The following is a 57,356-nucleotide window of genomic DNA, read 5'->3' as shown; positions in this document are numbered from 1 at the left end:
CCAGGCGCAGGGCGCCATCGCCGGCCGGCTCGACGGTGTCGAGGATCAACTGGTAGTCACCACGGCCCTCGAACAGCGAGACCTTGCCACGTACCCGCACTGCCAGGCCATCACGCAGAGCCTGGCGCACGCGGGTGGCATTCTGCCGGAACAGCGCGCAGCGCACCTGGGCGCCGCTGTCCTTGAGGGTGAAGTACATGTGGCCGGAAGCCGGGCGGGCGAGGTTGGAAATCTCGCCTTCCACCCAGACGCTGCGGAACACGTCTTCCAGCAGCACACGGGCGCGGCCGTTGAGTTGGCTGACGGTGAGGACCTCGCGGTCCAGGCCGAGTCGTTCGAAAGGGTCTCTGATCATGCCCGGCATCATAAAGGACAAGACCGATCGATGCACCGGGGGCGGTGCCTACAGGATGTGTCCTACCTTGCCTGGCGAATTCGAAGGCTTACTGCCCCCTTGCAGAGAAGCCTAGCCTGATCGCTTCACTCGCACGGAGGTGTTCATGTACGACGTTGACTCCACTACCTACCGCTCGAAGGCATTCAACCGTCGAGTACGCTTTCTGGTTTTCCACTACACCGCAATCAACTTCGAAGGTTCGGTCAACGCCCTGGCAAAAGGGGGGCAGGTCAGTGCGCACTATCTGCTGCCCACGCCCGCCGATCCGAGCTATCGACGTGCAGGCTTCGACCGGGTACGTATCTTCAACCTCGTCGATGAAAGCGAGCGGGCATGGCACTCAGGCGTCAGCGCCTGGGGAGGGCGGAGCAACCTGAACGATACGGCGATCGGCATCGAACTGGTCAATGAGGCTACGGTGAGCAATGGCCAGTTCAGCTTTCCGGAATACCACCCCGAGCAGATTGCTGCGCTGGTGCAACTGAGCCGGGACATTCTCCAGCGTTATCCGGATATCAAACCCACACAGGTGCTCGGGCACAGTGACATCGCCATCGGGCGCAAGAGCGACCCAGGTGCCGCCTTTCCTTGGCGCAGTCTGCATGAGGCGGGTATCGGCGCCTGGTATGACGAGGAGGTGAAGACGCGGTTTCAAGCGCAGTTCGCAAGCGACAGGCCTGCATCCGAGGATATCCAGGGCAAGCTGCGCGCCTACGGCTACAGCGTTCCGCCTCGACCCAGCGATGGTTACATGCGTTCACTGCTCAGAGCTTTCCAACTGCATTTTCGTCCCAGCGATCACCGTGGCTTCGCCGACGCCGAAACCCTCGCCATTCTCTATGCGTTGGCGCAGCGCTATCAGGCATGATGGGCGCCCATCGCCCTGGCGAACGCTTGTACCAGTTTCTCTGCACCCTGGCGACAGGCCAACGCCACACTGCTGCGACACATTGGCTGCAGCGGGATGAAGCGAACCGAAGCGGGGGCGATGTCACGCATGCAGGCCGGCAGCAGTGCCACGCCAAAGCCGGCTTGAATCAGCTGCAACTGGGTGGTCTTGCGTGAAGTGACCTGTGCTGCGCGAGGAAAGAATCCGGCTTCCATGCACAGCGAAGCGGACAGGTAGCTCAACCCGCCCCGGTCGCGGTGAGGAATCGACACGAAGGGCTCTGCGCATAGTCGCTCCAGCGGTAGGGCTTGCGCGGTTGCCAGTGGATGCTCGGCGGCAACTGCCAGAAGCAAGGGTTCGCTGTACAGTTCGTGCAGCGTCACCCCCGCATGCTGGCGCAATACCGGAAGTCTCAACAGGCCGATGTCCAGGCGTCCGGCGGCAATGTCCTCGAGTTGCGCCTCGGACGATTGCTGGGCGATGTCCACCGAAACGTCCGGATTGGCGTGCACATAGCGATTCAAGCGGGCCAGTAATTCGCCTGTGAGCGGCACCGTGCTGGAGTGGTTCAGGCGCAGGGTGCCTCTTAGTCCGTGGCCGATGTCGCGGGTTTCGCGCTCGGCCTGCGCCAGGTCGGCGAGCAGTCGGCGGGTGCGGTGGAGCAAGGCCTGGCCGGCGGGGGTCAGTTGCGGTCGCCGGGCCGTGCGTTCGAACAAGGGTGTGCCGAGGTGCTGTTCCAGCTCCTTGATCTGTCGGCTCAGCGCCGACTGCGCAACATACAGTCGCTCGGCGGCGGCGCTGAAACTGCCGCACTCGGCGATTTCCTGGAAATACCGCAATTGGCGGATCGACGTCATGTCATGCCTTTTCGAGATGGCTGGTGGGCAAAAGGCATATTAGTCGGCATGGCTGCGGGCTGGCTAACCTTTGCGGGTCCTCCCTGGAGTTCGCTTCATGCTCGCTCAGCTGTCGTTTACCAGTCTTGACTGGCTGATCATCGCGCTGGCCATCGGCGCAGCGTACATCGTCTTCGGAATCGCCGGGTTCGGCACCGCCTTGGTCGCCGGCCCGGTGCTGATCCATTTCATGCCGTTGTCACGCGTCATTCCATTGTTGGTGCTCCTGGACTTCGTCGCCGCCTTCGGCAATCTGCTGCCCTCGCGGCGCGATGTGGTCCGTGACGAATTGCTGCGCCTGTTGCCCTGCATGGCCGTGGGCTGCGCCGTTGGCGTGATGTTCTTGTTGCGGCTGAAAACGGACGTGTTGCTGTTGTCGCTGGGGCTGTTCGTCACGGCCTATGCGGTCTATGCCTTGGCTGTGACGGTCCGGCCTGCGAGGTTGGCTGGTTACTGGGCCGTGCCGATAGGTGTGGTCGGTGGGCTGTTCGGCGCCATGTTCGGCAGCGGCGGCTTTCTATATGCGATTTACCTGAGCGCTCGTCTGCAGGTGAAGGAGCAGGTGCGCGCCACCCAGAGTGCGCTGATCAGCAGCAGCACCCTGGTGCGTCTGTCGTTGTTCCTGTTTGCCGGGGTCTATGCCGACAGCGACCTGCTGTTGCTCGCAGCCTGGCTGTTACCGGTGATGTTCGCTGGACTCTGGATCGGGCGTCGCGTGGCCTCGAAGCTCTCCCGTGAAGCCTTCGTGCGCCTGGTGACCTGGCTGGTGCTGGCCAGTGGCCTTGCGTTGCTGGGCCGCTACCTGAGCGGCTGAGCAAACGGTAGAATTGCGCCACTACCGCAGTTTCCAGGCTTGTCTTGCCCATGAACACCCAGAGCATCATCGTTCCCAAACTCTCCACCGTGCCGGTTCACGAGGCCCGTGCCCGGGCCATCCTGCGCTGGCTGGTACGGGAAAAAGTGGTGGAGGAGCAATTGACGACCTGTGGTCGCACCGGCAACCGCATGGGCCATGCCCTGGCCGAGGGGGCCCGCAAATTCGCCCTGCATCCCGAGAAGCTGCCATTCGGGGACCCGGTCAATGGCCTGGAAGTCGTTCTCAAGCGCTGCATCTATACCCCCAGCGATGGCTTTCTCGAAGAAGCCGGGTGCCCGGAGTGTCGGCGCGAGGTCGGCGAGCCGCTGTTCGAAAGCCTGGAAGAATGGATGCCGGGGGTAAGCGACAACTTTACCTGCCCGCTGTGTGGCTTCGAGGACGACATCAATGGCTTTCTTTTCCTGCAGCCATGTGCCTTTTCCAACCTCGGGTTCATCTTCAACAACTGGGGCGAGGCCGGCTTCACCCAGGCCTTTGTCGACAGCTTCGCCGACTGGCTCGATCAGCCGGTGGCGGTGGTGCAGGTAAAACTGCCACAAGGCTGACCGAAGGCCCTTATTTTGCATTGAGCGGCGCGCCGTGGATGAGTATAATGGCGCGCTTCCATTTTTCCCGCCCGGGAGCCCCCGCGATGCTGCGTATCAGCCAAGAAGCCCTGACCTTCGACGATATCCTCCTTGTACCTGGCTATTCCGAGGTACTGCCCAATGAAGTCAGTCTCAAGACCCGTTTGACCCGCGGCATCGAGCTGAACATTCCGCTGGTTTCCGCTGCCATGGATACCGTGACCGAAGCGCGCCTGGCCATCGCCATGGCCCAGGAAGGCGGCATCGGCATCATCCACAAGAACATGACCATCGAACAGCAGGCCGGCGAAGTGCGCAAGGTCAAGAAGTTCGAGGCTGGCGTGGTCAAGGACCCGATCACCATCGACGCCGACGCCACCGTGCGCGACCTGTTCGACCTGACCCGCCTGAACAACATCTCCGGCGTCCCGGTACTGGCCAATGGCGACCTGGTCGGCATCGTCACCTCCCGTGACGTACGCTTCGAGAGCCGTCTGGAAGCCAAGGTCCGCGACGTGATGACGCCCAAAGAGCGTCTGGTCACCGTACGCGAAGGCGCCGACAAGAACGAAGTCCGCGAGCTGCTGCACAAGCACCGCCTGGAAAAAGTCCTGATCGTTGACGACAAGTTCAACCTCAAGGGCATGATGACCGTCAAGGACATCGAAAAAGCCAAGGCCTACCCGTTGGCCAGCAAGGACGACCAAGGTCGCCTGCGCGTCGGCGCTGCGGTCGGTACCGGCAAGGACACCGGCGAGCGTGTTGCCGCCCTGGTTGCCGCCGGCGTCGACGTGGTGGTGGTCGACACCGCCCACGGTCACTCGAAAGGTGTGATCGACCGCGTTCGCTGGGTCAAGGAAACCTACCCGCAGGTGCAGGTGATCGGCGGTAACATCGCCACCGGCGCAGCCGCCAAGGCCTTGGCCGAAGCCGGCGCCGATGCGGTCAAGGTCGGTATCGGCCCTGGCTCGATCTGCACCACCCGTATCGTCGCCGGTGTCGGCGTGCCGCAGATCAGCGCCATCGCCAACGTCGCCGCCGCCCTGGAAGGCACTGGCGTGCCGCTGATCGCCGACGGCGGCATCCGCTTCTCCGGTGACCTGTCCAAGGCCATCGTGGCGGGTGCCTCGTGCGTGATGATGGGTTCGATGTTCGCCGGCACCGAAGAGGCGCCGGGTGAGGTCGAACTGTTCCAGGGCCGTTCCTACAAGGCCTACCGTGGCATGGGCTCGCTGGGTGCCATGGCACAGGCGCAAGGTTCTTCCGACCGTTACTTCCAGGACTCCTCGGCCGGTGCCGAGAAGCTGGTTCCGGAAGGGATCGAGGGTCGTGTGCCTTACAAAGGCGCCCTGGCCGCGATCATCCACCAGCTGATGGGCGGCCTGCGTTCGTCCATGGGCTACACCGGCAGTGCCACCATCGAAGAGATGCGCACCAAGCCTGAGTTCGTGCGCATCACCGGTGCCGGCATGGCCGAGTCCCACGTGCACGACGTGCAGATCACCAAAGAAGCCCCGAACTACCGGGTCGGCTGACGCCTCCAGCGGTACGCGACAAGCTTCAAGCTACAAGCGGTAGTTGCGCTGCAGCAATTACCGCGTTCTCCCGATCAACTTGCAGCTTGCAACTTGAAGCTTGCAGCTGCACCAGAGATTGAGTCATGGCCCTCGACATTCACGCTCACCGCATCCTGATCCTCGATTTCGGTTCCCAGTACACCCAACTGATCGCGCGCCGTGTGCGCGAGATCGGTGTGTATTGCGAACTGCATCCGTTCGACATGGACGATGAAGCGATCCGCGAATTCAACCCGCGCGGCATCATCCTCGCCGGCGGCCCCGAGTCGGTCCACGAAGCCAATAGCCCGCGTGCTCCGCAGGCGGTGTTCGACCTGAAAGTGCCGGTGCTGGGTATCTGCTACGGCATGCAGACCATGGCCGAGCAGATGGGCGGCAAGGTCGAAGGTTCCAACCTGCGTGAATTCGGCTACGCCCGTGTCGACGTGGTCGGCAAGAGCCGCTTGCTCGAAGGCATCGAAGACCACGTCGACGACGACGGCGTGCTGGGCCTGGACGTATGGATGAGCCACGGTGACAAGGTCACCCAGATGCCGGGCGACTTCCATGTGCTGGCCAGCACCCCAAGCTGCCCGATCGCCGGCATGTTCGATGATTCGCGTGGCTACTACGGCGTGCAGTTCCACCCGGAAGTGACCCACACCAAACAGGGCGGTCGCATCCTCTCCCGCTTCGTCCAGGACATCTGTGGCTGCGAAGCCCTGTGGACCCCGTCCAACATCGTCGAAGACGCCATCGCCCAGGTCCGCGAACAGGTGGGTTCGGCCAACGTTCTGCTGGGTCTGTCCGGCGGTGTGGACTCCTCGGTGGTTGCCGCGCTGCTGCACCGTGCCATCGGTGATCAACTGACCTGCGTATTCGTCGACAACGGCCTGCTGCGCCTGCACGAAGGCGACCAGGTGATGGCCATGTTCAAGGAGAACATGGGCGTCAAGGTGATCCGTGCCGATGCCGAGCAGCAGTTCCTCGACAATCTGGCCGGCGAAGCGGACCCGGAGAAGAAGCGCAAGATCATCGGTCGCACCTTCATCGACGTGTTCGATGCCGAGGCCAGCAAGCTGGAGAACATCCAGTTCCTCGCCCAGGGCACCATCTACCCGGACGTGATCGAATCGGCTGGCGCCAAGAGCGGCAAGGCCCACGTGATCAAGTCGCACCACAACGTCGGTGGCTTGCCGGAGGAAATGAACCTCAAACTGGTCGAGCCGCTGCGTGAGCTGTTCAAGGACGAAGTGCGCAAGATCGGCCTGGAACTGGGCCTGCCGTACGACATGGTCTACCGCCACCCGTTCCCGGGCCCAGGCCTGGGCGTGCGTATCCTCGGTGAAGTGAAGAAGGAATACGCCGACATCCTGCGTCGCGCTGACCATATCTTCATCGAAGAACTGCGCAAGGCCGACTGGTACCACAAGACCAGCCAAGCCTTCGTGGTGTTCCAGCCGGTCAAGTCGGTCGGTGTGGTCGGCGATGGCCGCCGCTACGCCTGGGTCGTCGCCCTGCGCGCCGTCGAGACCGTGGACTTCATGACCGCACGTTGGGCGCATCTGCCGTACGAACTGCTGGAAACCGTCAGTGGCCGTATCATCAACGAAATCGACGGTATTTCGCGCGTTACCTATGACGTGTCGAGCAAGCCGCCTGCCACCATCGAGTGGGAATGAGTTGAACGAAGAGGGCGCCGCGAGGCGCCTTTTTTGCATCGATGAGTCACACCTCGACGTACGTTAAGCCGCGACGGGAAAGCAGGCCCTTCATCTGCCCCAGGCTTTCCAGTCGCCGGCCGCTGATCCATGGCCATTCAGGCCTGTCGATATAGAAATACCTGGCGTCCCGTCGAAGGGGCGTGTACTTCAGTTGCCCGTCTTTGCTTCGGTGTATCAGGTTCATTTCCCCGTCGATCTCCTTGAACGTGAAGTTGCCCGGGGGTGTCAATGCGCGTTCCAGGTCGCTTCCAGACAGCGGTCGACCGCCCACGGCAGCCTGTGCGCGCAGGTCGCCTCCAAGGCGTGGGCGAGGTCTCACCGCCGCTTGCACGCGCAGGTCGCCCTTCACGCGTTGTGCCGTGGCGTTGCCCTGGGTGATCGAAAGCCCGGGATCTTCACCTATTCGATAGGGCTGGCCAGCGGGAACGTCCTCGAAACGCAGCCCGATTGCCCCTTCGATCTCGCTCAGGCCCGGAACGCCTTCGAAGGTATTGGAGTGCGAGTTGCCGACCAGCGCCACCCACCTGCTGGCACCCCGCGTTGCCTGGTCGGCCTCGATGATGCGGTGGGCGTAGAAATTCATCATTCGTTGGCGTGTCAGCGGTCCCGGCGAACGCATCCAGGCCTGGCGGTAGCTGGCCAGGCAGTCGATAGCCTGGATGCGGATGCCGTTCTTCTGGGCGGTGGTCAGCACCTGCATGAAGGTGTAGCCGTTGGCGCGGTCGGTAGCGTGCCCGATGTCCTGGGCGCTGACGTAGGTCTTCAGGTTTTCCGGCATTTCTCCTGTCTTGTGGAACAGGTCCAGGTCCGCCTGATGGAAGTCGGTCATGACGTGCTCCATGTACAGCACCGTGACTTTCTGCTTCTTCAATAACGCCATGTTGTCGATCAGGAAGCGTTTACTGCCCGTTTGAGAGTGCGACTCGCCAATGACCAGGCCGTTGCTGCGTTCGTAGACACTGGCGATCAGCTGTTTCGGGCTGGCCTCGGCGGGCAGGGTGGGGATCTCTGGACGGGCAGGTAATTGGGGGTCGATGAAGTACTCGTTGGTATCGGCCAGCAACTGATCGCGAAGCCTTCTGAACTCGACGAACGCTTCCTCTTTGCTTGGGTTCATGCTACCGAAGACACCGCTGAATGCCCGGTCGTCGCTCGAAAGGATTGCCGGTGCCAGCGTCGAGCGCATACCGGACGGTATCTCGTAGGGCGTCGCGGGCAGGGCCGGCAGCTCGGCCGCCGTCGTGCGCCCCCATAGGCTGAGCAGCTTGCGCGGCATCCCTTCGCCGATCAGATCGGGGCGGGCCAGCGGCTGCCAGGAGCCTTCGGCGCTTTGCTCGATCGGCACGTTGCGGTAGAACGAGTAAGGGTTCTCCGGGTCGATCACCACCCAACTGCGCGTTTCCCCGATGTAGCGAACCTGATAGGGGATACCGTCGATCTCTGCATAGAATTTGCCCTCCTGCAGGAAGATGCCCGCCATCTCACCAGTGCCTGGCTCGCCATACAAGATCACGTTGGCCTCGAACGCGTTCAGTAGCTCTGGCTGCGCGATGGGCTTGAAGGGTTCCGGAACCCAGGTCCGCAGTTCTGCAGGGGTGGCGGGGGCATCTTCCGCCGATGGCAGTGGCTTCTCCGCGGGGATGCCCTGCGTGGTTTCTCCCAGCTCCGCCAGGGTACTGGGGGACTCACCCAGCAGGAAGGTTGCGTTGAACAGGGTGTCGATGGCGGCGAATACCGCTCCGAGCACGCCGGCCTGGCGCTCGGCCGTGGTGTGGCCGGTGATGGCCTGGTCGATGTTCAGGCCGGTTTCGGCGAGCCCAGCCCCGACGACAGCCAGGGTCACGGGCCAGTCCACGCCGGCCATTGGGCCGAAGGTTTGACCGAACGCCTTGAGGTAGCCGATCCACAACTGCTTTCTCAGGTCGGCATTGGAGCGCAATGCGAAGTCGGCGTCATCGTGCATGCGTTGGCGCGCGCTGTCGCGCAGATGATCGAAGGCGTCGCCCGGGAGCGTCGTATCGCGCTGGTCAAGGATTCTCGGGTATTGCCCGCCCCAATGGAAGAACAGCAAATCGAGCAGGTGGTTCAGCCCGACATCGCTGCCCTTTTCGGCGTGGCTGGCCATTGGGAAGTGGGTCATGAACCTGGCGCGATTATCGGCCTGGTTGGTGTTCATCAACACCCACCAGTAGAGCGCCTGGCGGTCTGGGAACAGGTGCAGCGGGTGATCCTCGCCAGGGATGTACAGCAGTTGTGCGCCATCGGCCATTTCCACGCGCAGGATATCACTGGCGACATGGCCACCGATGTCGAAGGTGCAAAGGCGGTAGCCGGAGGCGGGTGTCACGCGGCGGTTCAGTTGTTCGAGTGTCGGTGGCCAGGTCTCGATGCCCGTTAGTGCCTGGGCGACTTCGAGGGCCCGCTTGGCCAAGGCGGGGTCGTCGCCGTCGAGGGTTTCGAAGACTTTCCCCAGGAAGTTGACTTTGGCCAGCAGGCGAAAGCTGTCGGCATGGGCCTGCCAGAACGCATCGCACTTGTGCTTGAATGCTTGGCTGAAATCCAGCGCCCAGAAGGCTTCGAGTATGTCGCCGGGGGCGATAGGGACTTCATTGTGTTCATCGAAGACGTCCTTTTCCACGCCGTCCTTGTAGAAACCCGTCAGGTAGCTGAGCAGGTCGGCGTTGTCTTGGTCGTGTACGTCGAAGCGCTGCATCACCAGTTGCGGGAGGGTCAGCGATTGGTAGGGTGTTTCGTAGTGCTGCCAGCCGCTGAAGGTGCGTGGGCTGCTCTGCGCGGTATGGAAGCGATTGAGAAAGACATGATCGGGGTCCAGCGTACCCTGGTGGTGCTGCGCCAGGAGCGACTGCGCGACATCGCGGGCCATCTGGCGCATGTCCGGGCAGTCAGGAACCAGGAGGTTGGCCTGCTGCTTCAGGTGCTGGCGAGCGGTTTGTTGGGCTTGGGGGAGGGGCATGGGGTTTCCTCGGACAGGTGGAAACCTCAGGTTCCTCCGCAGTCAGGCGGGTAAGGCAGTAGATAGCTAGTGCCTGTCGTGAGCCTTTTGAGAACAAGTGGTGATGCATTGAGCGAAGGCGCGGCCCCGGTCGAGGAGTACGGGCTCTTCGTTGTTTGGCACCAGCACCTGCCGGCAAGGTCTCAGGGATTGGCCGCCATATCGATCGCCCGGCGCAGGCGTTGTTTTTCCGCCTCCAGTGGCAGCGCCCCATTGGCCCGCTCCAGGGCCAGCGCCGCCTGTTGCAGTGCCGCACTGCGAAATGCCGCATCACCTTGCAGGGCCAACGCCTGCAGGCACTTCTGCAAGCGCAGCTGGATCTCGACCTGGCCGGCGCCATCCCGTGCTATCAGCATGAACGCATCTTCGAACAGGTCATCGATGGCCAGCGCGGCGACCTGGACCTTGGGAAAGGCGATCGGCTCTGCATCCGCTTCCGGGGCGGTGGCAAGCAGGCTCAGCAGGCGTGCCAGGCGACCGATCACATCGATGGCGGTGCCGTGATCATTCACAGCAGGGGAGAGCGCCCGGCAAGCGATTTCGCTCATCACCATCAGGCCGAAGCGGGGGTCTTGATCGTAGCTGCGTTCATCGCCGATCGAGAAGGCGCTGCGCACTGCATCGGTCACGGTTTCGAGGTCTGCATTGCCCGGCGTCGCGCTGAACCAGGCCAGTGGCGAGCCGTCGTGCACGAACGTACCGGGGATTGCCACGACCTGAACGAAGCCCTGGTGACGTTCGGCACAAAGCGACAACGCCTCCATATCGATGAACTGCACGTAGCCTATAGTGCTGGCACGGACGGCCAGCGCATCGGCGGGCAGCGCATCGCGAAGCAGCGGTAGTCCTCCCAGGCAAGGTGCATCGCGGCGCCTGGCGATCGCCTCGCGGGTCGCCTGCTCGACCCTGCGCGTGGTTTCGCCCACCTGACCCAGCCGTGTCAGGTGGTCGATCCAGCGCAGCAGGGATACCACGATCAGCACGATGACCGCGACCGTCACCAGGAACAGCACGAACCGACCCCGGTCGCCGTAGGCGCCGGTCTTCAGCACCACGATCCCCACCATGCTGAACAAGAACGATCCGATGAAGGTCGACAGCACGTTCTGGGTCAGGCTGTCTTCCATCAGCAGGCGAGTGGCGCGAGGTGTGACGTTGCTGGCAGCCGATCCATAGGCCGAGGTCATGACGCTGAGTGAGAAGGTGGTCACCGCCAGCATGCTCGAGGCGATGATGGTGAGGATGTCATAGACCGCATCGGCGCCGATCTGGCTGGCTGGAAGCCAGGGTATGAAGCGTTCGACGAGGGCCGCCAGCAGGGCGGCGGCGACGCCCAACATGCCGATGAGCGTTGCGCGAACCCAGAGACGGCGGGTGAACTGAGCGAGTATCCATTGCCAGCGCGGCATTCAAGCCTCCTTGTCGGGCTGCGGGCTCACGCAGAGGGTGCGCCCTGAGTGTGGACCCTTTGCGAGGGCTTGGCGAGCCTGCCGGCTTGTGCAGGCGAGTCCTGTTGTGACAATCCTTCACTTAATATTTCTCAATTGCAGGTGTATCGTGTTCGCCCTTCATCGCCAGCGCTGCTGGCAGGTTGACCGTACAAACGAGGTACCCGCACCGATGTCCTTCTCCCGACGACAAATCCTCAAGGGCCTCAGTGGCCTGGCTGTGGTAGGCCTGGGCGCCGGCGGCGCGGCGCGCTACTGGCTGGGCAAGGTCGAGGATGAGAATGCCGGGCATGACTACCAGTTGATCGCTGCGCCCCTCGAGGTGGAACTGGTGCCGGGCTTCAAAACCGAGGCCTGGGCCTTCGGTCCATCGGCACCGGGCACCGAACTGCGCGTGCGCCAGGGTACCTGGCTGCGGGTGCGCTTCATCAACCAGCTGCCGGTGGAAACCACCATCCACTGGCACGGCATTCGCCTGCCGCTGGAGATGGACGGGGTGCCCTATGTCTCGCAGTTGCCGGTCAAGCCTGGCGAGTATTTCGACTACAAGTTCAGGGTGCCGGATGCTGGCAGCTATTGGTATCACCCCCACGTCAGCAGTTCCGAGGAGCTTGGCCGTGGCCTGGTCGGCCCGCTGATCGTCGAGGAGCGTGAGCCAACCGGGTTCAGGCACGAACGCACGCTCAGCCTGAAGAACTGGCACGTCGACGAGCAGGGTGCGTGGCTGCCGTTCAGCATTCCCCGTGAAGCCGCCCGCAACGGCACCGCTGGCCGCCTGATCACCATCAACGGCCAGGCCGATTCGGTCACCGAATTACCGGCCGGTCAGGTCGTGCGGGTGCGCCTGCTCAACTTGGACAACACCTGGACTTACCGCATCAATCTCAAGGGCAACTGCGAGGCGATGATCTATGCCCTGGACGGCAACCCGGTGACGCCGCGCAAGCTCGACGACGAGTACTGGCTTGGCCCGGGCATGCGCATCTGCCTGGCGATCCGCATTCCCCAGGCCGGTGAGGAGGTTTCCTTGCGCGACGGTTTCGTACGCCTGGGCACCCTGCGTTCGGTGGCCAGCAGCCAGGCCCCGGGTGATTGGCCAAAAGCCCTGCCAGCCAACCCCATCGCCGAGCCCGACCTGGCCAACGCCGAGAAGCTCAACTTCAATTTCGAATGGGTCGGCAAGGTCTCGGTCAATACCGACAACGGCAAACCGCCGAGCCTGTGGCAGATCAACGGGCAGGCTTGGGACATCACCGACAAGACCTGCGCCGATCGCCCCATCGCCACGTTGCAGAAGGGCAAGAGCTACATCTTCGAGCTGAAGAACATGACCCAGTACCAGCATCCGATCCACCTGCATGGCATGAGCTTCAAGGTGATCGCCTCCAACCGCCACGACATCAAGGAGCCGTGGTTCACCGACACTTACCTGCTGGGCAAGAACGAGCGGGCTCAGGTGGCGTTGGTGGCGGATAACCCCGGCACCTGGATGTTCCACTGCCACGTCATCGACCATATGGAAACCGGCCTGATGGCCGCGATCGCGGTGGTCTGATGCGTCCGCAGATCATCGATCGCAGCCGCGATCAGGAATTCATGCGCTTGGCCCTGGCACTGGCCGCCGAGGGCGCGGCCATGGGCGAGGTGCCGGTGGGCGCGGTACTGGTGCAGCATGGTCAGGTGATCGGTCAGGGCTTCAACCGGCCGATCGTCGACAGCGACCCCAGCGCCCACGCCGAGATGGTGGCCATTCGCGCCGCAGCCAAGGCTGCCAGCAACTATCGGCTGCCGGGCAGCACCCTGTACGTGACCTTGGAACCCTGCAGCATGTGCGCAGGACTCATTGTGCACGCGCGGGTGGCGCGGGTGGTGTACGGAGCCCTGGAGCCCAAGGCGGGCATCGTGCAGAGTCAGGGGCAGTTCTTCGGGCAAAGCTTCCTCAACCATCGGGTGATGGTGGAAGGTGGGGTGCTGGCGCAGGAGTGCGGTCAGATCCTGAGCGAGTTCTTCAAGGCCCGGCGGGCGAAGGACTGAATCACATCGGCGGGGACGGCTCTGCCGGCTTGTCCTTGTTCACGCCAGGCACGTGCAGGTTGCCTTCGGCGACCTGGCCCTCGAGCTGCGGCTGGGTCACCCAGGTGAGGATGTCGTAGTAGCGGCGGATGTTGGCCACGAAGTGCACCGGCTCGCCGCCCCGGGCATAGCCGTAGCGGGTCTGTCGATACCACTGTTTCTGCGCCAGGCGCGGCAGCATCTTCTTCACGTCCAGCCACTTGTTCGGATCGAGCTTTTCCCGCTTGGCCAGGGTTCGGGCATCCTCCAGGTGACCACCGCCGACATTGTAGGCGGCCAGGGCGAACCAGGTGCGGTCCGGCTCCTTGATGCTGTCGTCGAGCTCGGCCTTGACCTTCATGAAGTACTTGGCCCCGCCCTGGATGCTCTGCCTGGGGTCCAGGCGGTTGGACACGCCCATGGCCTGCGCGGTGCGCTGGGTCAGCATCATCAGGCCGCGCACGCCGGTCTTGGAGGTGACCTCCGGCTGCCACATCGATTCCTGGTAGCCGATGGCCGCCAGCAGTCGCCAGTCGACCTGCTCGACCTTGGCGTAGTTCTTGAAGTGCTTTTCGTATTTGGGCAAGCGTTGCTGCAGGTGTTGGGCGAAGGTGTAGGCGCCAACATAGCCGAGCACGTCGACATGGCCGTAATACCGCTCTTTGAGGCGCTGCAAGGTGCCGTTCTTCTGCGCCTTGTCGAGGAACTCGTTGACCTCGTTGAGCAGGCTGTTGTCCTCGCCTGCGGCCAGGGCCCAGCGCTGCTGGCGGCTGTCGCCAAGGTCGAAGGCCACGCGCACGTTGGGGAAGTACACCTGGTTCATCGCCAGTTCGTTGGAGTCGACCAAGGTCAGGTCGATCTGGCCCTCGTCGACCATGCGCAGCAGATCGACCACTTCGACGGCGTCGGATTCTTCGTATTGCAGGCTCGGATACTGCTTTTTCAGCTCGGCCAGTTGGTCGGCGTGGCTGCTGCCTTTGAGGACCATGATCTTCTTGCCGATCAGGTCCTTGGGCTCGGTGGGGCGGGAGCGGCCATTGCGGTAGATGACCTGTGGCGTCACTTCCAGGTACGGATGGGAGAACTTGGCCTGGGCCTGACGCCGCTCGTTGCTGACCAGGCCGGCTGCCGCCAGCACCGGACCGGACGGTTTGCCCAGTTGGTCGAACAGGTCGTCGAGGTTGTCAGCGGTTTCGATCTCCAGCTTGACGCCGAGATCGTCGGCGAAACGCTTGACCAGTTCGTACTCGAAGCCGGTTTCGCCGTTACGGTCCTGGAAATAGGTGGCCGGGCTGTTGCGGGTGATCACGCGCAGCACGCCGTCCTCCTTCACGCGCTCAAGGGTGCTGGGTTTTTCAACACAGGCACCGAGCATCAGAAAGAGACCGGTTGCGAGGAGCCATCTGGCGCAACGCTGGCGCAAAGCAGTACGGGCGAACATAGCTTGCAGTATACGCAAAGGACCGGCGGCGCCATATCTCGACAATGGGCGGGTTGTCTGGTATCGGCCCGGCAACCGTTGCATCTATAGGCAGCGCGTGAAGACCGGAATTTTCTGACCCTGAAGTCCGGTTCCGCCGCCCGGCAGGCTTGGCTTAGAGCGGGTGCCGAAAGCCATCGATTTAGGCTAGAATGCACGGCCTCTAAGCACACCCCTTCCTGAGGCTGTCCCGACGATGTTGATCCTGCGCGGCGCTCCTGCCCTTTCTGCCTTTCGCCACGGTAAATTACTCGAGCAACTGAGCCAGAAAGTCCCCGCTGTTACTGGTTTGTATGCCGAATTTGCCCACTTCGCCGACGTTGACGGCGAGCTGACCGCCGACCAGCAGCAGGTGCTGGGGCGTCTGCTCAAATACGGCCCGAGCGTGCCGGTGCAGGAGCCGAGCGGCCGCCTGTTCCTGGTCGTGCCGCGCCTGGGCACCATCTCGCCCTGGGCCAGCAAGGCCAGCGACATCGCCCACAACTGCGGCCTGCAGTCGATCCAGCGCCTGGAGCGTGGTATCGCCTACTACGTCGCCGGTTCGTTGAGCGACGCCGACGCCGAGGTCATCGCTGCCGAGCTGCACGATCGCATGACCCAGCGCGTGCTGGCCAAGCTGGAGCAGGCCGCCGATCTGTTCAGCCATGCCCAGCCCAAGCCGATGACCTCGGTCGATATCCTCGGTGGTGGCCGTGCCGCCCTGGCCCAGGCCAACATCGACCTGGGCCTGGCCTTGGCCGAAGACGAGATCGACTATCTGGTCAACGCCTTCCAGAACCTGGCACGCAACCCGAACGACATCGAACTGATGATGTTCGCCCAGGCCAACTCCGAGCACTGCCGTCACAAGATCTTCAACGCCAGTTGGGACATCGACGGCCAGGCTCAGGAGAAGAGCCTGTTCGGCATGATCAAGAACACCTACCAGATGCACAACGAAGGCGTGCTGTCGGCCTACAAGGACAACGCCTCGGTGATCGTCGGCAGCGTCGCCGGCCGCTTCTTCCCGAACCCTGAGACCCGCCAGTACGGCGCGGTGCAGGAGCCGGTGCATATTCTGATGAAGGTCGAGACGCACAACCACCCGACCGCCATCGCTCCGTTCTCCGGTGCTTCCACCGGTTCCGGCGGCGAGATCCGCGACGAAGGCGCCACCGGTCGTGGCGCCAAGCCCAAGGCCGGCCTGACCGGTTTCACCGTCTCCAACCTGCGTATCCCGGGCTTCGAACAGCCGTGGGAACAGGCCTACGGCAAGCCGGAACGTATCGTCGACGCCCTCGACATCATGATCGAAGGCCCGCTGGGTGGCGCCGCCTTCAACAACGAATTCGGCCGTCCGGCGCTGACCGGTTACTTCCGTACCTTCGAGCAGGCCATCAATACCCCGCATGGCGAAGAAGTCCGTGGTTACCACAAGCCGATCATGCTTGCCGGCGGTATGGGCAACATCCGCGAAGACCACGTGCAGAAGGGTGAGATCACCGTCGGCGCCAAGCTGATCGTGCTCGGAGGCCCGGCCATGCTGATCGGTCTGGGCGGCGGCGCGGCTTCGTCGGTCGCCACCGGTGCCAGCTCGGCTGATCTGGACTTCGCCTCGGTGCAGCGCGAGAACCCGGAAATGGAACGCCGCTGCCAGGAGGTCATCGACCGCTGCTGGCAACTGGGTGACGCCAACCCGATCGCCTTCATCCACGACGTCGGCGCCGGTGGCATTTCCAACGCCTTCCCCGAGCTGGTCAACGACGGTGGTCGCGGTGGGCGCTTCGAACTGCGTAACGTGCCCAACGACGAGCCGGGCATGGCCCCGCACGAAATCTGGAGCAACGAATCGCAGGAGCGTTACGTGCTGGCGGTCAGCGCCAAGGATTTCGAGCGCTTCCAGGCCATCTGCGAACGCGAGCGTTGCCCGTTTGCCGTGGTGGGTGAAGCGACCGAAGAGCAGCACCTGACCGTGACCGACAGCCACTTCAACAACACGCCGGTGGACATGCCGCTCGACGTGCTGCTGGGCAAGCCGCCGCGCATGCACCGTTCGGTGACCCGCGAAACGGAACTGGGCGATGACTTCGACCCGAGCGAGCTGGACCTGGACAGCGCCGTACAGCGCGTCCTCAACCACCCGGCCGTGGCCAGCAAGAGCTTCCTGATCACCATCGGCGACCGGACCATCACCGGCCTGGTGTCCCGTGACCAGATGGTCGGCCCTTGGCAGGTGCCGGTTGCCGACTGTGCCGTCACCGCCACCAGCTTCGACGTCTACACCGGTGAAGCCATGGCCATGGGCGAGCGCACTCCGCTGGCTCTGCTCGATGCCCCGGCCTCCGGCCGCATGGCGATCGGCGAGACCCTGACCAACCTGGCTGCTGCGCAAATCGAGAAGCTGTCCGACATCAAGCTGTCGGCCAACTGGATGTCCGCCGCCGGCCACCCTGGTGAAGACGCCCGTCTGTACGACACCGTCAAGGCAGTCGGCATGGAGCTGTGCCCGGAGCTGGGTATCACCATCCCTGTCGGCAAAGACTCGATGTCGATGAAGACCAAGTGGAGCGAAGGCGGCGAGGAGAAGAGCGTGACCTCGCCGATGTCGCTGATCATCACCGGCTTCGCCCCGGTCACCGACATTCGCAAGACCCTGACGCCGCAACTGCGCATGGACAAGGGCGAGACCGATCTGATCCTGATCGACCTGGGCCGTGGCAAGAACCGCATGGGTGCTTCGATCCTCGCGCAGACCTACGGCAAGATCGCGGCCCAGGCACCTGACGTCGACGATGCCGAAGACCTCAAGGCGTTCTTCGCCGTGATCCAGGGCCTGAACGCCGACGGCCACCTGCTGGCCTACCATGACCGTTCCGACGGCGGTTTGCTGACCACGGTGCTGGAAATGGCCTTCGCCGGTCACTGCGGCCTGGACCTGCAACTCGACCCGCTGACCGATAACAGCAAGGACGTGCCGGCCATCCTCTTCAACGAAGAGCTCGGTGCGGTGATCCAGGTCCGCCAGGACGCCACCCCGGACGTGCTGGCGCAGTTCAGCGCCGCAGGCCTGGGCGAGCAATGCGTGGCGGTGATCGGTAAGCCGGTCAACAACGGTGAAGTGTCCATCAGCCTCAATGGCGAAGTGCTGTTCGATGACGACCGTCGCATGCTGCAGCGCCAGTGGGCCGAGACCAGCTATCAGGTCCAGCGCCTGCGCGACAACGCCGACTGCGCCGACCAGGAATTCGACGCGCTGCTCGAAGAAGACAACCCAGGTCTGTCGGTGAAGCTGGGCTATGACGTCAACGACGACATCGCCGCGCCGTACATCAAGAAGGGCGTGCGTCCGCAAGTGGCGATCCTGCGTGAGCAGGGCGTCAACGGCCAGGTCGAGATGGCAGCCGCCTTCGACCGTGCCGGCTTCGCCGCCATCGACGTGCACATGAGCGATATCCTCGCTGGCCGCGTCGACTTCGCCGACTTCAAGGGCTTGGTCGCCTGCGGCGGCTTCTCCTACGGTGACGTGCTGGGCGCCGGTGAAGGCTGGGCCAAGTCGGCGCTGTTCAACAGCCGTGCCCGCGATGCCTTCCAAGGTTTCTTCGAGCGCAGCGACAGCTTCGCCCTGGGCGTGTGCAACGGTTGCCAGATGATGTCCAACCTGCACGAGCTGATCCCGGGCACCGAGCACTGGCCGCACTTCGTGCGCAACCGTTCGGAGCAGTTCGAAGCGCGTGTGGCCATGGTCGAGGTGCAGAAGTCGAACTCGATCTTCCTGCAGGGCATGGCCGGTTCGCGTATGCCGATCGCCATTGCCCACGGCGAAGGCCATGCCGAGTTCGCCAGCGAGGAAGCGCTGCTGGCGGCCGATGTCTCCGGTTGCGTGGCCCTGCGCTACGTCGACAACCACGGCAAGGTCACCGAAGCCTACCCGGCCAACCCGAACGGTTCGCCGCGCGGTATCACCGGCCTGACCAACCGCGACGGCCGCGTCACCATCATGATGCCGCACCCCGAGCGTATGTTCCGCGCTGTGCAGAACTCCTGGCGCCCGGACGAGTGGCAGGAAGACGCCGCGCTGATGCGCATGTTCCGCAATGCGCGGGTGTGGGTGAACTAAGGCGTGTACAAGCTCGCCTTCTTCGTCCCGGCCAGCCATGTCGAGGTGGTCAAGGACGCCGTGTTCGCCGCAGGTGGTGGACGCATTGGCGACTACGACCGCTGCGCCTGGCAGACTTTGGGCCAAGGCCAGTTTCGCCCGTTGGACGGCAGTCAGCCGTTCATAGGGCAGGCTGGCCAGGTCGAGGTGGTCGAGGAGTGGAAGGTGGAGCTGGTGGTGGCTGACGACCTGATTGCCCAGGTCGTCGCTGCGCTCAAGCGCAGCCACCCGTACGAGACGCCAGCTTATGAGGTCTGGCGGCTCGAAGCGCTTTAGCATTCAGCCAAAATGGAATCCTTTGGCGAGCATGTCCGAAAGCGTATTTGGAGCGTTTCGGAAGCTTTCTCCCAACACCTCGACCCTTTCCTGCTCTTCTTTCTTGAGTTGTGCCTGAAGTTCGATCAAGTCTGCAAATTGGCTGCCGACTTGAATTCTGCTGCGTGAACCCTTGGGGTCTTTGGCCTCCCATGCCGCGACGATGTCTTCGTGCCAATCATGGGCTTCGGGGTGCAGGATAAAACTCAAGGCCACACTGGCAGGATCTCGCTCGGTTTCACCCTGCCAGTATCGATACATCGAACGGCCCACTTGTTCTACTGCGTAGATGGCAAGATACGCGGCTAGTTCATGGAACGGGTGGTTGGTGTGATCCTTGGCCAACTGGGAGTGAGTCGGATGCAGGCCTGGAGTCTCGTTGGGGTTGTGGCCGGACAGCGTTTGGATCTCGTCGATGCTGTCTCCCACCCACTTCAATATGCTGCGCATCGTGAAGTTGATTGCATTCTGCAAAAGCGTCAACGGAAGACCACTTAGCCAACGCCCAGCTTGGAATACGCCGAACAGTGGCTGTGCCGCGGCGTTATCGCGAAGTTCCAGGTAGGTGTTCAGCCAATTGAGAGCTGTCTCACTCTCATGCTCCTTGAAGAGTATCAGCAGCACTTTCTCGCCATCACTGCGATATCCAGGTTTGGTCAACTCGAAATCAAGCGTCTTTACCTCGAACAGGATTTTGCCCAAGGGTTCGGCAATGCTGGCGATCACATCGAGGCTTGCGAACATCCCGGTGACGACTGGGAAGCGGTACTTGCAGTCCGTCTCAGTGGTCCAAGGCAATACCTTGTGGCCTCGTTTGCGTAGGCACAGTTCGACGAAGTTGGAGTGAGCGAAGTAATCTTCCAGGATATGCAGTGCTTCGCCGAGCCACGGCGATGAACAGATTGACGCTCGAGTGGTCGTCGGATTCGCTTTGCGTTATTGCGTCAGCCGTCACGAAGATCGTACGTCTGGTCCTGTCGTAGCGGGCAAGGCCGCTGCCATCGGGCTCCACGGCATACTGCGGGTTGGCAAGAGTGCGGTCCTGTATGGCTACCCGCATTTTCTTGTAAGTGTCGACCGTCAGGTCGGTGCCAAACACCGACATGAACAGTGCTATGAAGACCGTTTCATCGGTCCGCCGAGCCAAGTCATCAAGCCGGCCCAGTTCATAGGTGCTGATCAGCAGAGCGTCATTGGCGTTGGGTTCAATCGGCATAGTTGTCGTTCCGGGAAATAGAACGCCTAGCCTGATTTTTCCTGTTCGCTGAATGAACTGAGCAGCGTTACCTCGTGTGGAGGTTGGTCCGGCTTGAAGTGTTCAACCGAATGACTACGGGGAGACTTGGCAGACCGCGGGTGGTCAGACGGTGCCGATCTCGCCGCCATCATTGCGCTGGATCACGACGGTCGCCGCCCGTGGCCTCACCTTGGTTCCGGCTGGTGTCGCGTCGGTGGCGTTATCGGTATAGGGCCAGTTCGCCGGATGCTGCACGTTGATGAACAGTGTCTTGTTGTCCGGCGTGAAGGTGATGCCGGTCATTTCGCAGCCATTCGGGCCGACGAAGAAGCGGCGTAAATCCACCTGATTCTGTCGATTGACCGGCACCTGTCGGCCATTGGCGTCGACCAATTGGCTGGGCACCACTGCCAGCAACTGATCGTTGGTGTAATCGGCAACGCTCTTCTCGCTGTTGTCGGTCTCGAACCACAATACGCCACGGCTATCGAAACTCATGCCGTCGGGGCTGGCGAACTGGTTCAGCTCGCTCAGGCCCGAGCGGTTGATGTTGGCATCGCCGCTGGCGTTTGCGCCGAACACGAAGATGTCCCAGGTGAAGCGCTGATGATCGGCGCTGTCGTGCCAGCGGATGATGTGGCCGTGCAGGTTGGGGCCGCTTGGGTTGGCGGCATCGGCTTTGTCGGCACTGCGCACGACATTGTTGGTCAGGGTCAGGTAGGCATCGCCGTTGAGCGGGTTGACCGCAGTCCATTCCGGGCGGTCCATGGGTGTCGCACCGAGCGCGTCGGCGGCGCCACGGGTGTTGAGGATGATCCCCGGCAAGTCGCCATACAACGCGCCCAGCGTGCCCCCTGCGGTGGTCTTGCTGGTCACGTCCAGCAACAGCCAGACACCCGAGCCATCGGCATCGAAGCGGGCCACATAGAGCTTGCCGTGGTCCAGGTACTTGGCGCCGGTGGCCAGGCGGTCCTTCGGATTGGCATCGGCGATATCCCACACTGCATCGGAGACGAATTTGTACAGATACTCGTTATTGGAGTCGTCGCCCATGTACCAGACCAGCGGCTTGCCGGCCACCGCCAGGCCTGGGCAGCAGCCTTCATGACGAAAGCGTCCGAGAGCGGTGCGCTTGGTCGCGCGGGTGCTGGCGTCGTACGGGTCGATCTCGACGATGTAGCCAAAGGTGCTGGCTTCGTTGCGGTAGTCGTCGGTGGCACTTGCTCCGCGGGCGGTCACGTCGAAGCGGGCGAACTCGTCGTCCATTTCGCTGCTGTCGCCAGCGGCGCTTTCCCACTGGTACAGGCCGCTGGAGGTCACGACGCCGAGGCGTGACTGGTCAGCGGGCAGGGTGCCTTTGTTGACGAATATCCCTGGCCAGTTTTCTTCGCAGGTCAGGTAGGTGCCCCACGGCGTGTAGCCGTTGCCACAGTTGTTGTTGGTGCCACGGCAACGGGTGCCGTCTGGCGAAAAACGGGTCTTGACGTGATCGCTGCCGCGCAGGGGGCCGGCGATGTCCATCTGCGAAGCGGTGGTGAAGCGACGGTTGAGCGGGTCGTTGTCGACCACCTGCCAGCGTCCGCCAAGTTTTTTCAGGCGAATCACGCCGGCGCCGTGGGCATTGATTTCCTTGCGCACTTCTTCGGCCGGGCGTTTGCCGTCGGCGTCGAAGGTGGGGCCAGCCGGGTGCAACGCTTGCTGGTCGATGTACTCGAAGTTGATGGCCAGCAGGCCGTCTTCGGCGCTGCCATCGATGGGAAAGAAGTGCATGCCATCGTGGTGCATGCCCATGGCGTTCGCCTGGTCGGCGGCGCTGTTGCTGCCGTCGGCTTTCCAGGCATTGCCGGCGCTGTTCAGTGGCGTTCCCCAAGGCGCCAGGACATAGGCGCTGTAGCCTGCGGCGAGGGTACAGGCATCGGTCCGTGATCCGGGAATGGACTCGAAGCCCAGTGTTGGTGTGGGTGCCTGAGGGGCTGTAGCTGGGCCTGTTGGCTTGGCGCCTGTGGTGTCGAAGCAGGCGCTGAGGCCGCCGCCGGCGATCATGGCGATGGCCGCGCCAAGGCTACCGCGCACGACGCTGCGCCGGCTCAGGTAGAGGTCCATGATGCCGGCCATCGGTGCATTGCCGCTGCGGTTGCGGTCCAGGTTATCGCCGCTGTGTCGACTCATCAGGCTGTCCTTGTAGTGGCTGAGTAGGCAGAACCCGCGACTTTATGCTGCAAATGTGATGATCAGTTGGCAGAAATATGACGGAAGACAAAATCCTGTGTGCGGACATTGCCTAGTACCTGGGTCAGGGCTCAGGGCCGCAAGGCGACCCTGGGCGATGTTGCTCAATCGGCCTTGCCTTGAATGGACGAATGCCACTGCTCGTTTCGGTTGTGCCCACTGGTGCGTAACAGCCCCAGGTCCAGCGCGTTCTCACCGTCTGCAGCGCCCTTGTTCTTGGCGATATCGGCGATGGCGGTACCCAAGTCGACCGGCGAGTTGGAGGCGTCGACCGATACGTCACGGCGCAGGTCCGTGCCGCTTAGGGTTTGCTGGGTCACCGTGGCTGCCTTGAGCGCCACGTCGCCCTTGGCCGACTGTATCCGAGCGCCTTCCAGGTGAGCGGCGCCGCCCACCTTCAGATCGACACCATCGCGGCCTTGCAGGGTCGTCTGCCGGGCTACCGTGTCACGCTGTTGCTTGGACAGTTCGAGCTTGAAGGTGGGGGAGAAGCCAGGCTCGGCTTTGCTCAATGTCGAGCGAGTCTTGTCGCTCACCTTGCCTTGCAGGGGACCCGCCAGAGCGGTGGCTGCGTTGGTGTAGCCTTGGGGGTTCCTCTCTTGGCTCAGGCGAGCGTCAACCTTGAGGTTCAGGCTGTCGACACTGTCTTTGCGGCTGGCCACGTGCAAATCGCCGCCGATGTTGCCGCTGATCTGCCCGGCCTCCAGGCTGACGCCTTGCACACGCGTGTCGCCCAGGCTTTGGATGTCGATACGCTCGGCGCGCAGGGTGTCGGCGTTCCAGGTGTGGTTGTCGCGCTGGTCGAGATTGACCTGAACACGGCCGTGCAGGCCACGGGTGTCGGTTGTGCCTTGGGTTTTGAGGAAACCGGCCCCGGCGGTGATGTCGAGATTGTTGCGCCGCTCCAGATTGGACGATGCCTCGACCAGCATGCCGCCGTTGCGGGCGAGCAGTTCGATTTGTCCGGCCGAGGCCTGCAAGCCTTGCAGACGCAGTGCGACTTCCTCACGGGCACGGCTTTCCAGGGCCAGTCGACCGGCGCTGGCGAACTGGGCATCGAGTGCCTGGCGGGCGCTTTCGTTCTGCTTGCCATGGGAGAAGTGTCCGCCGAGCGCGCCGCCCTGGGTAGCACCCTTTTTGATGCCGACCTCCAGGCCTCCACCGAGGGTGCTGCCGGTGGCTTCCTGGGTATCGCTGGCGGCCTTGACGGTCAACAGGCCTTCGCTCTGCAACTGCAAGTCGGCTACCTTGGCCTCGCGCTTGCCGATGCGGGTCCCTTCGAGCAGCAGGTCGCCGCCGCTACTCAAGTGGACCTTACCCTTGGCGTCGAGTTGTGCCACTTGGGCCTTGGACTGACTGGCCTGCTGCGTGGAGTGGTCGAGGTAGCCACGGGCATCGAAACCGGTGGTTCCTGGCCGGTTGCCGCCCTTGGCCCAGGCATTTCCGTCGAGTCCGCTGGACGTCTGTCGCGTCAGGTCGCTGGCCTGCAGCAAGGAGAGGTCGCCCGCGCTGTGCATGATCACATCGCCCTCGCCGCCATCGATGCGCGTGCCCTCATAACGCCCGTCGCTGCCTAGCTGCACCTGGATTCCGGCTTGGCCCATCAGGCTACCGGGTACAGCGGTGCTGGTGGTCTCCTGCTTGTTCAGCGAGCCGCCTTTGCCGGCGATGCGGCCATTGATGTCGCTGCCGGTGCTGGTGTCGCCGCGCAGGTCACCGCCAAAGGCCAGACGCTGTATTTCATGCGCCTTGGTGTTGGCAGCGGCGCGCATATGGTGCTGCTGTGCGTCGATCTGCAGTTTGCCGGCGTCGGCGCGCCAGGTGGTGCCTTCATCGTCGATACGCGTTGCCTTGACCGTTACTTCTGCCCCGGACAGCTCGCTGACCTGGGCGAAGCCGCGCCGCTGGTTTTCCAGGCGTTTGAGATGGTCGACGGTCATATCGGCGCCGGCGCTGGGCGCGACCATGGCATCCTCGGGTGAAGCTTGCTGGAAGCGTGCAGCTTCCTCACCCTGGACCAGGCGTTCGATCGGCCGGGTGAGGTCTCGGTATTCGACGCTGACGCCAAGGCTGCCAGCCCAGTTGTCTTGGCTCTCCTGTCGTTCGTGGATATCTTCGACGGCACGGTTGTCGATGTGCTCGGCGACCACTTCGAGGGCCTTACCGGCTTTGACTCGCGCTGCTTCGTTGACCAACTCGTCAGCCGCGATGCGCAGGTTGCCGCTGGCCAGCAGCTCGCTGCGCTGCGCGGTGCTGTCTCGTTCGATGGTGCTGTCGCGATGGTGGTGGCCCTCGAGCAGCGAGCCAAACCGGTCGATACCGCCGGTCAGGCCCATGCTGCCACCGCTGCGCGTCTGCTCAGTGGTCGATTCCGTTTCGTTGCGTCTGGCGCCGAGGGTCACCTGCTTGGCTTGCACGTCGAGGTCTCCCGCCGAGGCCTCTACCCTGGCGCCATTGACTTGCAGGTGCGTGTCGCTGCTCAGCGTTACCGACGCCCCTTTCAGCTGGCTACCCACCTGGCTGACCTGGCGTTGCGAACCGGTGCGGGTGGTCACGTCATAGCCGACGCTTGCCGTGTACTGACGGGATCCAGGCTTACCGTCCTGAGCCTCCTGAGTCTGTCCGACGCTGGCGCTGAAGCCGCGTCGCTGATTGCGGGTTTCGCGTTCATCGATCGCTTGCGCGGCATCGATCAGGACATCGCCCTTGGCCTCCACCTGCAAGTGGCCAGCGGCTTCGACCTTGGCACCCTGGATGCGCAGTTCCTCGGCGCTGGCCAGGCGCAGGTTGGTGCTGGAGCCGACGTCACTGCGCAGCACCTGTTGGCTGCGCGTGGTGCTTTCTTCGCTGTTGCCGAACAGGCCGAACAGCTTGCTGTCGCGCTGGTGATCGGTAGTGGTCAGATTGCCGTGGTCGGCTTCGATCACCAGTGCACCTTTGCTGCCGTACAGCAGTGCGTCCTGCTTGCCATGCACGCGACTGCCTTTGATATCGACCTGTTCGGCGCTGACCTGCAACTTGCCGTCGGCGCTGACGCTGCTTCCGGTCACGGCATGGCCCTGGGTATCGTTGCCCTTGCGGTCGGCGAAGAAGGCTCCTGACACCAGGTCGCCACGGTAGTCGCGGCGGGTGCCATGTTGTTGTAACGCGGTGGTGCCGACCTCGATCTTTTTCGCGGTGATGTCGAGGTCGCCGCGACTGTGCAACTGACTGCCCTCGAGCTTGATCCGGTTCTTGGCGTTGACGGTCATATGCTGGCCTTCGAGCGTGCTGGCGCGCGCGGTTTCACGATACTGCTCGGTGTCTTCGTCGCCACGCCAGAGGTGCTTGCGATGGCGTATCTGTTCTTCGATGCGTTGGCTGTCGATGCCGGCGACGACGTCGAGATCGCCCCCGCTATCCACGGCAAGCTCGCCACCGGCGCGGATATCGGCAGCGGCCAGGCGCATGTCGGCGCCGGACTCCAAGCGTATGCCTTCGCTTGCCTTCAATTCGGTGCCGCGCTGGTGGCGGTCGGTGGTGGTGCGCTTGCGCTCGTAGGTTTCGTGGGTGACGAACAGGAATTTCTTGTTCCAGCGCTTCTGGTCCTTGGCGATGCTTTCTGCGGTTTGCGCGTCGAGGCTGAGTTTCTTGCCGGCCTTGATCTCGATTCGATCGGCATGGCCTTTGGCGGCGCGCATGTCGACGTCGCCGGCGGCGCTGAGGTTCAGATTGCCGTGCTCGGTACGCAGTTCGCTCGGGACATCGGCCTGGCCGCTGACTTCAAGTGCGCCGGCCGAATGAATGGCGATACCTTGATCAGCCCAGACCTTCACCGGGCCTACACGCACGCCTGCACCCTCGGCCGTGCTGACCACCCGGATGCGTCCGGCGCGCATTGCGCCGAACAGACTGGCGTCGATGCTGGAGGGTGTGCCTGGCAGATGCTGGAGCACTTCACCGGTGGGGTAGTCGATGCGGTTGCGGCCCAAGGTGAGGTTGAGGTCGCTCTTGGCCTGGAGCAGGCCAGTGCTGTCGATACGTGGGGCGATCAGGTCCAGGGCGCCTTCGGGATTGTGCCCGCCGGCGCCGGTCACCTTCAGGCTGCCATGGGCTTCGAGCGTACTGAGGTGCTTGAGTTGTGCCTCCTGCAGTTCTGGGCTGCCGACCAGCAGTCCAGCTCGGGTGGTGTTGATGAAGCTACCGCCGTTGAGGGTGATGCCATTGGGATTGGCCAGGATGTAGTCGGCGCGGCGCCCGAAGATCTCCTGCGGGCCTTCGATCAAGGAAGCATTGCGGCTGATCACCTCGTTGAGGATGGTCGACGCCGCCTGGCCCTGGAACTGCGGGTTGGCCTGCAGTGCCCCGGCCAGTTGGGACTGGCCGGCCTGGGTAGCGTTGTTGAGCACCACGCCAGGCTTGCCGACGTTGTAGTCGAGGAATTGGTTGTGCGAGAGGCCGTTGGCGTTCGGTGCGACGATGTCGATGACCGGTACGCCGTGGCCATTGCCGATCAATGGCGTCCCGGCAGGTCCTCGTGCCGGGGTCAGTGCTGGTTCAGCCAGGGCTGGCGCCGATGCCAGCAGGGCGAGGGAAATGGTCCAGCGCAAGGTGTCGGGGCGCAAGGGCGTGCGTTGCGAGATTGTGTGCATTTCTCGTTCTCTTTGTTGTTGGAAATCAAATGTTCAGAGACCACTCCAGTACCCAGAAGCCTGATTCCAGGCCCGAGCGAGGCTTGTCGCTGGCATGCAGCGCGCGTTGGTAATCCAGGCGCAGGCGGCTGCTGGACAGGCTCAGCTCCACGCCACTGGCGGCGCCGGCCAGGTGTTGGCTATTGCTGCTCTGGAGCAGGCGCGTCCAGCCCAGGTCCAGGCCGATGTATGGCCGTATCTGCAGCGGCTGGGTCAGAGGCAGCGTCAGGGCGTGGCTGAAGGTGTTGCGCCAGACCGCACCACTGGCACCGCCATAACTGCTCAGGCGAAACCCGCGTACGGTGGAGTCGTCACTGGCCACCAACTGCTCCGCGGCAGGCAATGAGTCGCGGCTGTACTGTAGGTTCAGTTCGCTCTGCCAACGCCAAGGCCGGTTCGCCGGGCCCTGGCGCAGGTGCAGCAGGGTGCCGCGGTACTTGAGAAAATCCGGGCGCGGGGCGTCCTGGTTCAGGGCAGAGCGGTCGGCGCCGAGCCAGTCCACACCACGGGCTACGCCGAGAAAGCCGTGCCAAAGACCGTCGTCGAGCCACAGCAAGTTGATACCTGCTTCCAAGCTGGTGAGCGTGGGGCTTTGCAGGGCGATTTCGGTCTTGCCGGTGCGGTTGAGCAGTCGTTTGCGGTCGAGTCGGGCGCTGGCGCTGAGCATGCCTTGCTGGTTGCGCCAGAGCAGTCGTTCGGCACTCACCCCCTGGTAGCTGCTGCTGCCGCTACTGATCCGAGCGCTTTGCGGGATCGGCGCTGAATAGCTCGACTGGGTGGCGTTGATGGCGAAGGTCCAGAAGCCGTAGGGAAGGCTGTAATACACGGACAGCCCCTGACTGCGTCCTGGGGCATCGAGCACGGTCGAAGACAGGGACACGCGTAGGTCGTCGTTCAAGCCCAGGGGGCTGTCCAGGCCAAGGCCCAGGTTCAGGCGATGGCGGCCGGTCAGATCACTGCCGCGGTTATCGAAGCGGCTGTCGAGGTGCCAGCGTCGCGCTACCTGCTGACCTTTGACCTGCACGTGGGTGGCACCGGGTCGCGTGCCGGGCAGCAGATCGGCTGACAGCTCGAATGCACGCAGGCGGTTGAGTTGGTCCAGACCCTGCTCGAGGGCTGGCAGGTACAAGGGTTGCCCGAGCAGGTCGGGAAAGGCACCCTGCAGCCACAACGGCAGCTCGGTACCGAGTTCGATCGACTCGACGAAACCCTCGACCAGGAGGATATCGAGCGGTTGGCCATCCTGCGGAGGTTGACTCAGGTAAGGGCGGCTGGCGGGGTAGCCGGCCTGCACGTAGACCTGGGTGATGGCCCTGAGCAACTGGTTGATGTCGTCGATGCCCATGCACGGGGGGAGTTGGGCGCGCACGGCCGCTTCGAGGGCCTGTGCCGAAAGTTGCTGGTGGCCGGCCAGGCGGACCCCGGTGATTGCCCAGCAGCGGTTGGTTTCGGCGGGCGGTACGGGCGGCGGGTCGAGGTCCGGATGGGCAGGCGCCCGCTGCCAGCGTTGCAGGCGCAACTGCTGCTCGAGCTGTTGTTGGCTGTGTTGCTGGTCGCGCAGGTGGCGACTGGCGGGGTCGTCGGCCCATGCCCATGGCAGGGACGAAGCGGCGGTCAGGCAGCAGGCAAGTAGCCTGCCGGCATATCGAGAGAATCGGGACGGCATGAACTACCCCGCAAATGGCGTACGGTTCGCGTACTCGTTTGCAGGGATGCTAAGAATTCAGTCCATCGTTTGGATGCAGTACCTCGCCTTGGATAATCGTAGGGGGGAGGACAGTTTTAAGTAGGAAGCTGCCTACAAGCTCAGTTCCAAGCCTTCAGGGACGAATCTCGATCAGCGTTCCATCACGTACCAGGTCCCAGACCTCGCGCATGTCGGAATTGCGCATGGCGATGCAGCCGTCGGTCCAGTCCAGCGTGTGGAAGTACCATTCCGGGTACTCGTCGTTGATCGGCGTGCCGTGAATCATGATCATGCTGCCGGCACTCACGCCCTCGCGGGTCGCCTGGGCGGCGTCACGAATGTTCGGGTAGGTGATGTGCATGGCCAGGTTGAAGCGGTCGCTTTGTTTGCGCCAGTCCAGCCAGTACAGCCCCTCGGGCGTTTTCTTGTCGCCTTCGCGCTGCTTGGGCCCCTTGGGTTGCTTGCCCAGGGAGATGCGGTAGGTCTTCAGCGGCTCGCCGCGGCTGAGCAACTGCAGACGGCGCTCGGACTTGATCACCAGCACTTTGTCGATCAGCGGTTGCATGGCCGTCTGGGACTGCGAGGGGGCTGCCACGGGCGGTTGCGGCTTGCGGATGATGGTCTCGGTGAAAGCCGCCTGGGACACCGAGGTAACGCAAAGGCAGAAGAAGGCGAACAACCAACGCATGAAACGGTATCCCTGGGATGCTAGGAAGTGGGCGAGACGTTCATCGGCGGCAGGTACTCATGACCAATGGGGTAGTGCTGCTCGATGCGATCGCGATAATAGCATTCTAGTGTGCGTGCGACGGTGCGGAAAGCCAGCTCGTCCCATGGCACCTGGTGTTCCTCGAACAATCGCACCTCCAGGCTTTCGACGCCGACGTCGAAATTCAGGTCGGCCAGTTCGGCGCGAAAGAACACATGTACCTGATTGATGTGCGGCAGGTCGAACAGTTGGTACAAGCTCATGGTACCGACCTGGGCGCAGGCTTCCTCGACGGTTTCGCGACGGGCGGCCTGGTCGAGGGTCTCGCCGTTCTCCATGAACCCGGCCGGCAACGTCCAGAAGCCGCGGCGGGGCTCGATGGCACGGCGACACAGCAAGACCTGGCTACCCCAGGTGGGCAGCACGCCAGCGACGATGTTGGGGTTCTGGTAGTGGATGGTGTGACAGAACTGGCAGACATAGCGCAGGCGGCTGTCGCCTTCGGGGATCTGCTGGATGACCGGTTGGCCGCACGCGCTGCAGAATTTCATGCTTGGGGTTCCTTGTGCTTGCCTTATCTTGGCGCGCCCGACGGGGCGGGGGCAAGCGCAGGCGGCATGCGCGCGGGACTTGGGTGTGTCGCGGCTTTTGGTGCATCATGCAAGGCAGGCCTTGGAAACGAGAGTGCGCAATGCTGGACGAGCTTCTTCGCCGAATGAGCAACCATGTACCCACGTCGCTGGAAACCGACCGACGGTTTCCCGAAGCGGCGGTACTTTTGCCCATCACGCGCAGTGAAGCGCCCGAGCTGGTTCTCACCCTGCGTGCCAAGGGTTTGTCCACCCACGGCGGCGAGGTCGCCTTTCCCGGTGGTCGCCGCGACCCCGAAGACCCCGATCTGGTGTTCACCGCGCTGCGCGAGGCAGAGGAAGAGATCGGACTGCCGCCTGGTCTGGTGGAGGTGATCGGCCCGCTCAGTCCGTTGATTTCGCTGCACGGCCTGAAGGTGACGCCATTCGTCGGACTGATCCCGGACTACGTCGAATACCGTGCAAACGATGCCGAAATCGCGGCAGTATTCAACGTGCCGCTGGAATTCTTCCGCCAGGATCCGCGGGACCATACCCACCGTATCGATTACCAGGGGCGCAGTTGGTATGTGCCGAGCTACCGTTTCGGTGAGTACAAGATCTGGGGACTGTCGGCGATCATGATCGTCGAGTTGGTCAACCTGTGGTTCGACGCTGGCATCAGCCTGCACGAGCCGCCGGCGCAGTATGTCGAAATCTGAACACCCAACCTGAGCGGGGCCCACCCTGCCTTTGTCATTAGCTGCCGATGAGTCAAGGAATTCCCATGAAATATCGCCTGGGCGACCTGCGCGTCGAAACCCATCCCACCAGTTGGGCCGCGCCCACCGCCACCCTGATCGGCAAGGTGCGTCTGCAGGCCCATGCCAGTGTGTGGTTCGGCGCGGTGCTGCGTGGCGATAACGAACTGATCGACATCGGCGAGGGCAGCAACGTCCAGGACGGCACCGTGATGCATACCGACATGGGTTCGCCGTTGACTTTGGGCAAGGGCGTGACCGTCGGCCACAATGCCATGCTGCATGGCTGCAGTGTCGGCGACTACAGCCTGATCGGCATCAATGCCGTCATTCTCAACGGTGCGCGCATCGGCAAGCACTGCATCATCGGCGCCAATGCCTTGATCGCCGAGGGCAAGGAAATCCCCGATGGCTCGTTGGTGATGGGGTCGCCTGGCAAGGTGGTGCGCGAGTTGACCGAGCAGCAGAAGCGCATGCTCGAGGCCAGCGCCGCGCACTATGTGCACAACGCCGAACGCTATGCGCGCGAACTGGTGGCCGACGATGAGTGAGGTGCAACGGCCCGTGGCGTCCCCGTGCGTGAGCATCTGCGCGTTGGACGAGCAAGACATCTGCACCGGATGTCAGCGTACCGTGGCCGAGATCGGCCGCTGGGGGCGCATGGACAACGACGAGCGTCGTGCGGTGTTGAAGCGTTGCCATGAGCGGGCGGTGGCGGCGGGTCTGATCATGGGGGCGTGACCCTGCGTCGGCCTCTTGGCCAGGAGCGGGTTTACCCGCGACCGAGCCAGCGGTAATCTGTCTGGCTTGCCAACAGACTGCAGTCCCATGTTCTATCTCATCGCCTATATCAGCAGCGTAGTGCTGATCAACTACGCCTTTTCCAGTGCCCCGCACCTGGACGTGATCTGGTCCGCCTGGGGCGGCCTGGTGTTCATCCTGCGCGATATGGTGCAGACCCGTTTCGGCCATGGCGCGCTGGTTGCCATGCTGCTGGCCTTGGTGCTGTCCTATGTCACCTCGGAGCCGGCCATCGCCCTGGCCAGTGCCACCGCGTTCTTCGTTTCCGAGCTGATCGACTGGCTGGTGTTCAGCATCACCCGCCGTCCGCTGCGCGATCGCCTGTGGTTGAGCTCGGCGCTGAGCATTCCGGTCGATACATTGATCTTCTTCGGCATGATCGGCGCCCTGACCCCGGTGGTGATCGGCACCGCGCTGGCCTCGAAGTTCGCGGGTGTCACCGCCGTCTGGCTGGCCATGGCATTTCGTGCCCGACGCGCCGCCGTGGCGGGCTGATGGTGTAGAATACTGGTCCTTTTTCAGTGGGTCGCGCCTACGCCTGACGCGGCCCCGGACGCCTTCGAGGACCTGAAATGACCCGTATCGGAACCCCATTGTCGCCTACCGCGACCCGTGTACTGCTCTGCGGCTGTGGCGAGCTGGGCAAGGAAGTGGTGATCGAGCTGCAGCGCCTGGGCGTCGAAGTGATCGCCGTGGACCGCTACGCCAATGCTCCGGCGATGCAAGTCGCCCATCGCAGCCACGTGGTCAACATGCTCGACGGCGTTGCCCTGCGTGCGGTGATCGAGGCCGAGAAGCCGCACTACATCGTGCCTGAGATCGAAGCCATCGCCACCGCCACCCTGGTCGAGTTGGAAAGCGAAGGTTTCACCGTGGTGCCGACCGCCCGTGCCACTCAGCTGACCATGAACCGCGAGGGCATCCGTCGCCTGGCCGCTGAAGAGCTGGACCTGCCGACCTCGCCCTACCACTTCGCCGACACCTTCGAGGACTACGCCAAGGCCGTCGCCGACCTCGGCTACCCGTGCGTGGTCAAGCCGGTGATGAGCTCATCTGGCAAGGGCCAGAGCCTGCTGCGCAGCGACGCCGACCTGCAGCAGGCCTGGGATTACGCCCAGGAAGGCGGCCGTGCCGGCAAGGGCCGGGTGATCATCGAAGGCTTCATCGATTTCGACTACGAAATCACCCTGCTGACCGTGCGCCATGTTGGCGGCACTACCTTCCTCGAACCGGTCGGCCATCGCCAGGAGAAGGGCGACTACCAGGAGTCCTGGCAGCCCCAGGCCATGAGCGCCAAGGCCCTGGCCGAGTCGCAGCGGGTGGCCAAGGCGGTGACCGATGCACTGGGCGGTCGTGGCCTGTTCGGCGTGGAACTGTTCGTCAAAGGTGATCAGGTCTGGTTCAGTGAAGTCTCGCCGCGTCCCCATGACACGGGGCTGGTGACCTTGATTTCCCAGGACCTGTCGCAGTTCGCCCTGCACGCCCGCGCCATTCTCGGTCTGCCGATCCCTGTGGTGCGCCAGTTCGGCCCGTCGGCTTCGGCGGTGATCCTGCCCGAGGGGCAGTCGCAGCAGACCAGCTTCGCCAACCTCGGCGCCGCCCTGAGCGAGCCGGACACCGCGATTCGCCTGTTCGGCAAGCCGGAAATCAACGGCACCCGCCGCATGGGGGTATGCCTGGCGCGTGACGAGTCGATCGAAGCTGCGCGGGCCAAGGCGACCCGTGCTTCGCAGGCGGTCAAGGTCGAGTTCTGATGCAAGCGGGGCCGCTCTGCGGCCCATTCGCGGGACAAGCCCGCTCCCACAGGATAACTACCGCCCTCAAGTCCAGCGCTGTACCTGTGGTAGCGGGCTTGTCCCGCAAATGGGCTGCAAAGCAGCCCCAATCACTCAAAGCTCGGTATCACGGGTTTCCTTCAGGCACAGCACGGCAATCAGGCTGATCACTGCTGCCGCCGACACATAGCCGCCTACCCAGCTCAAGCCGCCCATGCTCACCAGCTTCTGGGCGAAGAACGGTGCCGCCGAGGCGCCGACGATGCCGCCCAGGTTGTACGCTGCCGAAGCGCCGGTGTAGCGCACGTGGGTCGGAAACAGCTCTGGCAGCAGGGCGCCCATCGGTGCGAAGGTCACACCCATCAGGAACAGCTCGATACTCAGGAACAGGGTCACACCCAGGGTCGATCCCGAGGTCAGCAGCGGTTCCATGGTGAAGCCCGAGGCCACCGCCAGCAGGCCGCCGACGATCAGTACCGGCTTGCGGCCGTAGCGGTCGCTGAGCCAGGCCGAGAGCGGTGTGGCCAAGGCCATGAACACTACGGCGAAACACAGCATGCCGAGGAATGATTCACGGCTGTAACCCAGCGTCGATACGCCGTAGCTCAGCGAGAACACGGTAGAGATATAGAACAGGGCGTAACACACCACCATGGCCGCAGCGCCCAGCAGGGTAGGCAGCCAGTACTTGGCGAAGAGGTCGACCACCGGCATCTTCACCCGCTCGTGACGTGCCACTGCCTTGGCGAACACCGGGCTTTCCTCCAGCTTCAGGCGCACGTACAGGCCGACCAGTACCAGGGCGGCGCTGAGCAGGAAGGGTACACGCCAGCCCCAGTCACGGAACTGCTCGTCGCTGAGTACCAGGGCCAGCGTCAGGAACAGGCCGTTGGCCGCCAGAAAACCGATCGAAGGGCCCAGTTGCGGGAACATGCCGAACCAGGCGCGCTTGCCTTCCGGCGCGTTCTCGGTGGCCAGCAGTGCCGCGCCACCCCATTCGCCCCCCAGCCCCAGACCTTGGCCGAAGCGCAGCAGGCAGAGCAGGACCGGCGCCCAGACGCCGATGCTGTCATAACCTGGGAGCACGCCGATCAGTGTGGTCGAAACACCCATCAGCAGCAGCGAGGCCACCAGGGTGGATTTGCGCCCGATGCGGTCGCCGAAGTGGCCGAACAATGCCGAGCCCAGCGGCCTGGCGAGGAAGGCGATGCCGAAGGTGATGAACGCTGCGAGCATCTGCGCGGTGCCCGACCCGGACGGAAAGAACACCGGGCCGATCACCAGGGCTGCCGCGGTGGCGTACACGTAGAAGTCGTAGAACTCGATGGCGGTGCCGATGAAACTGGCGGTGGCCACCCGGGCGGGTGAGTTGGCCGGCGCGGCAGGCGCTTGGGCGTAGGTGCTGCTGGTTGTCATCTGGTAGGTCCCTAACAGTCTGGTGCGGCTCCTGGGCGTGATCCGCGCCGGCCAGGCAGGCACGGTTTGGCGGACGCCGGAGCGTATTGTTCTTTTGCGTTCCTACTGACGAGAACCCTGGAGGGATAGCGGTGGGTACGGGTACTGTTCGGGGTGGTGAAGCAGGACCGCGTGTCAGTGGAGCGGACTGGCCGTCTGACGCCGGGTGCGGGTAGCGGGCGCGGCGGCGGGGCTGGGTAAGCGTGACCGGAGTATAGCTATCGGGTCACGGTCCACACTAGTACCTTGCTGGCGCAATTGTCCTCGGTTTCGAGAATTTCCAGGCGGTAGCGGCCGATTTTCAGGCAAACGGCGCTTTCCGGAATGCTTTCCAGGGCTTCGGTGACCAGGCCGTTGAGGGTTTTCGGGCCGCCGTCGCAGGGTAGGTGCCAGCCGAGAGTGCGGTTGATTTCGCGAAGCGACGCGGCGCCGTCGATGACGAAGGTGCCGTCGGGCTGGGGGTGTACATGGGGGTTGTCGAGGCTCTGCTCGTCCTCGAACTCGCCGACGATCTCCTCGAGGATGTCTTCCAGGGTGACGATCCCCAATACCTCGCCGTACTCGTCGACCACCACGCCCAGCCGGCGCTGCTGCTTGTGGAAGTTCAACAGTTGCATCTGCAGGGGCGTGCTTTCCGGTACGAAGTAAGGTTCGTAGCAGGCGCCTTGCAGGGCTTCGAAGGTCAATTCGGCCTTGGGCAGCAAATGGCTGATCAGCTTGGTGTTGAGGATCGCCTCGACCTGGTTGATATCGCTGTGATAGACCGGCAGCCGTGTGTGGCGGCTGACGATCAGCTGTTCGATGATGTGCTCGATCGGATCGTCCAGGTTGATGCCGTCGACTTCGTTGCGTGGCACCAGGATGTCGTTGACGGTGATCTTGTCCAGCGATTGCATGCCGTCGAGCAGGCCTGGATGGGTCGTTTCGCCGCTGTCGTCATCATCGAAGAGCTCGTCCTGCTCCGGATGCAAGGCCACTGCGGTGGGCTGCGCGCGGAGCGGCCGCAAGATCAGCTTGGCGCAGGCATCGAGCAGGCAAGCCAATGGTTGCAGCAGCGCCAACGGCCATTTCAGGCCGGCCCCGAGGGCCAGAAGCGCCTGGGGGGCACGACGGGCCAGGCGCCGCGGCAGAAACTCGGCGAATACCAGCAGCGCCAGGCTCGCGCCCAGGCCAGCCAGCCAGAAGCCGTGTTCGCCCTGATAGCGCTGGCCCATCAGACAGGCCAATCCCAGTACCAGCAACTTGCCCAGGCCGGCTGACAGCGTCAGTGCCTGGGTCGGCAGTTTCGCGTGGTCCTGGTCATTGTTGCGCGAGTGGCCATTGGTCTGTTGACGGGCGACGTCCACCGCGGTGAACAGCGCCGACCAGATCAAGGCCAGGGCCAGAATGCCGAGAAGCGGTGCGTACGGCAGCGTGTCCATGGCTTGTCAGATATGCAGGATGAATTCGCGAACCAGCTTGCTGCCGAAGTAGGCCAGCATCAGCAGGCAGAAACCGGCCAGGGTCCAGCGGATCGCCTTGTGCCCGCGCCAGCCGAGGCGGGTGCGGCCCCACAGCAGTACGCTGAAGACGATCCAGGCCACGCACGCCAGCAGGGTTTTGTGCACCAGGTGCTGGGCGAACAGGTTCTCCAGGAACAGCCAGCCGGAAATCAGTGACAGCGACAGCAGGCACCAGCCGGCCCAGAGGAAGCCGAACAACAGGCTTTCCATGGTTTGCAGCGGCGGGAAGTTGCGAATCAGGCCCGACGGGTGCTTGTTCTTCAACTGGTGGTCCTGCAGCAGCAGGAGTAGCGACTGGAACACGGCAATGGTGAACAGCCCGTAGGCCAGGATCGACAGCAGGATGTGCGCGAGGATACCCGGCTCTTCGTCGATCAGCGGCACGGTACCGGGTGGGGCAAACTGAGCCAGCAGCGCGGTGATGGCGCCGAGGGGAAACAGCAGCACCAGGAGGTTTTCCACCGGTATGCGCAGGCAGGCCAGCAGCGTCAGGGAGATGACCGCCACGGCGATCAGGCTGGCGGCGCTGAAGAAATCCAGGCTCAGACCCAGCGGCGTGATCAGCTGGAAGTACAGTGCACCGCTCTGGGCGACCACGGCGAGGACGCCGAGCAGGCCGAGCAGCCGTGTGTCGGCTTTGCGGCTCTGGGCCAGGTAGGCGCCCTGATAGATGGCCGCAGCTATATAAAGGCCGGCGGCGATCAAGTTGGGGATGAGGCTGGGTGAGGAGACCATAAGTCCTGGAAAGCGAGCCTTAAAGGGACGGAGTTTGGCATAGTGAGCTGCAAGCTGGAAGCCGCAAGCTGCAAGCGAAGGCTGATCCGCGTGATGGCTGCTTTTTCTTGTGGCTTGAAGCTCGAAGCTTGCCGCTCGGAAGCCAAGGTGTCCGCCGCCGCCGCTCTTCGCTATAATCGCCGCCTTGCTGTGCCCCGCGCTTGCGCGTGACCACCAGGGCACCTGACAACTCCCGGCTTTTCTGGGCCTGAAAGGATCACCATGTTCGAAAACCTGACCGACCGCCTGTCACAGACGCTGCGCCATGTCACCGGCAAGGCCAAGCTGACCGAAGACAACATCAAGGACACGCTGCGCGAAGTGCGCATGGCCCTGCTCGAAGCCGACGTGGCGCTGCCGGTGGTCAAGGATTTCGTCAACAGCGTCAAGGAGCGTGCGGTCGGCACCGAGGTCTCGCGCAGCCTGACGCCGGGCCAGGCATTCGTGAAGATCGTCCAGGCCGAGCTGGAAAGCCTCATGGGCGCGGCCAACGAAGACCTCGCGCTCAATGCCGCACCACCCGCCGTGGTGCTGATGGCCGGCCTGCAGGGCGCCGGTAAGACCACCACCGCCGGCAAGCTCGCGCGCTTCCTCAAGGAGCGCAAGAAGAAGAGCGTCATGGTGGTGTCGGCTGACGTCTATCGCCCAGCCGCGATCAAACAGCTGGAAACCCTGGCCAACGATATCGGTGTGACCTTCTTCCCGTCCGATATCAGCCAGAAGCCGGTGGCCATCGCCGAGGCGGCCATCCGTGAGGCCAAGCTGAAGTTCATCGACGTGGTCATCGTCGACACCGCCGGTCGTCTGCACATCGATGCCGACATGATGGACGAGATCAAGGCGTTGCATGCTGCGGTCAAGCCGATCGAGACCCTGTTCGTGGTCGATGCCATGACCGGTCAGGATGCCGCCAACACCGCCAAGGCGTTCGGCGAAGCCCTGCCGCTGACCGGCGTGGTGCTGACCAAGGTCGACGGCGACGCCCGTGGCGGTGCCGCATTGTCGGTGCGCGCCATCACCGGCAAGCCGATCAAGTTCATCGGTATGGGTGAGAAGACCGAGGCCCTCGAGCCGTTCCACCCCGACCGCGTCGCCTCGCGCATCCTCGGCATGGGCGATGTGCTCAGCCTGATCGAGCAGGCCGAGCAGACCATCGACAAGGCCAAGGCCGACAAACTGGCCAAGAAGCTCAAGAAGGGCAAGGGCTTCGACCTCGAAGACTTCCGCGACCAGTTGCAACAAATGAAGAACATGGGTGGTCTGGGCGGCTTGATGGACAAGCTGCCGAGCATCGGTGGGGTCAACCTGTCGCAGATGGGCAACGCCCAGGGCGCTGCCGAAAAACAGTTCAAGCAGATGGAAGCGATCATCAACTCGATGACCCCGGCCGAGCGCCGCGATCCCGACCTGATCAGCGGTTCGCGCAAACGCCGGATCGCGCTGGGTTCCGGCACCCAGGTGCAGGACATCGGTCGCCTGATCAAGCAGCACAAGCAGATGCAGAAAATGATGAAGAAGTTTTCTGCCAAAGGCGGCATGGCCAAGATGATGCGCGGCCTGGGCGGAATGCTGCCGGGCGGCGGCATGCCGAAGATGTGACCCGATTTCGGGCGCCGGCCTTTACCGGCGGGCGCCTGTAACCCCGCTGCGGCGGGTTAACGGCCGCGTGATTGCGCGGCGCAACCGGCAAGACTGAACGTCAGGGTAGGGCCCTGGCGAAAAAGGCATTTGCAAATGTCCGTGTATTCCCTGAGAATATGCGGCCTTTTGGGCACCCGTGTGCCTATTTGGCATTCAGTTTTGCAGCACCGACTATAGGAACGATGTTCACATGGTAACCATTCGTCTGGCCCGTGGCGGCTCGAAAAAGCGCCCTTTCTACCACCTGACCGTGACCAACTCGCGTAACGCCCGTGACGGCCGTTTCGTTGAGCGCGTAGGTTTCTTCAACCCGATCGCTGCTGGCGCCGAAGTCAAGCTGTCGGTCAACCAGGAACGCGTCAACTACTGGCTGAGCCAGGGCGCGCAGCCGTCTGAGCGTGTTGCTCAGCTGCTGAAGGACGCTGCCAAGGCTGCCGCCTGAGCAGTATGAACGCGACGCCAGAAAAGGCTGACGACCTCATCGTCGTTGGCAAGATTTTTTCGGTTCACGGCGTTCGCGGCGAGGTGAAGGTGTATTCCTTTACCGATCCGATTGAAAACCTGTTGGATTATCCACGCTGGACGCTTCGGCACGAAGGCAAGGTAAAGCAGGTCGAGCTGGTCAACGGTCGAGGTTCCCAAAAGGGCCTGGTCGTTAAACTGAAAGGCCTCGACGATCGCGATGAAGCTCGTCTTCTGAGCGGTTACGAAATCTGCATTCCGCGGAGCCTTTTGCCCAACCTGGCCGCTGACGAGTACTACTGGTACCAGTTGGTGGGTCTGAAGGTCATCAACCAGGACGAACAGCTGTTCGGCAAGGTCGATCACCTGTTGGAGACCGGCGCGAACGATGTAATGGTGGTCAAGCCCTGCGCAGGCAGCCTGGATGATCGCGAGCGTCTGTTGCCCTATACGGAGCAATGCGTGCTGGCAGTCGACCTGGAAGCAGGCGTGATGCGGGTTGAGTGGGACGCGGACTTCTAATCGATGGGTAACCTTCGCGTAGACGTCATCACGTTGTTTCCCGAGATGTTCTCGGCCATCACGGAGTACGGCATTACCAGCCGCGCGGTGAAACAGGGGTTGCTTCAGGTGACTTGCTGGAACCCGCGGGACTACACCACAGATCGCCACCACACCGTGGATGATCGGCCGTTTGGCGGTGGTCCGGGCATGGTGATGAAGATCAAGCCTCTGGAAGATGCCTTGGTTAGCGCCAGGCAAGCGACCGGAGCTGCGGCGAAGGTGATCTACCTTTCCCCGCAAGGCCGCAAGCTGACTCAGCAAGCGGTCAAAGACCTGGCCGAACAGGAATCGTTGATCCTGATCGCCGGTCGTTATGAAGGCATCGATGAGCGCTTTATCGAGGCTCATGTCGATGAGGAGTGGTCGATTGGCGACTATGTGCTTTCCGGTGGCGAGCTGCCGGCCATGGTACTGATCGATGCGGTTACGCGGCTGCTGCCCGGAGCTTTAGGGCATGTGGACTCGGCGGAGGAAGATTCCTTCACCGACGGTCTGCTCGATTGCCCGCACTACACCCGACCTGAGGTGTATGCGGATCAGCGCGTTCCCGACGTGTTGCTAAGTGGCAACCATGCACACATCCGGCGTTGGAGGATGAAGCAGTCCCTTGGTAGGACCTTCGAACGACGCGCCGATCTTCTGGAAAGTCGCTCGCTTTCTGGAGAAGAGAAGAAGCTGCTTGAGGAATATCTCCGCGAGCGGGACGATAGTTAAACGTATCGATGGTGGATCACGTATCCATCTTAGGAGCACAGCATGACCAACAAGATCATCCAGCAGCTCGAAGCCGAGCAGATGAGCAAGGAAATCCCGACCTTCGCACCAGGCGACACCATCGTCGTCCAGGTTAAAGTGAAGGAAGGTGAGCGTTCCCGTCTGCAGGCGTTCGAAGGCGTCGTTATCGCCAAGCGTAACCGTGGTCTGAACAGCGCCTTCACCGTGCGCAAGATCTCCAGCGGCGTTGGCGTAGAGCGTACCTTCCAGACCTACAGCCCGCAGATCGACAGCCTGGCCGTGAAACGTCGTGGTGACGTGCGTAAAGCCAAGCTGTACTACCTGCGCGACCTGTCCGGCAAAGCCGCTCGCATCAAGGAAAAACTGTCCTGAGTGCAGTTTGCCCGGTGGCCGAGGCCGCCTAGCGAGAAAAAAGCAGCCTTCGGGCTGCTTTTTTGCGTTTTGAAATCCGTGAATAGGTGAGTGTCATGACCAGTCGAGACCAGGAAATCCAGCGCCGCACCGAACTATCGGTGACCCGCGTGACCAAGGCGGTGTTCCCCAACACCACCAACCACCACAACACCTTGTTCGGCGGCACCGCCCTGGCCTGGATGGACGAAGTCTCGTTCATCGCCGCCACGCGCTTCTGCCGCCTGCCGCTGGTGACCGTGTCCACCGACCGGATCGACTTCAAGCATCCGATTCCGGCGGGTTCGATCGTCGAGCTGGTGGGCAGCGTTATCAAAGTGGGCAACACCAGTTTGCAGGTGCAGGTCGATGTGTTTGTCGAGAACATGTACCTCGATGGCTGCGAGCGGGCGATCCATGGGGTGTTCAGCTTCGTCGCCATCGACGAGGACAAACGACCGGTGCCGGTGTTGCCGCAAGACTGAGGTCATTGCTCGACGCCAGTCGCCAGGTCGGCGGGCACAGGTTCGATCAGCGCCACCAGGGTCCAGCCGGGTTGAGGGCGAAGTGGGGTGTCAGGTGTCGAGACATGCACCCAACCATGGCTGTCCCGGGCAAACAACAGATGTGCCCGCTCGCCGTGCAGCGCCTGATAGTCCTGCCAGTCGAACGCGTCGCTCAGGGTGGTGCTATAGACTTCGGCACCTTGATGCAGATGATTGGCCAGTTGCTGGTAGGTCATCGGTCGGTCGCCCAGCAGTTGGCCGCGATGTTCCGCGCTGGCCCGGTGCTTGTCGCTGCGCTTCTTTTCCAGGCCGCTGGCCAGCACGTACAGCCTCCCGGCGCCGAAATCGTGGCGAAAGCGAGCGCACGCCAGGGTATTGATCTCCCCAGCCGGCGACAGGCCCAGCAGATGCCCAAGGCCGACCAGGTCCAGATGGGCGTCGGCATGTTGCGAGGCGGGATTGCCAAAGTACGTCGGCAGCCCTTCCATGCGGGCTGCGCGAATGTTCTCCCAGCTCGAGTCGGTCAACAGCACGCGGCAGTCCAGTTGCTGCAAGGCTTTACCGAGAATCCGCGCCGGTCGGTTGGCGCCGACGATGAGAAAGCCACTCGGTGCAGGCTCGGCGACCTTGAGCAGGCGTGCCAGAGGGCGGGCCGTGGCGCTTTGCAGGACCACGGTGCCAATGATCACGGCGAAGGTCAGTGGCACCAGCAGCAGCGCATCTTCGTGGCCGGCCTCATGCAGGCGAATGGCGAAGATCGCCGATACCGCCGCTGCCACGATGCCCCGTGGGGCGATCCAGGCCAGCAGCGCGCGTTCTCGCCAGTTCAGTGAGGAGCCCAGGGTCGACAGCAACACATTGAGTGGCCTCGCCAGCAACTGGATGACCAGCAGCAGTGCCAGCACCGCGGGGCCCAGTTCGAACATCGCGTTCAGGTCGAGGCGGGCCGCCAGTAAAATGAACAACCCGGAGATCAACAGCACGCTGAGGTTTTCCTTGAAGTGCAGGATCTGCCGCACATCCACGCCCGGCATGTTGGCCAGCCACATGCCCATGACCGTGACCGCCAGCAGCCCGGATTCATGGACGATCTGGTTGGCTGCGATGAAGATTCCCAGCACTGCCGCCAGCGAGGCCAGGTTGTGCAGGTATTCGGGCAGCCATTGCTCACGCATGATCTGCCCGAGCAACCAGCCGCCCGCCGCGCCGAGGGCGCAGCCGGCGACGATCACTCCGGCGAAGGTGCCAAGGCTCTGACTCAGACCGTTGCCGTCGCCGCTGGCGATGATGAAGCTGTAGACCACCACCGCGAGCAGCGCACCGATCGGGTCGATCATGATGCCTTCCCAGCGCAGGATGTTGGCGATGGTCGCATTCGGCCTTACCACTCGCAGCATCGGTACGATCACCGTGGGGCCGGTGACCAGGGTCAAGGTGCCGAAGAGGATTGCCAGGGGCCAGTCGAAACCCAACAACCAGCGGGTGGCCAAGGCGATGACCAGCCAGGTCGCCAGCGCGCCCAGGGTCACCATGCGGTGTACCACGCTGCCGATTTCGCGCCATTGCGACAGGTGCAGGGTCAAACTGCCCTCGAACAGGATCAGGGCCACCGCCAGCGATACCAGGGGCATCAGCAGCGGGCCGAACAGCGCCTGCGGGTCGAGCCAGCCCAGGGCAGGGCCGGCAATGATGCCGGCCAGCAGCAGGAACAGGATCGCCGGTAGCTTCAGGCGCCAGGCCAGCCACTGGCAGGCCAAGGCGGCAGCGCCGATACCACCGACGCTCAGGAGAATCTGTTGCTCGCTCATAGGGGCTCCCTCTACCGATGATGTTATGAAAGACTAAGCGCCATTCCGATGTTTGCCACCGAGTTTCCATGCCCGCACTCGACCACCCCCTGATCGACCAGTTTCTCGATGCCCTATGGCTTGAAAAAGGCCTCTCCGACAATACCCGGGCTTCCTATCGCAGTGACCTGGCATTGTTCAACGGTTGGCTGCAGGAGCGCGATGTGGTGCTCCCCGATGCCGGGCGCGAGCTGATCCTCGATCATCTCGCCTGGCGCGTCGACCAGGGCTACAAGCCACGCTCGACCGCCCGGTTCATCTCCGGTCTGCGTGGCTTCTTTCGCTATTTGCTGCGTGAAAAGCTGATTGGGGTCGACCCGACCCTGCTGGTGGACATGCCTCAGTTGGGTCGCCCCTTGCCCAAGTCGTTGTCCGAGGCCGATGTCGAGGCGTTGCTGCAGGCCCCGGATCTGGCCGAAGCCATCGGCCAGCGCGACCGCGCGATGCTCGAGGTGCTGTACGCCTGCGGTCTGCGCGTGACCGAGCTGGTCAGCCTGACCCTCGATCAGGTCAACCTGCGCCAGGGCGTGCTGCGCGTGATGGGCAAGGGCAGCAAGGAGCGCCTGGTGCCCATGGGCGAAGAGGCGGTCACCTGGGTGGAACGCTACCTGCGCGACGGACGTGCCGAGTTGCTCAACGGCCGCCCCAGCGACGTGCTGTTCCCCAGTCAGCGCGGCGAGCAAATGACCCGGCAGACCTTCTGGCACCGCATCAAGCACCAGGCCCGGGTCGCCGGCATCGACAAACCGCTGTCGCCGCACACCTTGCGCCACGCCTTCGCCACCCATCTGCTCAACCATGGCGCCGACCTGCGCGTGGTGCAGATGTTGTTGGGGCACAGCGATCTGTCGACGACGCAGATATACACCCATGTCGCCAAGGCGCGCCTGCAACAACTGCACGCCCAACACCATCCTCGTGGATGAATCATTTTCATGTTCCGCCGACCGGTACCTGCAAGCCCCTTCAACCCTGGCCTGATGTGGTAGTCTTGGGCGGTTTGCATCAAGGGCCGCACGGTCGCCACGGTTCGTTTGCCGGCGACACCCTCCGGCCCCTGTCCGCCCTCAGGAGTTCCCCATGCGCGTGACCCCATTTTTCGCCGCCGCCGCCTTGGCGCTGGCCAGTACTTTCGCCGTTGCCGCGGCCAGCGACGTCAATAGCGGTGCCGAGCAGGCGATTCGCAAGTCATTGCAAAACCTCGAACTCGAAGTTCCGGTGGAAAGCGTCGGCAGCAGCCCGGTCAGTGGCCTGTACGAAGTCAAGCTGCAGGGCGGTCGTGTGCTCTATGCCAGCGCCGATGGCCAGTTCGTGATGCAGGGCTACCTGTTCCAGATCCAGGACGGCAAGCCAGTCAACCTCACCGAAAAAACCGAACGCCAAGGTATCGCCAAGCTCATCAACGGCATTCCAGCGGCCGAGATGGTGGTTTATCCTGCCAAGGGCGAAACCAAGTCGCACATCACCGTCTTCACCGACACCACCTGTCCTTACTGCCACAAGCTGCACGCCGAAGTGCCGGAGCTCAACCGCCGTGGTATCGAAGTGCGCTATGTCGCCTTCCCGCGCCAGGGGCTGGGCTCGCCGGGTGACGAGCAGTTGCAGGCAGTGTGGTGCTCCAGCGATCGCCGCGCGGCGCTGGACAAAATGATCGATGGCAAGGAAATCAAGGCGGCCAAGTGCGCCAATCCGGTTGGCAAGCAATTCCAGCTGGGTCAGTCGATCGGCGTCAACGGCACGCCGGCGATCGTCCTCGAAAGCGGTCAGGTGATTCCGGGCTACCAGCCGGCGCCACAGGTGGCCAAGCTGGCCCTGGCCGGCCAGGCGCAAGCCGCCAAGTAATCAATTCAATGCGCCGTCGTCATGGGGTGACGGCATGTTTCACGGTCGGCGAAGGCGCCGGCCGTACAATGGGGAGTTCACAGTGAAACCGGTCAAAGTAGGCATCTGTGGGTTGGGGACCGTCGGTGGCGGAACCTTCAATGTACTTCAGCGCAACGCCGAGGAGATTGCCCGGCGTGCCGGGCGCGGTATTGAAGTGGCACAGATTGCCATGCGCTCGCAGAACCCGAACTGCCAGATTACCGGTACCCCCATTACCGCTGATGTGTTCGAAGTCGCGAGCAACCCGGAGATCGATATCGTCATCGAGCTGATCGGTGGCTACACCATCGCCCGCGACCTGGTCCTCAAGGCCATCGAGAACGGCAAGCACGTGGTCACCGCCAACAAGGCGCTGATCGCCGTACACGGCAACGAGATCTTCGCCAAGGCTCGCGAGAAGGGCGTGATCGTTGCCTTCGAAGCCGCTGTGGCCGGTGGCATCCCGGTGATCAAGGCGATCCGCGAAGGCCTGTCGGCTAACCGCATCAACTGGCTGGCCGGTATCATCAACGGCACCGGTAACTTCATCCTCACCGAAATGCGCGAGAAAGGCCGTGCCTTCCCTGACGTGCTGGCCGAGGCCCAGGCCCTGGGTTATGCCGAAGCCGATCCGACTTTCGATGTCGAGGGCATCGACGCCGCGCACAAGCTGACCATCCTGGCCTCGATCGCCTTCGGAATTCCTCTGCAGTTCGAAAAGGCCTACACCGAAGGCATCACTCAGCTGACCACCGCTGATGTGAACTACGCCGAGGCCCTGGGCTATCGCATCAAGCACCTGGGCGTGGCGCGTCGTACCGCCGAGGGTATCGAGCTGCGTGTGCACCCGACCCTGATCCCGAGCGATCGCCTGATCGCCAACGTCAATGGCGTGATGAACGCCGTGATGGTCAACGGCGATGCTGCGGGTTCGACCCTTTACTACGGCGCCGGTGCCGGCATGGAGCCGACCGCTTCGTCGGTGGTCGCCGACCTGGTCGACGTGGTTCGCGCCATGACTTCCGATCCGGAAAACCGCGTACCGCACCTGGCCTTCCAGCCCGATTCGCTGTCGGCGCACCCGATCCTGCCGATCGAAGCCTGCGAGAGCGCCTACTACCTGCGTATCCAGGCCAAGGATCATCCTGGCGTGCTGGCCCAGGTGGCGAGCATCCTGTCCGAGCGTGGTATCAACATCGAATCGATCATGCAGAAGGAAGCCGAGGAACAGGACGGGCTGGTGCCGATGATTCTGCTGACCCACCGCGTGGTCGAGCAGGGTATCGACGACGCCATCGTCGCCCTGGAAGCCCTGCAGGACGTGGTCGGCAAGGTCGTGCGCATTCGCGTCGAACAGCTCAACTAAGTGGCAAGCTTCAAGCCGCAAGCTGCAAGTAAAGGCAGTTCGGTGTTGAAGCTTCGAAGAGAGTAAATTTGCGGCAAGGATGAGATGCGGAGCACGAGAGCAGCGCCAATCGGCTTTTTTCTTGTAGCTTGCAGCTTGCTGCTCAAACCAAAGGTTCGCACCCATGCGCTATATCAGTACCCGCGGCCAGGCACCGGCCCTGAATTTCGAAGACGTCCTGCTGGCCGGCCTCGCCAGCGATGGTGGCCTCTACGTCCCTGAGAACCTGCCACGTTTCACCCAGGAAGAAATCGCCTCCTGGGCAGGCCTGCCGTATCACGAACTGGCCTTCCGAGTGATGCGCCCGTTCGTCGAAGGCAGCATCGCCGACGCCGACTTCAAGAAAATCCTCGAAGAGACCTACGGCGAGTTCGCCCACGCCGCCGTGGCGCCGCTGCGCCAGCTCAACGGCAACGAATGGGTCATGGAGCTGTTCCACGGTCCGACCCTGGCGTTCAAGGACTTCGCCCTGCAATTGCTCGGCCGTCTGCTCGACCACGTTTTGGTCAAGCGCAACGAGCGCGTGGTGATCATCGGCGCCACCAGCGGTGACACCGGCTCGGCCGCCATCGAAGGCTGCCGTCGTTGCGACAACGTCGACATCTTCATCCTGCATCCGCACCAGCGTGTGTCGGAGGTACAGCGCCGCCAGATGACCACCATCTTCGGCGACAACATCCACAACATCGCCATCGAAGGCAACTTCGACGACTGCCAGGAAATGGTCAAGGCCAGCTTCGCCGACCAGTCGTTCCTCAAGGGCACCCGCCTGGTGGCCGTCAATTCGATCAACTGGGCGCGGATCATGGCCCAGATCGTCTACTACTTCCACGCTGCGCTGCAGCTCGGTGGCCCGGCCCGCTCGGTGGCCTTCTCGGTGCCGACCGGCAACTTCGGCGACATCTTCGCCGGTTACCTGGCGCGCAACATGGGCCTGCCGATCAGCCAGTTGGTGGTCGCGACCAACCGCAACGACATCCTGCACCGCTTCATGAGCGGCAACCAGTACGTCAAGGAAACCCTGCACGCGACCCTCTCGCCGTCGATGGACATCATGGTTTCGTCCAACTTCGAGCGTCTGCTGTTCGACCTTCACGGTCGCAATGGCGCCGCATTGGCCGAACTGATGGCGACCTTCAAGCAAGGTGGCGGCTTCAGCGTCGAACAGGACCGCTGGACCGAAGCGCGCAAGCTGTTCGATTCGCTGGCCGTCAGCGATGAGCAGACTTGCGAGACCATCGCCGAAGTCTTCGCCAGTACTGGTGAAGTGCTCGATCCGCACACCGCGATCGGCGTCAAGGCCGCCCGCGAGTGCCGCCGCAGCCTGGACACGCCGATGGTGGTGCTGGGTACCGCGCATCCGGTCAAGTTCCCCGAAGCGGTGGAGAAGGCCGGTGTCGGCAAGGCGCTGGAGTTGCCTGTGCACATGAGCGACCTGTTCAGCCGCGAGGAGCGCTGCACGGTCCTGGCCAACGACCTCAAGGCCGTCCAGGCCTTCGTCAGCCAGCACGGCAATCGCGGCAAACCGTTGTAACACCCCTGGGCATGGGGCCGGCGCGCAATGCGCGGCCCCAATGTTCGCCGGTCAGCACTTTCAGAAATGTCTGATATCGGGCGCTGGCCGCCTCGCTTAGTGTGCGGTCGATCCTTCCTGTCGGGAGCGGCTCATGCCCAGGCCCTATGTATTGCTTCATCAAGCTCGCCCTTCGCACCAGATCCTCCTGCACCAAGCCTGCAATGCCCTGGGCATCTTCGACGTGCGCGTCACCCGCGATCTTGCCGATCTCCAAGCCTGCCTGGCGCGCGAACGTGTCGCCGATCTGCTGATCCTCGATGCGGGTCTGGCTCCGGCCACGACCCAGGTGTTGTTCGAGCGACTTACCGACAGTCATCAGGTGCCGGCTCTGCTGTTCGTCGGCAGCAGGGGTGACGACGACCGGGAAAGCCCGGCGGGGCAGGCTCGCATGCGGGGTTTCAAGGTACTGGCCGAGTTGTCGTGGCCGCTGCCGATGCGGCGCTGGCAACAGGCTCTGGAGCGTATTCAAACGGTCATGTCGAGCCAGCATGCTCATTGAGACAGGCGCAGTTTGAAGAACTTTCCGCTGCGCTTGCTGGTCAATGCCTGTATATCCCACCACGCAGCGAGTGATCCGGATGGAAAGAATCTGCAGACTGCTCAACGAAGCGCTGAGCCCTTATCAGACCCGACTCGGCCCCGTGGATGCCGGCGGCAACCGTCAATTGACCGTGTATGACACGCTTGGCAGCGTGACCTTGCAGCGCACTGTCAGCCTGCGTCAGTTGCAGGAGCAGCGCTTGCTCGTCGACCTGGTCGATGGCCTGCACCGCGACCTGCAGATTGCCGAGGGTCGTCTGCAACCCTGTGTGATCGCGGCTTTGCAACAGTGCCGGCAGCCTCAGGGAACCTTTGCCTGAGCGCGTCATCAGATTCAGCAGAGGCTATCTGCCCACGCACAGCTCCGGCGTCGGTAGAGAGTCTTGGGAAGCCCGAGAAGGCTTTCGGTTGACCCCGGGCACATTTTCCCAGCCCGGGGTTTCTTTTTTTCGCAGTTCGGCGATCAGGGGTCGGTGAAAAACTGCCGGCTCTGCTGCAGATAATCCTCACGTAACTCCGGGTCGAGCCAGTTCGCGTAGAGCAACGGCAAGGTCTCGCGCCGCAGGGTCGGCAACAACTGGTCGATATGCGCTATAGCGGCGCGTCCCAGTGTGGTGTTGGCACAGCCTACGTGGAGGAACTGGAAGCGTTTGACTCCCTGGATTGGGTAGAAGCGATAGTCGTCTGGTGAACCGCCGTGCTGCTGGATCAGGTAGCGCATTTCCGGCCAATAGCCTAGGACCAGTTGCAGGCGCCCCAGCTGTTGCATCTGCAGCAGGCTGGCGGTGGCGTCGTTGCCGTAATGACGGTTGAGCGCCGAATCGGGGAGGTTGCTGATCATGTCGTCGATCTGCGTGCCATAGCTGCGCTCGGCCACGATGCCGAGTTTGAGTGGCGTTTGCGTGAGCAAGCCCTGGAGGTCGACTTCGCTACCGTTACTGAAGGCCTTGAGCCTGTTCGCATTGTGCTTGTGGACCACCAAGCCACTGCTCAGCGCTCCCAGGGCGGGTACCGAGTACTGCACGTAACGCGCTCGCTCGGCAGTCCAGAGCAGCGTCGGATCGCAGACGAAATGGCCGGCCTGGAGCATCTGCAGGCCGCGGGCACGGTTGACCCTGACGATACGGTGATCGTACTCAGGCATCTGCTCGATCAGCAGGGGTAATAGCTGGTCGATCACGCCTTGGCCTTTTTCGCTGCCATCGAAGATGGTGAACGGGGGCAGATCGCGTACCAGCCAGATCAGCCGTTCCTTCGCGGCAACCGGTTGCAGGGTCAGGGCCAGCAACAAGGCGCATAACGCGAGCAGTGGCCGGCCCCGGCGTGCGGAGGGCATGGGCGCGGTCAGACCGTGCCTGCTGCGCGGAGATTGGCAATGGCACTGGCGTCGTAACCCAGGCCGGCCAGCAGGCGGTCGGTATGCTCGCCCAGTGTCGGTCCGACCCACTCGGCCGAACCTGGCGTGTCCGAGAGCTTGGGTACGATGCCCGGCATCTTGAACGGCTTGCCGTCCGGCAACTTGGCCTGGAGGAACATTTCTCGGGCCAGGAATTGCGGGTCGCTGAACATGTCTTCGGCCGAGTAGATGCGGCTGGCCGGCACCTCGGCGGCGCCGAGGATCTGCATCAGTTGCTGCAACGGCAGGCTGTTGGCCCAACGGTCGATCACGCCATACAGCTCGTCCCGGCGTGCGTCACGGCCATCGTTGCTGGCCAGAGCTGGGTCGTCGGCCAGGTCAGGGCGACCGATGGCATGCATGAAACGCTTGAAGATCGCATCGCCGTTGGCGCCGATCTGCACGTGCTTGCCATCGGCACTGGTGTGGATAGAGGAGGGGGTGATGCCTGGCATGATGTTACCGGTGCGCTCCCGGATGAAACCGAATACGTCGAACTCGGGGACCATGCTTTCCATCATGGCGAAGATCGCTTCATACAGGGCCACGTCCACCACCTGGCCTTGACCACCGTTGACCTCGCGATGACGCAATGCCATCAGCGCGCCGATCACGCCCCACAAGGCAGCAATCGAGTCGCCGATGGAAATGCCGGTGCGCACCGGCGGCCGATCCTCGAAGCCGGTGATGTAGCGCAGGCCGCCCATTGACTCGCCGACCGCGCCGAAGCCTGGCTGATCCTTCATCGGTCCGGTCTGGCCGAAGCCGGACAGACGCACCATGACCAGGCGCGGATTGAGCGCATGCAGGACATCCCAGCCCAGGCCGAGCTTTTCCAGCACGCCAGGTCGGAAATTTTCGATCAGGATGTCGGCCTCTGCCAACAGGCGCTTGAGAATCTCGCGGCCTTCGGGATGCTTGAGATTGAGGGTGAGCGATTGCTTGTTACGGGCCTGCACGAACCACCACAGCGATGTGCCCTCGTACAACTTGCGCCATTTGCGCAGCGGGTCGCCGCCGTCGGGGGACTCGACCTTGATCACCTCGGCACCGAATTCGGCGCAAATGCGCGAAGCGAAGGGGCCGGCGATCAAGGTGCCGAGTTCGACGACCTTGAGGCCGGCGAGTGGTTTGCTGGGGGTAGACATGAGACATCCGTGGCGACTGGTCAGACCCGAGGTTTTATCATAGGTCTGAGGTGGCAGGTACTCCCTCGGCGCAACGAACATCAGGATCGGTTAGACTGTGTCACTTTTCTTTGCGCAAGAAGCCCGTCGACCATGGCCCAGCCGTCCACCACCTATAAATTCGAACTGAACCTGACCGATCTCGATCGCGGTGTGTACGAAAACGTCCGGCAGACCATTGCCCGTCACCCGTCGGAAACCGAAGAGCGCATGGCTGTGCGTTTGCTGGCCTACGCCCTTTGGTATAACGAGAATCTGTCGTTCGGCCGTGGCCTGTCGGATGTCGACGAGGCGGCATTGTGGGAAAAGAGCCTGGATGACCGCATCCTGCACTGGATCGAAGTCGGCCAGCCAGACGCCGAGCGCCTCACCTGGTGTTCGCGCCGCACTGAACGTACCAGCCTGCTGGCATACGGCAGCCTGCGGGTGTGGGAGGGCAAGGTCGTCGGGGCAGTCAAGGGCCTGAAGAACCTGAGCATCGCCGCTGTCCCGCAGGAGGTGCTGGAAGTACTGGCCACCGACATGCCACGTACCATCAAGTGGGATGTCATGATCAGCGAAGGCACCCTGTTCGTCACCGACGACCGTGGCCAGCACGAAGTGCAGCTTCAGTGGCTGCTCGGCGAGCGTGGCTGAACCGATCGATAGCCGACTGCCGAAGATCCCATGCGTATCGAACCCCGTCCGTTGCCACCGACCCTGCCATCGCTGGGTAATCTGCCACCCCTGCTAACCCGCCTGTATGCCGCCCGTGGCGTGCAGTCCGAGGCCGAACTGGACAAGAGCCTGGCGCGGCTGCTGCCGTATCAGCAGCTCAAGGGCATCGAGGCCGCGGTCGACCTGCTGGTCGAGGCCCTTGACCAGCGCCAGCGCATCCTCATCGTCGGCGATTTCGACGCCGATGGCGCTACTGCCAGCACGGTCGGCGTGCTCGGCCTGCGCCTGCTGGGCGCGGCCCATGTCGATTACCTGGTGCCCAACCGTTTCGAGTACGGCTACGGCCTGACCCCGGAAATCGTCGAGGTGGCGCTGCAACGCCAGCCGCAGTTGCTGGTGACCGTGGACAACGGCATTTCCAGCGTCGAGGGCGTGGCGGCGGCCAAGGCTGCCGGGCTCAAGGTATTGGTCACCGACCACCACCTGCCTGGTGCTCAGTTGCCTGCTGCCGACGCCATCGTCAACCCCAACCAGCCGGGCTGCGCGTTTCCGAGCAAGTCGCTGGCCGGAGTCGGGGTGATCTTCTACGTGCTCATGGCCCTGCGTGCGCGCTTGCGCAGCCTGGGTCGGTATGAAACCCAGGCGCAGCCGAACATCGGCGAGCTGCTCGACTTGGTCGCCCTGGGCAGCGTCGCCGACGTGGTACCGCTGGATGCCAACAACCGCATCCTCGTGCACCAAGGGCTCGAACGCATCCGTGCCGGCCGCGCGCGACCGGGGTTGAAAGCAATCCTTGAAGTGGCGCGCCGCGACCACCGGCGCATCACCTCGACTGACCTAGGCTTCATTCTCGGCCCGCGGCTGAATGCGGCCGGGCGCCTGGACGACATGAGCCTGGGCATCGAGTGCTTGTTGTGCGAGGACGCGGCCCTGGCCCAAGACATGGCCCAGCAGCTGGATGACCTGAACCAGGACCGCAAGTCGATCGAGCAGGGCATGCAGCGCGAGGCGCTGGCGCAGCTCAAGGATCTGCCGGTGGAGTCGATGCCTTACGGCCTGTGCCTGTTCGACGCCGACTGGCACCAAGGTGTCATCGGTATCCTGGCTTCGCGCCTGAAAGAGCGTTATCACCGACCGACCATCGCGTTTGCCGACGCCGGCGACGGCATGCTCAAGGGCTCGGCGCGTTCAGTGCCGGGCTTTCATATTCGCGATGCGCTGGATGCGGTGGCAGCGCGTCATCCGCAATTGATCAGCAAGTTCGGCGGGCACGCCATGGCCGCCGGCCTGTCGCTGCCGGAGGGTAACTTCCCGGCGTTTGCCGCGGCCTTCGATGAGGAGGTCCGTCGCCAGTTGCGCGAAGAGGATCTCACCGGCCGCCTGTTGTCGGATGGCACCCTGGCGGTGGAGGAATTCCACCTCGACCTGGCCAAGGCCCTGCGCCATGCCGGGCCTTGGGGGCAGCACTTCCCCGAGCCGTTGTTCCATGGCGTGTTCCAGTTGGTGGAGCAGCGCGTGGTGGGGGAGCGACACCTCAAGGTCGTGCTCAAGAGCGAGTGCGGCTCGGTGCGGCTGGATGGCATCGCCTTCGGCATCGACCGCGACGTGTGGCCGAATCCGACGGTGCGTTGGGTGGAGCTTGCATACAAGCTGGATGTGAACGAGTTTCGTGGGAATGAGAGTGTGCAGTTGATGATTGCGCATATTGAGGCGCGGTGACAGTTCTGCGACAAATTATTGCGCTTTGGTCTGTGACTGGAGCGTTTTGGATAGTCCATGGTCGCACCGCTATCTTCGCCTGATATGTGTATGCCGCTTGTTTATATAATGCAGTGCTGCTGCTCCGATAAACATCAAAAGGCCGATAGTCAAAAAGAAGGCAGTGGACTCAAGTGTCTTCTGGTTGTTGATTTCGACGATGAGCTTTCTTAGTTTTTGGTCGTATACGATAGTATTGGTGCCTGTGATGAGGGATTCAATAATGAATAGATCATCCGATTCTGATATGTTTGCATATAGCGGTGCGGCTGACGTGATCTCTAATGCAGGATAGTCCTCTTTTTTAATATATACTCTTTCTGTATGTCGATTTTGATCGGGGTCTGTATATGCGGTGATGAAGGTAAGCATCGAATTATCATCGTTCCATGTTTCTACTTCTGAGACGATCGAAACTGGTAGGTGAGACCATAATTCTTTCGAGGCGGTAGGGGGGCGCTCCCAGCTGATCAGAATAAGAGGGGTTATAAGCATAAAAAGAAAGCCGCTAAGAACCAGTGCCTTTACTTGGTCTCGGACATCCATGGAGAGTAAGGTTTTCAACCAAGAGCTGAGGGTTAGCATAAGAGGTATTTATTGGTTTCGCATGACTCGCATGCGTTTCTGTTGGTCCCAGCGATGAAAAAGTGCCAGCAAGGACGTGAGAATGGAGTAGATGTTACCGGCCAGTCTAGCCTCCAATATGAGTGCCTCAAGCAATCAGCGAGTCTCTGTTGTTGTATGTTGTCCAGTGCGTTGTCTAGTATTTTCAGGTTTGGTGTTTCTGTTCTGTTAAGCATGTTTGGCTAGTTCCGATGTTCGTGTGTTCTTTTCTAGGTCGGAGGCTTGTGCGTCAAATTTAACCTTTGAGAGCCCCGCAGGCGATCAGCAAACGGTACTAGTGATTGAAGTGCATTTCTCTTTTGAAGGTACAATGCGTGGTAGCACGTTGTAGGAATCGGTATTTGATATTTGCCTGCATCGCAGAGGGCTGTAAGCAGTTGTTTATACTCACCGTCCCGGCAAGACGAGGAAGAAGTTAAAAAATATTTCCCGACGGTTGTCGAAGCCTTCGATGAGGAGGTCCGTCGCCAGTTGCGCGAAGAGGATCTCACCGGCCGCCTGTTGTCGGATGGCACCCTGGCGGTGGAGGAATTCCACCTCGACCTGGCCAAGGCCCTGCGCCATGCCGGGCCTTGGGGGCAGCACTTCCCCGAGCCGTTGTTCCATGGCGTGTTCCAGTTGGTGGAGCAGCGCGTGGTGGGGGAGCGACACCTCAAGGTCGTGCTCAAGAGCGAGTGCGGCTCGGTGCGGCTGGATGGCATCGCCTTCGGCATCGACCGCGACGTGTGGCCGAATCCGACGGTGCGTTGGGTGGAGCTTGCGTACAAGCTGGATGTGAACGAGTTTCGTGGGAATGAGAGTGTGCAGTTGATGATTGCGCATATCGAGGCGCGGTGACCTGCGCAACGAATATTACAAGTTGGGTGAAGACCAACTTGGTAATTCCTTACCCTCTTTCCTGATAGATTTCGGGTTGCTGGGCCGGCCCTTTCGCGGGCGCAGCTCGCGATGCGCCGCGTGGGCGGCGCTCGATTTGTGTAACACCACAAATCTGCAGCGCACGCCCCCTGCGCAATCCTCTCCCACCAATCCCATGGAACCTTTCCCCCACCCAATCTGGTCTAGTCTGAATATTGACCGGAACCGGGCCAGGATCGCGCATGAGCCCGGCCGGATCACCATTGGAGTCCCTGGGAGGTGCCCTCATGAGCCTGCTGCTCGAGCCTTACACCCTGCGTCAGCTGACACTGCCCAACCGCATCGCCGTTTCGCCGATGTGCCAGTATTCCGCCGTCGATGGCTTGGCCAACGACTGGCATCTCGTTCACTTGGGCAGCCGCGCTGTGGGTGGTGCCGGCCTGGTCTTCACCGAGGCGGTTGCGGTGACCGATGACGGACGGATCACCGCCGAAGACCTTGGCCTGTGGAATGACGACCAGATCGCCCCGTTGCAACGCATCACCCGCTTCATCACCGCTCAGGGCGCCGTGCCCGGCATCCAGCTGGCCCATGCCGGGCGCAAGGCCAGTACCTACCGGCCGTGGCTGGGCAAGCACGGCAGCGTCAAGGTCGAAGAGGGCGGATGGCAACCCGTCGGGCCGTCGAAGATTGCTTTCGACCCACAACACACGCCTCCGCGGGAACTCAGTAAGGACGACATCGAAGGTATCGTCGAATCATTCGTCGCAGCCACCGAGCGGGCCCTGAAGGCCGGTTTCAAGGTGGTGGAGATCCACGCCGCGCATGGCTACCTGCTGCACCAGTTCCTCTCGCCGCTGAGCAACCAGCGCCGCGACGAATACGGTAGCTGCTTCGAGAACCGCATCCGCTTGACCCTGGAGGTGACCGAGGCGGTGCGCAAGGTCTGGCCACAGGAGCTACCGCTGTTGGTGCGCGTGTCGGCCACCGATTGGGTCGAGGATGGCTGGAATCCGGATGAAACCGTCGAACTGGCGCGTCGGCTACGTGTGCTCGGCGTCGATTTGATCGACGTATCCTCCGGTGGCACCTCGGTCAATGCCGAGATCCCCACTGGCCCGGGCTACCAGACCCGCTTCGCCGAGCGCGTGCGCAAGGAGTCGGAAATTGCCACCGGTACCGTGGGCATGATCACCGAACCTGCCCAAGCCGAACACATTCTGCGAACGGGTCAGGCAGATGTGATCTTCCTCGCCCGGGAACTGCTGCGCGACCCTTATTGGCCGCTGCATGCCGATGATGACCTGGGTGGCAACAAGGCAACCTGGCCGGCGCAGTATCAGCGGGCGACCAGCCGGGCGAACCCGATTCATGAGTCGGATTTGCGGGACTGATGCTCAGGTGTAGGATGCTTGGCTGGGGATGTCACTTACCCACTGATTGATGCTCTTCTCTGCCAGTTCGGCCTTGGCTGCCACGCTGGCGTGAAGAGTGGATTCGAGGCGCAGACTCAATTTGCCGGAGTACGCTTTTTGGGGCTCGCGCCTGAGCCGTTTGCGCGTTTCAAGATAGTCATCGACAGCCTCCTCGAACGCTTGACGCAACTCACGGACCGATTCGCCATGGAAACCGATCACGTCACGGATGCCGGCAACATGGCCGATCAACAGCTGGTCTTCGTCACTGTATTCAATACGAGCGGCATAGCCGCGGTAGGTCTTGACGTCCTCCCCGCCCTAAAGAACGGGGATTTCTACAGGTAGACGGCCATGCCCGACCGCGAGAATGTTCCTCGCCGCGTTAATGTCGCGGTCGTGAGTGACACCACAC

At 62.7% G+C, this 57,356-nt stretch carries 49 protein-coding genes and 1 pseudogene (1 of these 50 running past the window's edge); 30 read left to right on the top strand and 20 right to left on the bottom strand.

Annotation, left to right across the window (positions count from 1 at the left end; genetic code table 11):
• Positions 1-355 carry the 5' portion of an exodeoxyribonuclease VII large subunit gene (gene xseA, locus KY379_RS03765; RefSeq protein ID WP_261239013.1) on the bottom strand. 1,025 nt of this gene lie to the left of the window's left edge, so only the first 355 of its 1,380 coding nucleotides appear in the window; its start codon is at positions 353-355; the stop codon falls past the left edge of the window.
• Between the two features lie 145 nt (positions 356-500).
• On the opposite strand from xseA, the gene KY379_RS03760 reads away from it, so the two are divergent.
• A complete protein-coding gene (locus tag KY379_RS03760) occupies positions 501-1,265 on the top strand; it encodes an N-acetylmuramoyl-L-alanine amidase (RefSeq protein ID WP_133326247.1) in 765 nt (254 codons plus the stop codon).
• Here KY379_RS03760 and KY379_RS03755 read toward each other — a convergent pair.
• Positions 1,256-2,143 (bottom strand): LysR substrate-binding domain-containing protein, encoded by an 888-nt coding sequence (locus KY379_RS03755; RefSeq protein ID WP_261239011.1) that lies wholly within the window; start codon positions 2,141-2,143, stop codon positions 1,256-1,258. The genes KY379_RS03760 and KY379_RS03755 overlap by 10 nt on opposite strands.
• 97 nt (positions 2,144-2,240) lie before the next feature.
• Here KY379_RS03755 and KY379_RS03750 point away from each other — a divergent pair, with 97 nt between their 5' ends.
• The 4 genes from KY379_RS03750 (at position 2,241) to guaA (ending at position 6,863) form a co-directional block, all read left to right on the top strand.
• Positions 2,241-2,996, top strand: a complete 756-nt coding sequence (locus KY379_RS03750) for a sulfite exporter TauE/SafE family protein (protein ID WP_261239010.1) — start codon at positions 2,241-2,243, stop codon at positions 2,994-2,996.
• A 50-nt stretch (positions 2,997-3,046) separates the two neighbouring features.
• Positions 3,047-3,604 (top strand): sugar ABC transporter ATPase, encoded by a 558-nt coding sequence (locus tag KY379_RS03745; RefSeq protein ID WP_133326241.1) that lies wholly within the window; start codon positions 3,047-3,049, stop codon positions 3,602-3,604.
• A gap of 86 nt (positions 3,605-3,690) precedes the next feature.
• On the top strand, positions 3,691-5,160 hold the full coding sequence (gene guaB, locus KY379_RS03740) for an IMP dehydrogenase (RefSeq protein ID WP_133326239.1): 1,470 nt from the start codon (positions 3,691-3,693) through the stop codon (positions 5,158-5,160).
• Between the two features lie 125 nt (positions 5,161-5,285).
• Complete coding sequence (guaA, locus tag KY379_RS03735) at positions 5,286-6,863, top strand: glutamine-hydrolyzing GMP synthase (RefSeq protein ID WP_133326237.1); 1,578 nt, start codon at positions 5,286-5,288, stop codon at positions 6,861-6,863.
• Between the two features lie 46 nt (positions 6,864-6,909).
• Here the strand turns inward: guaA and KY379_RS03730 are convergent, their stop codons facing one another.
• Complete coding sequence (locus KY379_RS03730; RefSeq protein ID WP_261239009.1) at positions 6,910-9,879, bottom strand: membrane-targeted effector domain-containing toxin; 2,970 nt, start codon at positions 9,877-9,879, stop codon at positions 6,910-6,912.
• 182 nt (positions 9,880-10,061) lie between these two features.
• Positions 10,062-11,327 (bottom strand): DUF2254 domain-containing protein, encoded by a 1,266-nt coding sequence (locus KY379_RS03725; protein WP_133326201.1) that lies wholly within the window; start codon positions 11,325-11,327, stop codon positions 10,062-10,064.
• Between the two features lie 211 nt (positions 11,328-11,538).
• On the opposite strand from KY379_RS03725, the gene KY379_RS03720 reads away from it, so the two are divergent.
• Entirely contained in the window at positions 11,539-12,921 is a 1,383-nt protein-coding gene (locus tag KY379_RS03720) for a multicopper oxidase family protein (RefSeq protein ID WP_133326200.1), read from the top strand.
• Complete coding sequence (gene tadA / locus KY379_RS03715; protein ID WP_133326199.1) at positions 12,921-13,400, top strand: tRNA adenosine(34) deaminase TadA; 480 nt, start codon at positions 12,921-12,923, stop codon at positions 13,398-13,400. Before KY379_RS03720 ends, tadA begins: the two co-directional genes overlap by 1 nt.
• 1 nt (position 13,401) lies before the next feature.
• Here tadA and mltF read toward each other — a convergent pair whose 3' ends face one another.
• Positions 13,402-14,859 (bottom strand): membrane-bound lytic murein transglycosylase MltF, encoded by a 1,458-nt coding sequence (gene mltF, locus KY379_RS03710; RefSeq protein WP_133326585.1) that lies wholly within the window; start codon positions 14,857-14,859, stop codon positions 13,402-13,404.
• A 235-nt stretch (positions 14,860-15,094) separates the two neighbouring features.
• On the opposite strand from mltF, the gene purL reads away from it, so the two are divergent.
• Together purL and KY379_RS03700 are read left to right on the top strand one after the other, a co-directional pair.
• Positions 15,095-18,994, top strand: a complete 3,900-nt coding sequence (gene purL, locus KY379_RS03705) for a phosphoribosylformylglycinamidine synthase (protein WP_261239007.1) — start codon at positions 15,095-15,097, stop codon at positions 18,992-18,994.
• 3 nt (positions 18,995-18,997) lie between these two features.
• Positions 18,998-19,309 (top strand): NGG1p interacting factor NIF3, encoded by a 312-nt coding sequence (locus KY379_RS03700; RefSeq protein ID WP_261239006.1) that lies wholly within the window; start codon positions 18,998-19,000, stop codon positions 19,307-19,309.
• Between the two features lie 3 nt (positions 19,310-19,312).
• Here KY379_RS03700 and KY379_RS03695 read toward each other — a convergent pair whose 3' ends face one another.
• From KY379_RS03695 to KY379_RS03665, 7 genes are all read right to left on the bottom strand, one after another.
• Entirely contained in the window at positions 19,313-20,176 is an 864-nt protein-coding gene (locus KY379_RS03695) for a Het-C domain-containing protein (protein ID WP_261239116.1), read from the bottom strand.
• Positions 20,130-20,564 carry a hypothetical protein gene (locus KY379_RS03690; protein WP_261239005.1) on the bottom strand — a complete coding sequence of 145 codons (435 nt, stop codon included), beginning with the start codon at positions 20,562-20,564 and terminating at the stop codon, positions 20,130-20,132. Before KY379_RS03690 ends, KY379_RS03695 begins: the two co-directional genes overlap by 47 nt.
• 144 nt (positions 20,565-20,708) lie before the next feature.
• Positions 20,709-22,754, bottom strand: a complete 2,046-nt coding sequence (locus KY379_RS03685; RefSeq protein ID WP_261239004.1) for a PhoX family protein — start codon at positions 22,752-22,754, stop codon at positions 20,709-20,711.
• A gap of 164 nt (positions 22,755-22,918) precedes the next feature.
• A complete protein-coding gene (locus KY379_RS03680; protein WP_261239003.1) occupies positions 22,919-27,445 on the bottom strand; it encodes a hemagglutinin repeat-containing protein in 4,527 nt (1,508 codons plus the stop codon).
• A 25-nt stretch (positions 27,446-27,470) separates the two neighbouring features.
• Complete coding sequence (locus tag KY379_RS03675; protein ID WP_261239002.1) at positions 27,471-29,150, bottom strand: ShlB/FhaC/HecB family hemolysin secretion/activation protein; 1,680 nt, start codon at positions 29,148-29,150, stop codon at positions 27,471-27,473.
• 154 nt (positions 29,151-29,304) lie between these two features.
• Positions 29,305-29,859 (bottom strand): murein L,D-transpeptidase family protein, encoded by a 555-nt coding sequence (locus KY379_RS03670; protein WP_261239000.1) that lies wholly within the window; start codon positions 29,857-29,859, stop codon positions 29,305-29,307.
• 20 nt (positions 29,860-29,879) lie between these two features.
• Entirely contained in the window at positions 29,880-30,431 is a 552-nt protein-coding gene (locus KY379_RS03665) for an NUDIX hydrolase (RefSeq protein WP_261238999.1), read from the bottom strand.
• Positions 30,432-30,571: 140 nt separating this feature from the next.
• Between KY379_RS03665 and KY379_RS03660 the strand changes: the two genes are divergently transcribed.
• The 5 genes from KY379_RS03660 to purT all read left to right on the top strand — a co-directional run bounded on the left by KY379_RS03660 (position 30,572) and on the right by purT (position 33,765).
• Entirely contained in the window at positions 30,572-31,171 is a 600-nt protein-coding gene (locus KY379_RS03660; RefSeq protein ID WP_133326186.1) for a CoA pyrophosphatase, read from the top strand.
• Between the two features lie 65 nt (positions 31,172-31,236).
• Positions 31,237-31,761: a gamma carbonic anhydrase family protein gene (locus KY379_RS03655; protein WP_196172845.1), complete on the top strand. Its 525-nt coding sequence runs from the start codon at positions 31,237-31,239 to the stop codon at positions 31,759-31,761.
• Positions 31,754-31,951 (top strand): DUF1289 domain-containing protein, encoded by a 198-nt coding sequence (locus tag KY379_RS03650; protein ID WP_261238997.1) that lies wholly within the window; start codon positions 31,754-31,756, stop codon positions 31,949-31,951. Before KY379_RS03655 ends, KY379_RS03650 begins: the two co-directional genes overlap by 8 nt.
• Before the next feature lie 87 nt (positions 31,952-32,038).
• Positions 32,039-32,506: a VUT family protein gene (locus KY379_RS03645; protein WP_133326180.1), complete on the top strand. Its 468-nt coding sequence runs from the start codon at positions 32,039-32,041 to the stop codon at positions 32,504-32,506.
• Between the two features lie 77 nt (positions 32,507-32,583).
• Positions 32,584-33,765 carry a formate-dependent phosphoribosylglycinamide formyltransferase gene (purT, locus tag KY379_RS03640; protein WP_133326178.1) on the top strand — a complete coding sequence of 394 codons (1,182 nt, stop codon included), beginning with the start codon at positions 32,584-32,586 and terminating at the stop codon, positions 33,763-33,765.
• Between the two features lie 135 nt (positions 33,766-33,900).
• On the opposite strand, the gene KY379_RS03635 is transcribed toward purT, so the two are convergent.
• From KY379_RS03635 to KY379_RS03625, 3 genes are all read right to left on the bottom strand, one after another.
• Positions 33,901-35,202 (bottom strand): MFS transporter, encoded by a 1,302-nt coding sequence (locus KY379_RS03635; protein ID WP_261238995.1) that lies wholly within the window; start codon positions 35,200-35,202, stop codon positions 33,901-33,903.
• A 257-nt stretch (positions 35,203-35,459) separates the two neighbouring features.
• On the bottom strand, positions 35,460-36,662 hold the full coding sequence (locus KY379_RS03630; protein WP_261238994.1) for a transporter associated domain-containing protein: 1,203 nt from the start codon (positions 36,660-36,662) through the stop codon (positions 35,460-35,462).
• Between the two features lie 6 nt (positions 36,663-36,668).
• Positions 36,669-37,478 (bottom strand): inner membrane protein YpjD, encoded by an 810-nt coding sequence (locus tag KY379_RS03625; protein ID WP_133326170.1) that lies wholly within the window; start codon positions 37,476-37,478, stop codon positions 36,669-36,671.
• Between the two features lie 261 nt (positions 37,479-37,739).
• On the opposite strand from KY379_RS03625, the gene ffh reads away from it, so the two are divergent.
• From ffh to KY379_RS03595, 6 genes are all read left to right on the top strand, one after another.
• Positions 37,740-39,116 carry a signal recognition particle protein gene (ffh, locus tag KY379_RS03620; protein ID WP_133326168.1) on the top strand — a complete coding sequence of 459 codons (1,377 nt, stop codon included), beginning with the start codon at positions 37,740-37,742 and terminating at the stop codon, positions 39,114-39,116.
• 232 nt (positions 39,117-39,348) lie between these two features.
• Entirely contained in the window at positions 39,349-39,600 is a 252-nt protein-coding gene (rpsP, locus tag KY379_RS03615) for a 30S ribosomal protein S16 (RefSeq protein WP_003259424.1), read from the top strand.
• A 5-nt stretch (positions 39,601-39,605) separates the two neighbouring features.
• Entirely contained in the window at positions 39,606-40,142 is a 537-nt protein-coding gene (rimM, locus tag KY379_RS03610; protein ID WP_133326166.1) for a ribosome maturation factor RimM, read from the top strand.
• 3 nt (positions 40,143-40,145) lie between these two features.
• Positions 40,146-40,898 carry a tRNA (guanosine(37)-N1)-methyltransferase TrmD gene (trmD, locus tag KY379_RS03605; protein WP_133326164.1) on the top strand — a complete coding sequence of 251 codons (753 nt, stop codon included), beginning with the start codon at positions 40,146-40,148 and terminating at the stop codon, positions 40,896-40,898.
• Between the two features lie 42 nt (positions 40,899-40,940).
• Positions 40,941-41,291, top strand: a complete 351-nt coding sequence (rplS, locus tag KY379_RS03600) for a 50S ribosomal protein L19 (RefSeq protein ID WP_008094487.1) — start codon at positions 40,941-40,943, stop codon at positions 41,289-41,291.
• A 95-nt stretch (positions 41,292-41,386) separates the two neighbouring features.
• On the top strand, positions 41,387-41,794 hold the full coding sequence (locus KY379_RS03595; protein ID WP_133326162.1) for an acyl-CoA thioesterase: 408 nt from the start codon (positions 41,387-41,389) through the stop codon (positions 41,792-41,794).
• 2 nt (positions 41,795-41,796) lie between these two features.
• On the opposite strand, the gene KY379_RS03590 is transcribed toward KY379_RS03595, so the two are convergent.
• Positions 41,797-43,623 (bottom strand): cation:proton antiporter, encoded by a 1,827-nt coding sequence (locus KY379_RS03590; protein WP_261238992.1) that lies wholly within the window; start codon positions 43,621-43,623, stop codon positions 41,797-41,799.
• 68 nt (positions 43,624-43,691) lie between these two features.
• Between KY379_RS03590 and xerD the strand changes: the two genes are divergently transcribed.
• The 6 genes from xerD (at position 43,692) to KY379_RS03560 (ending at position 49,366) form a co-directional block, all read left to right on the top strand.
• The gene (gene xerD, locus KY379_RS03585; RefSeq protein ID WP_133326158.1) at positions 43,692-44,588 is read left to right on the top strand and encodes a site-specific tyrosine recombinase XerD; all 897 of its coding nucleotides are present in this window, start codon (positions 43,692-43,694) and stop codon (positions 44,586-44,588) included.
• A 154-nt stretch (positions 44,589-44,742) separates the two neighbouring features.
• Positions 44,743-45,504 carry a DsbC family protein gene (locus KY379_RS03580; RefSeq protein WP_133326156.1) on the top strand — a complete coding sequence of 254 codons (762 nt, stop codon included), beginning with the start codon at positions 44,743-44,745 and terminating at the stop codon, positions 45,502-45,504.
• Positions 45,505-45,586: 82 nt separating this feature from the next.
• Entirely contained in the window at positions 45,587-46,891 is a 1,305-nt protein-coding gene (locus tag KY379_RS03575) for a homoserine dehydrogenase (RefSeq protein ID WP_133326154.1), read from the top strand.
• Between the two features lie 163 nt (positions 46,892-47,054).
• Positions 47,055-48,464 carry a threonine synthase gene (thrC, locus tag KY379_RS03570; RefSeq protein WP_133326152.1) on the top strand — a complete coding sequence of 470 codons (1,410 nt, stop codon included), beginning with the start codon at positions 47,055-47,057 and terminating at the stop codon, positions 48,462-48,464.
• 133 nt (positions 48,465-48,597) lie between these two features.
• Positions 48,598-49,005 carry a histidine kinase gene (locus KY379_RS03565; protein ID WP_261238991.1) on the top strand — a complete coding sequence of 136 codons (408 nt, stop codon included), beginning with the start codon at positions 48,598-48,600 and terminating at the stop codon, positions 49,003-49,005.
• A 79-nt stretch (positions 49,006-49,084) separates the two neighbouring features.
• Positions 49,085-49,366: a DUF3509 domain-containing protein gene (locus KY379_RS03560; RefSeq protein WP_133326148.1), complete on the top strand. Its 282-nt coding sequence runs from the start codon at positions 49,085-49,087 to the stop codon at positions 49,364-49,366.
• 143 nt (positions 49,367-49,509) lie between these two features.
• On the opposite strand, the gene KY379_RS03555 is transcribed toward KY379_RS03560, so the two are convergent.
• Positions 49,510-50,382: a TIGR02285 family protein gene (locus tag KY379_RS03555; RefSeq protein ID WP_261238989.1), complete on the bottom strand. Its 873-nt coding sequence runs from the start codon at positions 50,380-50,382 to the stop codon at positions 49,510-49,512.
• An 8-nt stretch (positions 50,383-50,390) separates the two neighbouring features.
• Positions 50,391-51,590: a CaiB/BaiF CoA transferase family protein gene (locus KY379_RS03550; RefSeq protein ID WP_196172833.1), complete on the bottom strand. Its 1,200-nt coding sequence runs from the start codon at positions 51,588-51,590 to the stop codon at positions 50,391-50,393.
• 132 nt (positions 51,591-51,722) lie between these two features.
• On the opposite strand from KY379_RS03550, the gene KY379_RS03545 reads away from it, so the two are divergent.
• Both KY379_RS03545 and recJ read left to right on the top strand, forming a co-directional pair.
• Positions 51,723-52,265 carry a YaeQ family protein gene (locus KY379_RS03545; protein ID WP_133326142.1) on the top strand — a complete coding sequence of 181 codons (543 nt, stop codon included), beginning with the start codon at positions 51,723-51,725 and terminating at the stop codon, positions 52,263-52,265.
• 30 nt (positions 52,266-52,295) lie between these two features.
• Positions 52,296-54,005: a single-stranded-DNA-specific exonuclease RecJ gene (gene recJ, locus KY379_RS03540; protein WP_261238985.1), complete on the top strand. Its 1,710-nt coding sequence runs from the start codon at positions 52,296-52,298 to the stop codon at positions 54,003-54,005.
• 69 nt (positions 54,006-54,074) lie between these two features.
• Here recJ and KY379_RS03535 read toward each other — a convergent pair whose 3' ends face one another.
• A complete protein-coding gene (locus KY379_RS03535; RefSeq protein WP_261238984.1) occupies positions 54,075-54,416 on the bottom strand; it encodes a hypothetical protein in 342 nt (113 codons plus the stop codon).
• A 696-nt stretch (positions 54,417-55,112) separates the two neighbouring features.
• On the opposite strand from KY379_RS03535, the pseudogene KY379_RS03530 reads away from it, so the two are divergent.
• Both KY379_RS03530 and KY379_RS03525 read left to right on the top strand, forming a co-directional pair.
• Positions 55,113-55,505, top strand: a pseudogene (locus KY379_RS03530) (single-stranded-DNA-specific exonuclease RecJ); the annotation flags it as partial.
• A 308-nt stretch (positions 55,506-55,813) separates the two neighbouring features.
• Entirely contained in the window at positions 55,814-56,920 is a 1,107-nt protein-coding gene (locus tag KY379_RS03525; RefSeq protein ID WP_133326137.1) for an NADH:flavin oxidoreductase/NADH oxidase, read from the top strand.
• Between the two features lie 3 nt (positions 56,921-56,923).
• Here the strand turns inward: KY379_RS03525 and KY379_RS03520 are convergent, their stop codons facing one another.
• Complete coding sequence (locus KY379_RS03520) at positions 56,924-57,196, bottom strand: type II toxin-antitoxin system HicB family antitoxin (RefSeq protein WP_261239114.1); 273 nt, start codon at positions 57,194-57,196, stop codon at positions 56,924-56,926.
• Positions 57,197-57,356: the final 160 nt, after the last annotated feature.

The sequence above is a fragment of the Pseudomonas sp. HD6422 genome (assembly GCF_025377065.1).
In the GTDB taxonomy this organism is placed as follows: Bacteria; Pseudomonadota; Gammaproteobacteria; order Pseudomonadales; family Pseudomonadaceae; genus Aquipseudomonas; species Aquipseudomonas putida_U.
Note: the sequence above shows the minus strand (reverse complement) of the source record. Positions and strands in the feature narration are given on the sequence as shown.

Excerpts from the sequence above, each read along its gene's own strand:
- KY379_RS03565 (WP_261238991.1), top strand. The coding sequence starts at position 48,598 with ATGCCCAGGCCCTATGTATTGCTTCATCAAGCTCGCCCTTCGCACCAG.
- trmD (WP_133326164.1), top strand. The coding sequence starts at position 40,146 with ATGGGTAACCTTCGCGTAGACGTCATCACGTTGTTTCCCGAGATGTTC.
- rpsP (WP_003259424.1), top strand. The coding sequence starts at position 39,349 with ATGGTAACCATTCGTCTGGCCCGTGGCGGCTCGAAAAAGCGCCCTTTC.
- tadA (WP_133326199.1), top strand. The coding sequence starts at position 12,921 with ATGCGTCCGCAGATCATCGATCGCAGCCGCGATCAGGAATTCATGCGC.
- mltF (WP_133326585.1), bottom strand. The coding sequence starts at position 14,859 with ATGTTCGCCCGTACTGCTTTGCGCCAGCGTTGCGCCAGATGGCTCCTC.
- KY379_RS03745 (WP_133326241.1), top strand. The coding sequence starts at position 3,047 with ATGAACACCCAGAGCATCATCGTTCCCAAACTCTCCACCGTGCCGGTT.
- KY379_RS03560 (WP_133326148.1), top strand. The coding sequence starts at position 49,085 with ATGGAAAGAATCTGCAGACTGCTCAACGAAGCGCTGAGCCCTTATCAG.
- KY379_RS03555 (WP_261238989.1), bottom strand. The coding sequence starts at position 50,382 with ATGCCCTCCGCACGCCGGGGCCGGCCACTGCTCGCGTTATGCGCCTTG.
- KY379_RS03630 (WP_261238994.1), bottom strand. The coding sequence starts at position 36,662 with ATGGACACGCTGCCGTACGCACCGCTTCTCGGCATTCTGGCCCTGGCC.
- guaB (WP_133326239.1), top strand. The coding sequence starts at position 3,691 with ATGCTGCGTATCAGCCAAGAAGCCCTGACCTTCGACGATATCCTCCTT.
- recJ (WP_261238985.1), top strand. The coding sequence starts at position 52,296 with ATGCGTATCGAACCCCGTCCGTTGCCACCGACCCTGCCATCGCTGGGT.
- KY379_RS03670 (WP_261239000.1), bottom strand. The coding sequence starts at position 29,859 with ATGCGTTGGTTGTTCGCCTTCTTCTGCCTTTGCGTTACCTCGGTGTCC.
- KY379_RS03690 (WP_261239005.1), bottom strand. The coding sequence starts at position 20,564 with ATGCCGATTGAACCCAACGCCAATGACGCTCTGCTGATCAGCACCTAT.
- KY379_RS03535 (WP_261238984.1), bottom strand. The coding sequence starts at position 54,416 with ATGCTTACCTTCATCACCGCATATACAGACCCCGATCAAAATCGACAT.
- KY379_RS03650 (WP_261238997.1), top strand. The coding sequence starts at position 31,754 with ATGAGTGAGGTGCAACGGCCCGTGGCGTCCCCGTGCGTGAGCATCTGC.
- rimM (WP_133326166.1), top strand. The coding sequence starts at position 39,606 with ATGAACGCGACGCCAGAAAAGGCTGACGACCTCATCGTCGTTGGCAAG.
- KY379_RS03725 (WP_133326201.1), bottom strand. The coding sequence starts at position 11,327 with ATGCCGCGCTGGCAATGGATACTCGCTCAGTTCACCCGCCGTCTCTGG.
- purL (WP_261239007.1), top strand. The coding sequence starts at position 15,095 with ATGTTGATCCTGCGCGGCGCTCCTGCCCTTTCTGCCTTTCGCCACGGT.
- KY379_RS03595 (WP_133326162.1), top strand. The coding sequence starts at position 41,387 with ATGACCAGTCGAGACCAGGAAATCCAGCGCCGCACCGAACTATCGGTG.
- KY379_RS03550 (WP_196172833.1), bottom strand. The coding sequence starts at position 51,590 with ATGTCTACCCCCAGCAAACCACTCGCCGGCCTCAAGGTCGTCGAACTC.
- xerD (WP_133326158.1), top strand. The coding sequence starts at position 43,692 with ATGCCCGCACTCGACCACCCCCTGATCGACCAGTTTCTCGATGCCCTA.
- KY379_RS03525 (WP_133326137.1), top strand. The coding sequence starts at position 55,814 with ATGAGCCTGCTGCTCGAGCCTTACACCCTGCGTCAGCTGACACTGCCC.
- KY379_RS03590 (WP_261238992.1), bottom strand. The coding sequence starts at position 43,623 with ATGAGCGAGCAACAGATTCTCCTGAGCGTCGGTGGTATCGGCGCTGCC.
- rplS (WP_008094487.1), top strand. The coding sequence starts at position 40,941 with ATGACCAACAAGATCATCCAGCAGCTCGAAGCCGAGCAGATGAGCAAG.
- purT (WP_133326178.1), top strand. The coding sequence starts at position 32,584 with ATGACCCGTATCGGAACCCCATTGTCGCCTACCGCGACCCGTGTACTG.
- KY379_RS03660 (WP_133326186.1), top strand. The coding sequence starts at position 30,572 with ATGCTGGACGAGCTTCTTCGCCGAATGAGCAACCATGTACCCACGTCG.
- KY379_RS03685 (WP_261239004.1), bottom strand. The coding sequence starts at position 22,754 with ATGAGTCGACACAGCGGCGATAACCTGGACCGCAACCGCAGCGGCAAT.
- KY379_RS03625 (WP_133326170.1), bottom strand. The coding sequence starts at position 37,478 with ATGGTCTCCTCACCCAGCCTCATCCCCAACTTGATCGCCGCCGGCCTT.
- KY379_RS03755 (WP_261239011.1), bottom strand. The coding sequence starts at position 2,143 with ATGACGTCGATCCGCCAATTGCGGTATTTCCAGGAAATCGCCGAGTGC.
- KY379_RS03730 (WP_261239009.1), bottom strand. The coding sequence starts at position 9,879 with ATGCCCCTCCCCCAAGCCCAACAAACCGCTCGCCAGCACCTGAAGCAG.
- KY379_RS03645 (WP_133326180.1), top strand. The coding sequence starts at position 32,039 with ATGTTCTATCTCATCGCCTATATCAGCAGCGTAGTGCTGATCAACTAC.
- guaA (WP_133326237.1), top strand. The coding sequence starts at position 5,286 with ATGGCCCTCGACATTCACGCTCACCGCATCCTGATCCTCGATTTCGGT.
- ffh (WP_133326168.1), top strand. The coding sequence starts at position 37,740 with ATGTTCGAAAACCTGACCGACCGCCTGTCACAGACGCTGCGCCATGTC.
- KY379_RS03760 (WP_133326247.1), top strand. The coding sequence starts at position 501 with ATGTACGACGTTGACTCCACTACCTACCGCTCGAAGGCATTCAACCGT.
- KY379_RS03545 (WP_133326142.1), top strand. The coding sequence starts at position 51,723 with ATGGCCCAGCCGTCCACCACCTATAAATTCGAACTGAACCTGACCGAT.
- KY379_RS03680 (WP_261239003.1), bottom strand. The coding sequence starts at position 27,445 with ATGCACACAATCTCGCAACGCACGCCCTTGCGCCCCGACACCTTGCGC.
- KY379_RS03635 (WP_261238995.1), bottom strand. The coding sequence starts at position 35,202 with ATGACAACCAGCAGCACCTACGCCCAAGCGCCTGCCGCGCCGGCCAAC.
- KY379_RS03720 (WP_133326200.1), top strand. The coding sequence starts at position 11,539 with ATGTCCTTCTCCCGACGACAAATCCTCAAGGGCCTCAGTGGCCTGGCT.
- KY379_RS03655 (WP_196172845.1), top strand. The coding sequence starts at position 31,237 with ATGAAATATCGCCTGGGCGACCTGCGCGTCGAAACCCATCCCACCAGT.
- thrC (WP_133326152.1), top strand. The coding sequence starts at position 47,055 with ATGCGCTATATCAGTACCCGCGGCCAGGCACCGGCCCTGAATTTCGAA.
- KY379_RS03675 (WP_261239002.1), bottom strand. The coding sequence starts at position 29,150 with ATGCCGTCCCGATTCTCTCGATATGCCGGCAGGCTACTTGCCTGCTGC.
- KY379_RS03665 (WP_261238999.1), bottom strand. The coding sequence starts at position 30,431 with ATGAAATTCTGCAGCGCGTGCGGCCAACCGGTCATCCAGCAGATCCCC.
- KY379_RS03750 (WP_261239010.1), top strand. The coding sequence starts at position 2,241 with ATGCTCGCTCAGCTGTCGTTTACCAGTCTTGACTGGCTGATCATCGCG.
- KY379_RS03580 (WP_133326156.1), top strand. The coding sequence starts at position 44,743 with ATGCGCGTGACCCCATTTTTCGCCGCCGCCGCCTTGGCGCTGGCCAGT.